The 57,671-nt window shown below is 53.3% G+C and carries 49 protein-coding genes, 5 tRNA genes and 1 pseudogene (1 of these 55 running past the window's edge); 40 read left to right on the top strand and 15 right to left on the bottom strand.

The window, feature by feature from the left end; all coding sequences use genetic code 11:
* Together KP814_RS12570 and KP814_RS12565 are read left to right on the top strand one after the other, a co-directional pair.
* Window positions 1-473 carry the end of a glycerol-3-phosphate dehydrogenase/oxidase gene (locus KP814_RS12570; protein ID WP_216737096.1) on the top strand. Its footprint begins 1,180 nt before the window's first position, so only the last 473 of its 1,653 coding nucleotides appear in the window; its start codon lies beyond the left edge, outside the window; it ends in the stop codon at window positions 471-473.
* The gene (locus KP814_RS12565; RefSeq protein WP_216737095.1) at window positions 470-2,041 is read left to right on the top strand and encodes an FGGY-family carbohydrate kinase; all 1,572 of its coding nucleotides are present in this window, start codon (window positions 470-472) and stop codon (window positions 2,039-2,041) included. The genes KP814_RS12570 and KP814_RS12565 overlap by 4 nt, the downstream gene beginning before the upstream one ends.
* Window positions 2,042-2,558: 517 nt before the next feature.
* On the opposite strand, the gene KP814_RS12560 is transcribed toward KP814_RS12565, so the two are convergent.
* Window positions 2,559-3,545: a response regulator gene (locus KP814_RS12560; protein ID WP_127969570.1), complete on the bottom strand. Its 987-nt coding sequence runs from the start codon at window positions 3,543-3,545 to the stop codon at window positions 2,559-2,561.
* A gap of 521 nt (window positions 3,546-4,066) precedes the next feature.
* On the opposite strand from KP814_RS12560, the gene KP814_RS12555 reads away from it, so the two are divergent.
* Together KP814_RS12555 and KP814_RS12550 are read left to right on the top strand one after the other, a co-directional pair.
* Window positions 4,067-4,552 carry a YajQ family cyclic di-GMP-binding protein gene (locus tag KP814_RS12555; RefSeq protein ID WP_216737094.1) on the top strand — a complete coding sequence of 162 codons (486 nt, stop codon included), beginning with the start codon at window positions 4,067-4,069 and terminating at the stop codon, window positions 4,550-4,552.
* A gap of 138 nt (window positions 4,553-4,690) precedes the next feature.
* On the top strand, window positions 4,691-6,271 hold the full coding sequence (locus tag KP814_RS12550) for an MFS transporter permease (RefSeq protein ID WP_216737093.1): 1,581 nt from the start codon (window positions 4,691-4,693) through the stop codon (window positions 6,269-6,271).
* 21 nt (window positions 6,272-6,292) lie between these two features.
* Here the strand turns inward: KP814_RS12550 and KP814_RS12545 are convergent, their stop codons facing one another.
* On the bottom strand, window positions 6,293-6,613 hold the full coding sequence (locus tag KP814_RS12545) for an MGMT family protein (protein ID WP_216737092.1): 321 nt from the start codon (window positions 6,611-6,613) through the stop codon (window positions 6,293-6,295).
* Window positions 6,614-6,712: 99 nt separating this feature from the next.
* Window positions 6,713-7,474: an SDR family oxidoreductase gene (locus KP814_RS12540; RefSeq protein WP_216737091.1), complete on the bottom strand. Its 762-nt coding sequence runs from the start codon at window positions 7,472-7,474 to the stop codon at window positions 6,713-6,715.
* Window positions 7,475-7,789: 315 nt separating this feature from the next.
* Between KP814_RS12540 and KP814_RS12535 the strand changes: the two genes are divergently transcribed.
* The 6 genes from KP814_RS12535 to gspD all read left to right on the top strand — a co-directional run bounded on the left by KP814_RS12535 (window position 7,790) and on the right by gspD (window position 14,440).
* Window positions 7,790-8,296: an FxsA family protein gene (locus tag KP814_RS12535; protein ID WP_216737090.1), complete on the top strand. Its 507-nt coding sequence runs from the start codon at window positions 7,790-7,792 to the stop codon at window positions 8,294-8,296.
* Between the two features lie 170 nt (window positions 8,297-8,466).
* Window positions 8,467-8,757, top strand: a complete 291-nt coding sequence (gene groES, locus KP814_RS12530) for a co-chaperone GroES (RefSeq protein ID WP_127969576.1) — start codon at window positions 8,467-8,469, stop codon at window positions 8,755-8,757.
* A 53-nt stretch (window positions 8,758-8,810) separates the two neighbouring features.
* A complete protein-coding gene (gene groL, locus KP814_RS12525) occupies window positions 8,811-10,460 on the top strand; it encodes a chaperonin GroEL (RefSeq protein WP_127969577.1) in 1,650 nt (549 codons plus the stop codon).
* 380 nt (window positions 10,461-10,840) lie between these two features.
* Window positions 10,841-11,590 carry a type II secretion system protein N gene (gene gspN / locus KP814_RS12520; RefSeq protein ID WP_216737089.1) on the top strand — a complete coding sequence of 250 codons (750 nt, stop codon included), beginning with the start codon at window positions 10,841-10,843 and terminating at the stop codon, window positions 11,588-11,590.
* A gap of 6 nt (window positions 11,591-11,596) precedes the next feature.
* On the top strand, window positions 11,597-12,433 hold the full coding sequence (locus KP814_RS12515; protein ID WP_216737088.1) for a type II secretion system protein N: 837 nt from the start codon (window positions 11,597-11,599) through the stop codon (window positions 12,431-12,433).
* Between the two features lie 63 nt (window positions 12,434-12,496).
* On the top strand, window positions 12,497-14,440 hold the full coding sequence (gspD, locus tag KP814_RS12510; RefSeq protein WP_216737087.1) for a type II secretion system secretin GspD: 1,944 nt from the start codon (window positions 12,497-12,499) through the stop codon (window positions 14,438-14,440).
* 69 nt (window positions 14,441-14,509) lie between these two features.
* On the opposite strand, the gene KP814_RS12505 is transcribed toward gspD, so the two are convergent.
* The 6 genes from KP814_RS12505 to purE all read right to left on the bottom strand — a co-directional run bounded on the left by KP814_RS12505 (window position 14,510) and on the right by purE (window position 22,004).
* Window positions 14,510-16,453 (bottom strand): M48 family metallopeptidase, encoded by a 1,944-nt coding sequence (locus KP814_RS12505; RefSeq protein WP_216737086.1) that lies wholly within the window; start codon window positions 16,451-16,453, stop codon window positions 14,510-14,512.
* A 13-nt stretch (window positions 16,454-16,466) separates the two neighbouring features.
* Window positions 16,467-17,060 (bottom strand): LemA family protein, encoded by a 594-nt coding sequence (locus KP814_RS12500; RefSeq protein ID WP_216737085.1) that lies wholly within the window; start codon window positions 17,058-17,060, stop codon window positions 16,467-16,469.
* A gap of 98 nt (window positions 17,061-17,158) precedes the next feature.
* Window positions 17,159-19,219: a bifunctional diguanylate cyclase/phosphodiesterase gene (locus KP814_RS12495; protein WP_216737084.1), complete on the bottom strand. Its 2,061-nt coding sequence runs from the start codon at window positions 19,217-19,219 to the stop codon at window positions 17,159-17,161.
* 226 nt (window positions 19,220-19,445) lie between these two features.
* Window positions 19,446-20,030, bottom strand: coding sequence for a superoxide dismutase [Fe] (sodB, locus tag KP814_RS12490; protein WP_011398372.1), 585 nt, complete (start codon window positions 20,028-20,030; stop codon window positions 19,446-19,448).
* 358 nt (window positions 20,031-20,388) lie between these two features.
* Window positions 20,389-21,516, bottom strand: coding sequence for a 5-(carboxyamino)imidazole ribonucleotide synthase (locus KP814_RS12485; RefSeq protein ID WP_216737083.1), 1,128 nt, complete (start codon window positions 21,514-21,516; stop codon window positions 20,389-20,391).
* The gene (gene purE / locus KP814_RS12480) at window positions 21,513-22,004 is read right to left on the bottom strand and encodes a 5-(carboxyamino)imidazole ribonucleotide mutase (RefSeq protein ID WP_216737082.1); all 492 of its coding nucleotides are present in this window, start codon (window positions 22,002-22,004) and stop codon (window positions 21,513-21,515) included. Before purE ends, KP814_RS12485 begins: the two co-directional genes overlap by 4 nt.
* 374 nt (window positions 22,005-22,378) lie before the next feature.
* Between purE and KP814_RS12475 the strand changes: the two genes are divergently transcribed.
* Complete coding sequence (locus KP814_RS12475; protein WP_216737081.1) at window positions 22,379-23,275, top strand: hypothetical protein; 897 nt, start codon at window positions 22,379-22,381, stop codon at window positions 23,273-23,275.
* 79 nt (window positions 23,276-23,354) lie between these two features.
* On the opposite strand, the gene KP814_RS12470 is transcribed toward KP814_RS12475, so the two are convergent.
* Complete coding sequence (locus tag KP814_RS12470) at window positions 23,355-23,909, bottom strand: hypothetical protein (RefSeq protein ID WP_216737080.1); 555 nt, start codon at window positions 23,907-23,909, stop codon at window positions 23,355-23,357.
* 379 nt (window positions 23,910-24,288) lie between these two features.
* Here KP814_RS12470 and KP814_RS12465 point away from each other — a divergent pair, with 379 nt between their 5' ends.
* The 7 genes from KP814_RS12465 to KP814_RS12435 all read left to right on the top strand — a co-directional run bounded on the left by KP814_RS12465 (window position 24,289) and on the right by KP814_RS12435 (window position 26,772).
* On the top strand, window positions 24,289-25,140 hold the full coding sequence (locus tag KP814_RS12465; protein WP_216737079.1) for a DUF2846 domain-containing protein: 852 nt from the start codon (window positions 24,289-24,291) through the stop codon (window positions 25,138-25,140).
* Between the two features lie 229 nt (window positions 25,141-25,369).
* Window positions 25,370-25,705, top strand: coding sequence for a hypothetical protein (locus tag KP814_RS12460; RefSeq protein WP_216737078.1), 336 nt, complete (start codon window positions 25,370-25,372; stop codon window positions 25,703-25,705).
* A gap of 79 nt (window positions 25,706-25,784) precedes the next feature.
* Complete coding sequence (gene gloA, locus KP814_RS12455) at window positions 25,785-26,165, top strand: lactoylglutathione lyase (protein WP_216737077.1); 381 nt, start codon at window positions 25,785-25,787, stop codon at window positions 26,163-26,165.
* Window positions 26,166-26,386: 221 nt separating this feature from the next.
* Window positions 26,387-26,462, top strand: a tRNA-Val gene (locus tag KP814_RS12450).
* Between the two features lie 20 nt (window positions 26,463-26,482).
* Window positions 26,483-26,559 (top strand) — tRNA-Asp (locus tag KP814_RS12445).
* A 36-nt stretch (window positions 26,560-26,595) separates the two neighbouring features.
* Window positions 26,596-26,671: transfer RNA gene (locus KP814_RS12440), tRNA-Val, on the top strand.
* Between the two features lie 24 nt (window positions 26,672-26,695).
* Window positions 26,696-26,772: transfer RNA gene (locus KP814_RS12435), tRNA-Asp, on the top strand.
* A gap of 255 nt (window positions 26,773-27,027) precedes the next feature.
* Here the strand turns inward: KP814_RS12435 and KP814_RS12430 are convergent.
* The gene (locus KP814_RS12430; RefSeq protein ID WP_216737076.1) at window positions 27,028-28,101 is read right to left on the bottom strand and encodes an AraC family transcriptional regulator; all 1,074 of its coding nucleotides are present in this window, start codon (window positions 28,099-28,101) and stop codon (window positions 27,028-27,030) included.
* A gap of 204 nt (window positions 28,102-28,305) precedes the next feature.
* Between KP814_RS12430 and KP814_RS12425 the strand changes: the two genes are divergently transcribed.
* The 3 genes from KP814_RS12425 to KP814_RS12415 all read left to right on the top strand — a co-directional run bounded on the left by KP814_RS12425 (window position 28,306) and on the right by KP814_RS12415 (window position 32,983).
* A complete protein-coding gene (locus KP814_RS12425) occupies window positions 28,306-30,354 on the top strand; it encodes an NADPH-dependent 2,4-dienoyl-CoA reductase (protein WP_216737075.1) in 2,049 nt (682 codons plus the stop codon).
* A 367-nt stretch (window positions 30,355-30,721) separates the two neighbouring features.
* Window positions 30,722-32,038 carry a DNA repair ATPase gene (locus KP814_RS12420; protein WP_216737074.1) on the top strand — a complete coding sequence of 439 codons (1,317 nt, stop codon included), beginning with the start codon at window positions 30,722-30,724 and terminating at the stop codon, window positions 32,036-32,038.
* 3 nt (window positions 32,039-32,041) lie between these two features.
* On the top strand, window positions 32,042-32,983 hold the full coding sequence (locus KP814_RS12415; protein WP_216737073.1) for a pyridoxal-phosphate dependent enzyme: 942 nt from the start codon (window positions 32,042-32,044) through the stop codon (window positions 32,981-32,983).
* Between the two features lie 9 nt (window positions 32,984-32,992).
* Here KP814_RS12415 and KP814_RS12410 read toward each other — a convergent pair whose 3' ends face one another.
* The gene (locus KP814_RS12410) at window positions 32,993-33,913 is read right to left on the bottom strand and encodes a DUF1853 family protein (protein ID WP_216737072.1); all 921 of its coding nucleotides are present in this window, start codon (window positions 33,911-33,913) and stop codon (window positions 32,993-32,995) included.
* A 170-nt stretch (window positions 33,914-34,083) separates the two neighbouring features.
* On the opposite strand from KP814_RS12410, the gene KP814_RS12405 reads away from it, so the two are divergent.
* From KP814_RS12405 to KP814_RS12360, 10 genes are all read left to right on the top strand, one after another.
* Entirely contained in the window at window positions 34,084-34,974 is an 891-nt protein-coding gene (locus KP814_RS12405; RefSeq protein WP_127969596.1) for an NAD(+) kinase, read from the top strand.
* Between the two features lie 4 nt (window positions 34,975-34,978).
* Window positions 34,979-35,968 (top strand): metallophosphoesterase, encoded by a 990-nt coding sequence (locus KP814_RS12400; RefSeq protein ID WP_216737071.1) that lies wholly within the window; start codon window positions 34,979-34,981, stop codon window positions 35,966-35,968.
* A gap of 4 nt (window positions 35,969-35,972) precedes the next feature.
* Window positions 35,973-36,869 (top strand): rhomboid family intramembrane serine protease, encoded by an 897-nt coding sequence (locus KP814_RS12395; RefSeq protein WP_216737070.1) that lies wholly within the window; start codon window positions 35,973-35,975, stop codon window positions 36,867-36,869.
* A gap of 209 nt (window positions 36,870-37,078) precedes the next feature.
* On the top strand, window positions 37,079-37,363 hold the full coding sequence (locus KP814_RS12390; RefSeq protein ID WP_216737069.1) for a YeaC family protein: 285 nt from the start codon (window positions 37,079-37,081) through the stop codon (window positions 37,361-37,363).
* Window positions 37,364-37,449: 86 nt separating this feature from the next.
* Entirely contained in the window at window positions 37,450-38,277 is an 828-nt protein-coding gene (locus tag KP814_RS12385) for a DUF2797 domain-containing protein (RefSeq protein WP_216737068.1), read from the top strand.
* Between the two features lie 44 nt (window positions 38,278-38,321).
* Entirely contained in the window at window positions 38,322-40,982 is a 2,661-nt protein-coding gene (pepN, locus tag KP814_RS12380) for an aminopeptidase N (RefSeq protein WP_216737067.1), read from the top strand.
* A gap of 235 nt (window positions 40,983-41,217) precedes the next feature.
* Window positions 41,218-42,603 carry a DUF1329 domain-containing protein gene (locus KP814_RS12375; protein WP_216737066.1) on the top strand — a complete coding sequence of 462 codons (1,386 nt, stop codon included), beginning with the start codon at window positions 41,218-41,220 and terminating at the stop codon, window positions 42,601-42,603.
* Window positions 42,604-42,717: 114 nt separating this feature from the next.
* A complete protein-coding gene (locus KP814_RS12370; protein ID WP_216737065.1) occupies window positions 42,718-43,857 on the top strand; it encodes a YCF48-related protein in 1,140 nt (379 codons plus the stop codon).
* A gap of 51 nt (window positions 43,858-43,908) precedes the next feature.
* The gene (locus tag KP814_RS12365) at window positions 43,909-46,302 is read left to right on the top strand and encodes an RND family transporter (RefSeq protein ID WP_216737064.1); all 2,394 of its coding nucleotides are present in this window, start codon (window positions 43,909-43,911) and stop codon (window positions 46,300-46,302) included.
* Between the two features lie 187 nt (window positions 46,303-46,489).
* Window positions 46,490-47,473: a TAXI family TRAP transporter solute-binding subunit gene (locus KP814_RS12360; protein WP_216737063.1), complete on the top strand. Its 984-nt coding sequence runs from the start codon at window positions 46,490-46,492 to the stop codon at window positions 47,471-47,473.
* Between the two features lie 33 nt (window positions 47,474-47,506).
* Here KP814_RS12360 and KP814_RS12355 read toward each other — a convergent pair whose 3' ends face one another.
* On the bottom strand, window positions 47,507-48,253 hold the full coding sequence (locus KP814_RS12355) for a ParA family protein (RefSeq protein WP_216737062.1): 747 nt from the start codon (window positions 48,251-48,253) through the stop codon (window positions 47,507-47,509).
* Between the two features lie 296 nt (window positions 48,254-48,549).
* Here KP814_RS12355 and thrS point away from each other — a divergent pair, with 296 nt between their 5' ends.
* The 9 genes from thrS to KP814_RS12310 all read left to right on the top strand — a co-directional run bounded on the left by thrS (window position 48,550) and on the right by KP814_RS12310 (window position 55,996).
* Complete coding sequence (thrS, locus tag KP814_RS12350) at window positions 48,550-50,463, top strand: threonine--tRNA ligase (RefSeq protein ID WP_216737061.1); 1,914 nt, start codon at window positions 48,550-48,552, stop codon at window positions 50,461-50,463.
* Window positions 50,464-50,492: 29 nt separating this feature from the next.
* Window positions 50,493-51,029, top strand: coding sequence for a translation initiation factor IF-3 (gene infC / locus KP814_RS12345; RefSeq protein ID WP_083769803.1), 537 nt, complete (start codon window positions 50,493-50,495; stop codon window positions 51,027-51,029).
* Window positions 51,030-51,086: 57 nt separating this feature from the next.
* Entirely contained in the window at window positions 51,087-51,278 is a 192-nt protein-coding gene (gene rpmI, locus KP814_RS12340) for a 50S ribosomal protein L35 (RefSeq protein ID WP_011398345.1), read from the top strand.
* A gap of 21 nt (window positions 51,279-51,299) precedes the next feature.
* Entirely contained in the window at window positions 51,300-51,656 is a 357-nt protein-coding gene (rplT, locus tag KP814_RS12335) for a 50S ribosomal protein L20 (RefSeq protein ID WP_011398344.1), read from the top strand.
* Window positions 51,657-51,749: 93 nt separating this feature from the next.
* Complete coding sequence (gene pheS / locus KP814_RS12330; protein WP_216737060.1) at window positions 51,750-52,745, top strand: phenylalanine--tRNA ligase subunit alpha; 996 nt, start codon at window positions 51,750-51,752, stop codon at window positions 52,743-52,745.
* A gap of 56 nt (window positions 52,746-52,801) precedes the next feature.
* A complete protein-coding gene (gene pheT / locus KP814_RS12325) occupies window positions 52,802-55,174 on the top strand; it encodes a phenylalanine--tRNA ligase subunit beta (protein WP_216737059.1) in 2,373 nt (790 codons plus the stop codon).
* Window positions 55,175-55,176: 2 nt separating this feature from the next.
* The gene (ihfA, locus tag KP814_RS12320) at window positions 55,177-55,479 is read left to right on the top strand and encodes an integration host factor subunit alpha (RefSeq protein WP_011398341.1); all 303 of its coding nucleotides are present in this window, start codon (window positions 55,177-55,179) and stop codon (window positions 55,477-55,479) included.
* Window positions 55,460-55,816 carry a MerR family transcriptional regulator gene (locus KP814_RS12315; protein ID WP_011398340.1) on the top strand — a complete coding sequence of 119 codons (357 nt, stop codon included), beginning with the start codon at window positions 55,460-55,462 and terminating at the stop codon, window positions 55,814-55,816. Before ihfA ends, KP814_RS12315 begins: the two co-directional genes overlap by 20 nt.
* Before the next feature lie 103 nt (window positions 55,817-55,919).
* Window positions 55,920-55,996: transfer RNA gene (locus KP814_RS12310), tRNA-Pro, on the top strand.
* 372 nt (window positions 55,997-56,368) lie between these two features.
* Here KP814_RS12310 and KP814_RS12305 read toward each other — a convergent pair.
* Together KP814_RS12305 and KP814_RS12300 are read right to left on the bottom strand one after the other, a co-directional pair.
* On the bottom strand, window positions 56,369-56,581 hold the full coding sequence (locus tag KP814_RS12305; RefSeq protein ID WP_216737058.1) for a hypothetical protein: 213 nt from the start codon (window positions 56,579-56,581) through the stop codon (window positions 56,369-56,371).
* 462 nt (window positions 56,582-57,043) lie between these two features.
* Window positions 57,044-57,671, bottom strand: a pseudogene (locus tag KP814_RS12300) (IS3 family transposase); the annotation flags it as partial.

Below are 57,671 nucleotides of genomic sequence, written 5' to 3'. Positions count from 1 at the left end.
TCGACGGTGTGGCCTTCAATGCTTCGGACGCCCGGGTATTCGCCAATGGCGCGCCGCCCTACAGCCCGGATTGCGGCGTCTCGGCGTCGGTGTATCGGCGGTTATGCGGACGCTACGGCTCTGCGGGGGCCGCAATGTTGGAAAAGGACAAAGAGCGCCTGAGGCCTATCGCCGGAACCAATCTGCTCTGGGGAGAGATTGATCATGCGTTGCAAAACGAATCCGTGGTTCATCTGGATGACCTGATGTTGCGACGCACCCGTCTGGGCCTGCTGGCGCCGAACGGCGCCGAGGCCATGCTGGAGGAAATCGGCCGGCGTTGTCAGCGTTATCTCGGTTGGTCGGAGGCGGTTTGGCGTGACGAGGCGAATCGTTACCGGAATCTGTTTCAGCGCCACTTTGGCGTACCAGGGATGACGGCGAACAATGAGGCGGCGCGGACACAGCGCAAGACTGAGGAGAGCGGGGCATGACCATGGCCGCATCCGCCCGCACCTACGTAATGGCCATTGATAACGGCACTCAGAGTGTGCGCGCCCTGTTGATAGACGACCTTGGTAATGTAGTTGCAAAAGGCAAGCAGCCTATAGAGCCTTATTTCTCAGAGCAGCCAGGTTGGGCGGAGCAGCGTCCGGAGTATTATTGGGAGGCGTTGGGAGAGGCTTGTCGTCTGATGTGGCGCGACAGTCCGGTGTCGCCTGAAACGGTAGCGGCGGTCACGGTGACGACGCAGCGCGGCACGGTCATTTGTGTTGATCGGGATGGGACGCCGTTACGCCCCGCTATCATCTGGCTGGATCAGCGCCATGCGCAGGCGGAGGATAAATTGGGCGGCGTCTGGGATGTATTGTTCAAAGTCGCCAGGGTGGAGGAAACCGTCAAGCGCTTTCGGGAAAAGACCCAGGCCAACTGGCTGGCGCAGCAGCAACCGGATCTCTGGCGGCGCACGCACAAGTTTCTGTTGCTTTCGGGTTACCTGAATTTTCGTCTGACCGGAAATTATGTGGACTCCATCGGCAGTCAGGTCGGATACATCCCCTTTGACTATAAAAAGCTACGCTGGGCGCCGGCGCGAGATTGGAAGTGGCGCGCGATGCCAGTATGCCCGGAGCAATTGCCTGAATTGGTGGAGCCGGGGCAGCCGGCGGGAACCTTGACTACTGACGCTGCGGCCTGGTTAGGATTGCCCGCTGGTCTGCCGGTTATCGCCGCAGCGTCCGACAAAGCCTGCGAGATTATTGGCTCGGGAGGCTCCGCCCCTCACATAGGCTGCATGAGTTACGGCACCACCGCCACCATCAACGCCACTAACGCCAAGTATGTGGAAGCCATTCCTTATATGCCGCCGTATCCTTCCGCCATTCCCGGACGATACTGTACGGAAGTCATGATTTATCGTGGTTTTTGGATGGTGAGCTGGTTCAAGAAAGAGTTTGGTCTGCGCGAGGAAGGCGTGGCGAAAGAACGGGGCATTGAGCCGGAACAATTGTTCGACGAACTGGTTGACGCTGTACCGCCAGGTTCTATGGGGCTGACTTTACAGCCCTATTGGTCCCCCGGCGTGCGCAGCCCGGGACCGGAGGCGAAAGGAGCGATTATCGGTTTTGGCGACGTGCACACCCGCGCTCATATGTATCGTGCGATCTTGGAAGGGCTGGCGTATGCGCTGAGGGAAGGGCGGGAAAAAATCGAGAAGAAGTCCGGCGTCAAAATGCGCGTGTTACGCGTATCCGGCGGCGGTTCGCAGAGCGACGCCGCTTTGCAGTTGACGGCGGATATCTTCAACCTTCCGGTGGAGCGCCCCCATACCTATGAGACATCAGCGCTGGGCGCCGCCATTGATGCGATGGTGGGACTGGGCGTGCATCGGGATTTTGACGCCGCCATCGCAGCCATGACACGGGTAGGGAAAACCTTTCAGCCGCGACCAGAGGTGGTAAGCGTATATGAACGTTTATATTCCGAGGTGTACTTGAAAATGTACCGGCAGTTGCAGCCTCTTTATCAATCCATCAGGGAGATAACGGGCTATCCGGGGTAGTGTGCGTCAAGATGAAGATGGAAATTAGCGGGGGGATATAAACAAAACGGGGCGACAAACTGCGTCACCCCAAAGAAACCTGCTAAGGATAAAAATGAAACAAAAAGGCAAGGAAACCTGGAGATCTGAATCCCAAAAGAAGCAGGGGGTACTACTTAACCCCCCTGCTCTAAGTGGGGGATACTACTCAAATCCACGATTTAATCTTAGTGTCTGCCGGCCCGAATCTCAGTTGTGTTTGAGTAATGGGTTGTTTTGCTTTTGTAACAAAAGAATATAACGGAGCGGCTGCTGAAACATTTCTGTTATTGACGTAAGTATTTGTTATGCCCGGCCAGAAAGGGCTTTAAGTTTATAACCCGATTGGAATAAGGGGGTTACGTAAAGAGTGGTTTTCTGGCAGTTTCGAAGCAAGCTGATGAAGATTGTCGAGCAGACATAAAAAAACCGGGAAAACTGTCCCGGTTTTTTTAATGGTGACACCTCGGATCATGCGAGGATTGATAGCGAGACGAGGTTATTCTGCGTCTTTGGCTTCGTCGCTGACTTCCGGCCACAGCGCTAGCGCGATGGTGGCGGTCTCGTAGGCGTATTGCAGGCGGCGCAAGGCGACTTTTTCCACTTGCTGGGCTTTTGGCGTCGTGGTGCTGCCGTCGATGGCGCACACGCTGGTGCCCGCCTGAACGGAAACGAAGCCCGCGGTGGTTTTGAACGCTTTCAGGTTGATGCCGTCGTGAATGCGGCGATAGCAGCTGGTCGTGCACTGCTCCAGACTGGAAAACTGGCCAATGACCGCGAACTGATTCTCGGAGATGCGACAGACCGTATCCAGAGGTCGGGTCAGATGGCGCAGACGGCGAGACACGCCGTTGGCGATCTCTTCAAGAATGGCCGGGTTGAAGTGCTTCTTGATGGTCTGCCAGTTCTTGATGCCCAGCAACAGATAACTTGCCGCGCCGCCGCGGGACTCCATTTGACGCAGCGTATCAGTGAGGCGTTCGCGAGCCAGCACCTGATTGCCCAGACCGGTCGCCAGATCCAGCACATTGCGTTCCTGCAGTTCTTTGATGTTATCCATCAACAACTGATTAGCCACCAGCAGGGTGTTCTGCATATCGGAAATCCGGTCTGCGGCGAACACGCGGGGCAGCAATTGTTTGTTCATCTCTGATTTATAAACAAAGTCGTCGACGCCGCGATCAAAGGCTTCAGCCAGTGCTTCCACGCCTTCTTTGGCGGTCAGCAGAATAATGTAGGTAAAGTGATTACTGGCTTCGTCAAGTTGCCGAACCTTGGCCGTCAATTCCAACCCATCCATTTCGGGCATCAGCCAGTCGGCGATTAATACGCTGACGGCGCGTTCTTCAAGCATTTGCAGAGCGGAGGGGGCGTTGTGGGCGATACGCACATCATGATAGCCGGAGTTTCTCAATGTCTTGGCGATCATGGCGCTGCTGAATTTGGCGTCGTCGACCACAAGGATGGATAAATCTAGATTCGGCATGGAATAAGTCCAGTTCAACCTTATTGGTTATACATTTAAAAATTCTCGATAGTTCAATAAACGCTCCGACGGATGGGATCGCCGGGGTGGGTTGTATGAAGAGAGAACTTTCGTAACCGGCCGCGATAATCGGCCCGGGCTTGCCCCGCCGTCAGGCCTGGGCGGTTGGTCCGGACGTGCGTTCTTGCAAGACTTTATTTGAAATAACTTAGTTGTCAGAAGTATAGCTGCATTTTTCGTGCGAGTTATAATAAACGGCTTGTAGTTTATTGCTATCGGACACATGGCGGATCTTGCCGACACGCCCAGGTGTAACGTTGTGTTTACAGTTTTGCATGCAGCCGCGTCAGGATCGCCTCCGCGGGGGTTGCCGGGAAAGCTATTTGTTAGTGTGTCGGCCAGGAATACTGCTGTGAGTCCGTATTCGTCGCGGAGATGACGAAACACGCTCGCCAGGCGCGACCTTTACTGCGCGGGCGGGTATGATGGGCGCAAACGTTAATGACTATTTGGAGAATTGAATGCCTTCGTTTGATATTGTTTCAGAAATAGACCGTCACGAACTCACCAATGCGGTGGACCAGGCCAATCGGGAACTGGAAATGCGGTATGACTTCCGGGGCGTCGAGGCTTCATTCACTCTGGCTGAAAAAGCGGTGGAAATGGCGGCGGAGCAGGAGTTCCAACTGGAGCAGATGCTGCTGATCCTCAACACCACATTGTCCAAACGCAAAGTCGATCTGCGCGTATTGGGCGACTCAACAGATCAAAAATCCGGCAAGCAAGTGAAGCGCTCCTACGCGCTGAAAGAAGGCCTGGAACAGAAAGTGGCGAAAGACATCGTCAAGAAGATCAAAGAAAGCAAAATGAAAGTACAGGCTTCTATTCAGGGCGATCAAGTACGTATTACCGGCAAGAAAAGAGATGATTTGCAAGAAGCCATCCAGTTGCTGCGCGGCGACGAGTCTCTGGACGTTCCAATGCAGTTCAACAATTTCCGCGATTGATTTTTTCGGGCCGGTCCCAGGCCGGCCTTTTCTCACCGCATATTCTTACTACATAGTAAGCTTCAGGATGCTGGAGCTTTGCCTCGCCTGATTATATCCTGAGCCAGAATTTCTTCCGCAAACAAAAGGTTGTGAAACTTGGAAACGCCGTCCTCCTGGCGCGACGGGGTGCGCTATTACCTCGACAAACGCCTGTTGACCATTTTTGTATTTGGCATCTCCAGCGGCTTTCCCGCTGTCATGATCGGCTCGGCGGTCACGGCCTGGTTGAAGGACGTGGGCTATTCGCGCACGGATATCGGTTTTTTTGGTCTGGTGTTTCTGGCCTATTCGACCAACTTTTTGTGGTCGCCAGTGGCGGACCGCGTGCGCCTGCCCTGGTTGACTCGCGCGCTGGGACAGCGTCGCAGTTGGGTGCTGATGATGCAGGCTTTAGTGGCGGTATGTTGCTGGGCGATGTCAAGGGKGGACCTGGCGGATGACTTGCTGCTCGCCAAGTCCATTGCCCTGGCGCTGGCGTTCTTCGCGGCGACCCAGGACATCGCCATTGACGCCTATCGCATCGATGTGGTCCCGGAAGGCGACGGCAAGATGATGTCGGCGGCGTCCGCCATGGCCACCGCCGGTTGGTGGACAGGCTATGCCGGTCTGGGCGCCGCGCCTTTTATTCTGGTGGGGCGCTGGGACTGGGGGTGGGCCGACATGTATGTGTTGATGGCGGCCGTAGTCGTTCTGCTGATGGCGTTTACCTGGCTGGCGGCCAGCGAGCCAACCAACAATCGCGAGGGCGGCCAGCAGGCGGCGGAATCCCGTTATGCGCGGGTACTGGGCTCAAAAGGCGAGGCGAAGCCGCTCGCCATGTTTGTCGCCCTGATGGTGATGATCGCGCTGGCGGTGTGGTCCATTATCGGCAAGCCAGGGCTGGCGGAAGAGTGGCGCGCATCCACGCCGTTGACATTGTTTATCGCCATGGCGGATCTGGCGGCGTTGGCCTGGATGATCCGCACCTTGTGGCGTTGGGAGTCTCAAGCGGTGGAGGATACTCCTGAGAGTTCCACAATTCGCTGGGATCAACGCGCGCTTATTTGGCTGCTCACTACGTTTATCGAACCCTTGGCGGAGTTCTTCCGCCGCAATGGCGTGCAATTGGCGGCGTCGATTCTGTTGTTTATCTTCCTGTTCAAGATCGGCGAGGCCTTTCTCGGCAAGATGTCGGTGGTTTTCTATAAAGAAGTGGGCTTCACGGACGAAGAAATTGGCATCTATTCCAAAGCGGTTACCTGGTGGGTGACCATTGTGTTCTCAATATTGGGCAGTCTGGTCAATATCCGCTATGGGTTATATCGAGGCCTGATGATCGGCGGTATCGCCATGGCCGCCTCCAACCTGATGTTCGCAGCGCTGGCGATGGTGGGGCCGAGCGTGCCCATGCTGGTGTCGGCGGTAGTAGTGGATGGCTTCACCTCCGCCTGGTCCACTGTCGCCTTTGTGGCGTTTCTGTCCGTCATGTGCAACCGCGCCTTCACGGCGGCGCAGTATGCGTTGATGGCTTCCCTCGGAACCTTGGGGCGAACCTTGCTGGCCTCCTATAGCGGCGCGTTGGTGGACAGTCTCAATGGCGATTGGGTGATGTTCTTTATCATCACTACGTTGATGATTACGCCGAGCCTGATCTTTTTAACTTTCCTGAGGGTGCGTCTGGAAGCCGTTCTGAAGTGAAGGCGAGGGCGGCTGGCTCAGTCAGGGCGCCCATTGAAAGCGTTTCAGGGGGATGCGTCCGTTGTGAACCTCGACGCCCTCCTGCGTTAACGCGCTTTGCTGGCGGAAAAAAGACTTGGTTGTTGGCGGGAAAGAGATTTTTCCCTGGCTGTTGATAACCCTGTGCCAGGGAATACTGGAGCCGTCTGGAAGCTGTTTCATGGCGTATCCCACATACCGGGACAACCCCGGCAGCCCCGCCAAGCTGGCGACTTGCCCATAGGTCGCCACTTTTCCAGGAGGAATCTGGCTGACAACGAACCAGATAGCTTGCAGTTTTTCCTGTTGGCTAAGTTCAGACATATTGGCGACGCTGGTTGGGTAAGTGAATCTACTAGAAAAAAAGAAGCCGAGGTTTGTTTTACGGCGAGATAAAAAGCAAGGGGCCGAAGCCCCTTTTTGCTAGATACGCAGCGCTCCATCCACTTCGATGACGCGGCCGGAAAGATAGTCGTTTTCCAGAATGAAGCTCACCGTTTGCGCAATTTCATTCGGCTGACCCATGCGACGCAAAGGAATCTGCTTGGTCATCATCTCCAGCGCTTCGGGTTTCATCGAGCCGGTCATTTCCGTTTCGATAAAGCCGGGCGCGATCGCCATACAACGAATGCCGAAGCGCGCCAATTCCTTCGCCCAGCTCACGCTCATGCCCACGACGCCGGCTTTGGCGGCGGAATAGTTGGTCTGGCCGATGTTGCCAGCGCGGGAAATACTGGAAATATTAATGATGCAACCCTTGCGGCCGCTTTCCAGCATTTTGGCGGCGGCTTCGCGTCCACACAAAAATACGCCGGTCAAGTTCACGTCGATGACGGACTGCCATTGCTCCAGGCTCATGCGGTGAGTGACCTGGCCGTCTTTATACTTGATCAGCATACCGTCTCGCAGGATGCCTGCGTTGTTGATCAATGCATCGACGCCGCCGAAGTCCTCGGCAATTTTGGCGAACACGCTTTCAACGTCGGCCTCTTTGGCGACGTTGCACAGATAGTACTTGGCTTCAGCGCCCAGTTCCTCGCATTTGGCGACGCTTTCCTGCAGTTTCTCTTCTGACAGGTCGATCAGCGCCAGACGGGCGCCTTTTTCGGCGAGATACAGCGCCATGGCGCGGCCCAGGCCCTGGCCGCCACCGGTAATCACAACCACAGAATCTTTCAATTGCATAACTTGTCCCACTCTCTCGATAGTGAAAAAACAATAATCTTTGTCCGTCGCGTTGAAATAGAAATAAACAACTCCATCTATAGTAACGACAGGTGAAGATACATACGCTTCATAGAGGGGAGCGGACCGCCAGGGGCGGGACTCCTCCACGCTGAATTACCGCTTACTATATTGAATTATATGGTGTTCTAGGGTTTGCGGCTGCGCCGGGAGGCGCTCGTAAAGCCAGTATTATGGCAGTAATTTCGCCGACCACCAAATGGTCCAGGAACCGATTTCCACCTGCATAACACTGGCTGATGTAACGACGGAATCATGCTAAGAAGAATACCTTTTCTTATCCCTATCATTGCGCTCATTGAGATTTATCTGATCATTGAAGTCGGCGGCGCCATTGGCTTCTGGCCGACTGTATCGATTTTTATCGTCACCGGATTTGTCGGCGTGACCATGCTGCGACGGCAGGGATTTTCTCTGCTGAGCAGTCTGCAGGCGAAAATGCAGGCGGGCGAGACTCCAGCGGGAGAAATGCTGGAGGGTGTAGCGCTGCTGATTGGCGGAGCCATGCTGGTGACGCCGGGCTTTTTAACCGATTTCATGGGATTCCTTCTGTTGACGCCGTTGACGCGCAAGTTGCTCATCGGCCGTATTGGCGGCGCGTTGTTGCGTAATGGGCGAGTAGTAAGCCGCAGTTATAGTCAAACGACCTATTCTTCGACCTCTGAACGGGATGGCGCTTTCCGCGGAGATCCCTCTGGCGGCCCACGGCAAGGCGCTGGCGGGGATAAAGTGATTGAAGGCGAGTACACCCGAGAGGACTAGGAAAAAAATTTAAAAAAATTATAGCCGGGGTGTTGAAATCCTCGCCCCGGGCCCCATTTAAACCTCCACAATTTAAGCACTCGGCGTTCCTGGTCCAACCCGGATGTCCGGCTGCTGTTTAAAACCAAAAAGTCAGCTAGTTAAATGTTCTAACTGGGAGAAAAAGCGAAATGAAAATTCGTCCGTTACACGAACGTGTTGTCGTGCGCCGTAAGGAAGAAGAGACCAAAACTGCCGGTGGTATCGTATTGCCCGGCAATGCGGCAGAAAAGCCTTCACAGGGTGAAGTTCTGGCTGTGGGCGAAGGCCGTATTTTGGATAATGGCGATGTCCGTCCGTTGGCGGTCAAAGTCGGTGACAAGGTGGTTTTCGGCCAGTATGCCGGCAGCACCGTTAAGATTGATGGCGAAGAGCTGTTGATCATGAGCGAAAGCGACATCTTCGGCGTAGTCGAAGGCTAACACTCCGAAACTAAAGACTTTTGTCATCAACTAACAAGTAATGGGATTTTGTTATGGCAGCTAAAGACGTTAAATTTGGCGATTCCGCGCGTAAGCGCATGGTGGCGGGCGTTAATACCCTGGCCGACGCAGTTAAAGTCACTTTGGGTCCAAAAGGCCGCAACGTGGTTCTGGACAAGTCCTTCGGCGCGCCTACCGTCACTAAAGACGGTGTGTCCGTAGCTAAAGAAATTGAACTGAAAGACAAGTTCGAAAACATGGGCGCGCAAATGGTTAAGGAAGTTGCTTCCAAAACCAACGATGAAGCGGGCGACGGCACCACCACTGCAACTGTACTGGCTCAGGCGATCCTGAACGAAGGCCTGAAGTCTGTTGCAGCGGGCATGAACCCAATGGACCTGAAGCGCGGCATCGACAAAGCCGTTATCGCTGCGGTCAAAGAAATCAAGAACATCTCCCGTCCTTGCGAAGACTCCAAGTCCATCGCCCAGGTTGGCACCATCTCCGCCAACAGCGACGAGCGCATCGGCAACATCATTGCTGAAGCGATGGAAAAAGTTGGTAAGGAAGGCGTTATCACTGTTGAAGAAGGCAGTGGTCTGGAAGACGAGCTGGACGTGGTTGAAGGTATGCAATTCGACCGTGGCTACCTGTCCGCCTACTTCGTAAACAACCAGGACAGCATGAGCGCTGAACTGGAAGATCCTTTCATCCTGCTGGTTGACAAGAAGATCTCCAACATCCGCGAAATGCTGCCTGTACTGGAAGCAGTAGCTAAGTCCTCCAAGCCTCTGCTGGTGATCTCTGAAGATCTGGAAGGCGAAGCGCTGGCGACTCTGGTTGTTAACAACATGCGCGGCATCGTGAAAGTTGCAGCGGTTAAAGCGCCTGGCTTTGGCGATCGTCGTAAAGAAATGCTGCAGGATATCGCTATCCTGACTGGCGGCACTGTTATCTCCGAAGAAGTTGGCCTGAACCTGGAAGGCGCTACTCTGGATGACTTGGGCACCGCTAAGCGTGTTGTTGTTACTAAAGAAAACACCACTATCATCGACGGCGCTGGCGCTAAGAGCGACATCGAAGCGCGCGTTGCGCAAATCCGTCGTCAAATCGAAGAAACTTCTTCCGATTACGACCGTGAGAAGCTGCAAGAGCGTGTTGCCAAACTGGCTGGCGGCGTAGCCGTTATCAAAGTTGGCGCAGCGACTGAAGTGGAAATGAAAGAGAAGAAAGCCCGCGTTGAAGACGCGCTGCACTCCACCCGCGCTGCGGTTGAAGAAGGCGTGGTGCCTGGCGGCGGCGTAGCCCTGGTGCGCGCACTGCAGGCCGTTTCTGACCTGACTGGCGACAACGCTGATCAGAACGTAGGCATCAACCTGCTGCGTCGCGCGATGGAAGCTCCTCTGCGTCAGATCGTCGCTAACGCTGGCGGCGAGCCTTCCGTAGTTGTGGACAAAGTCCGTCAGGGCGAAGGTGCATTCGGCTACAATGCCGGCACTGAAGTTTACGGCGACATGCTGGAAATGGGTATTCTGGATCCTGCGAAAGTTACCCGTACCGCACTGCAGTCCGCTGCGTCTATTGCTGGTCTGATGATCACTACCGAGTGTATGGTTTCTGACCTGCCTGAAGACGACAAGAAAGGCGGCATGCCAGACATGGGCGGCATGGGCGGAATGGGTGGCATGGGCGGCATGATGTAATCATCCCCCATAACGCTCCCGCGGAAAAAACCCGGCTTCGGCCGGGTTTTTTTATGGCGCGAAGAACTTGGCGCGGATAGTGGGGTCTATTAAGAATGTTTAACCTCAAACTCGTTGCCAATGTTGCAAATATTCTTTAGAAAACACTGCTATGCTTTTGTTACCATGTAAAAATTTTATAGCCTGTGTTTTGAGGCGAAGATAAAAGTATTCTGCTGTTCGCGACAGTCGTCTTAAACCTCCCGGAGGCGGAGCCCGGTCAGTGATAATGGCCGCCGAGGCTTGGCGTAGTAGGGTTTGTCGATTCAACAATTAGAATGTAGTCCATTGCGCGTATGCATATGCTCAGTGGTTGATTGGGAAGGTTGTAGGCCAAAGAAGTGATAAAAAAAATTGTGGGATTGGTTATTATTGGCGGCCTGACCTATCTGGCGGGGTTGGTATTACTCGTGCCCGTGGAGTTTGTGTGGCGTCAGGCCAGCGTTCCCGCCAACCAACTTCCTGTGCGGGTGCAGAAGCTGCAAGGCACGCTTTGGGAAGGCAAAGCGCTGATTTCTCATTCTTGGGCCACCGGCGTGCTGGATTGGGATGTTTATCCATCTGGCCTGCTAATGATGGGCGACGCTCTGGCGCTGAACTTTCGCGCCAACAAAATCGATATAGACGCCAAAGCCGCACTGGATGGATTTGATCAAGTCCGAGTGCTTGCTGACGGTTCTCTGGATCTGGCGGCGCTGGCGCCGGCATTGCGCCGCCATCGTCTGAATCTGAGCGGAGAGCTGAAGATAAGCGGCTTGGACGTGACGCTGGACACCAATACGGGTCTTCCTGTGCGAGCTTCAGGGCGAGCGCAGTGGGCGGGCGGACCGGTTACCTATCCGATGGGCCGGGAAAATAAAACCGCCACAATGCCTCCGTTGCAGGGGCTGATTAAACAGGAGGGTGAGGAAATTCACCTGGAAGTACTGGATAGCACGGAAAACAAACCCGTTATGAGCGCTCAGGTAACGCGGGACGGCACGGCGAAGATACAAATTCGCAAACGGTTGCTGGACTTGGCGGGCGCGCCCTGGAGTAAACAGGCGAATCCTGACGACATTGTTTTCCGGGTACAGCAACGGATACTTTAACGACCCATGTTGACAGGCCATATTACTAAGATAACCTGGGTGCTCTTGCTCGCCATAGTCGTAACGCTGGCGTGGCAAGCCGCAAGGGTGACCTGGGGTGTTTGGGTGGGAACCCCGGATATTATCGTCATGCCGGTCGGCGGTGTGGCGAATGCAAACAAGAATCAGGCGATGCAGGCTAACTATCCTGCATGGAATTTATTCGGCAAGGCGGAAGATGCCTCCGCTAAAAAGGCGTTGAGCCAAGTGGACGCGCCAATCACTGCCTTAAGACTGGACCTGTATGGGGTCGTAGTCGGCGGTGAAGAGGGCGGATCCGGCGCTATCATTGCGGAAAAGGGAAAATCGGCCGAATATTATCGTATTAATGAAATGCTGCCCGGCGGAGCCAAATTGTCAGCAGTGTTTCCTGATCATGTGTTGATCAGTCGGAATGGCGCCTTGGAGAAGCTGGCGTTTGACGATTCCGTCGCTGTGGCGGGCAGCGCTATCGAACAGGTGGCGAGACCTAAAAACACTGGCGGAATTGACTCTCCCGAAGAGTTTGTCAGCGTCGCGCAGAAGAGATTGGAGGAAGATCCGCGCGGAGCCTTGGCTTCGGTGGGTCTGGCGCCAGTGAGTAGCGGCGAAGGAGCGTCCGGCTACCAGTATGATGGCAATAACCCAATGTTGGGCGCCATGAACCTGCAGAAAGGGGATGTGATTCGTTCGGTGAACGGTCATACCCTTGGCAACATCGAGCAGGATAGACAGATGATTCAGCAGCTGTATGAAAGCGGCATGCTGGAGGTGGAAATAGAACGGGATGGGGCGACTTTCACTATCAGTTACCCATTACGCTGAGCCAGTTACCCGCTGCGCTAAGCGACTTCCTCAAAGTAATGAAAATCAAAAAAAGATTGTTGAATGGACATGAAACATTTTAGAGCCTTTACATTTGCCTGGTTGTTGATTGCGGGTTTTTTCTCCGGCGTGGCGGGGGCCGAAGATCAGACATGGAAGGTCAACCTTAAAGACGCTGATATCCGCGCCTTCATTACTCAAATCGCCGACATCACCGGTTACAGCTTTGTTGTCGACCCCAGGGTGAAAGGCAAAGTCACCGTGGTGTCGAACGCCGCCATGGGGCGTGATGAAGTCTACGAAATGTTTCTTTCCGTGTTGAACGTACATGGCTTCGCGGCGATTCCTTCCGAGGGAATCATCAAAATTGTGCAGCAGAACGAGGCCAAGCAAACCGCGGAGAACACCTCGATTTTTAAGACGGTGCCGCAGGAGCAGTTGGTGACCCGGGTCATACAGGTCAAAAACGCTAACGCCCTTGAGCTGGTGCCGATTCTGCGTCCGATGGTGGCCAAATATGGACACCTTGCCGGCGTCGCCGCCGCCAACGCTCTGATTATCAGTGACCACGTTAATAACATCGCCCGTATTGAGCGCATCGTCAGTGAGCTCGACAGCCCCTCTAACTATCAGCTGGAAGTCATTCAGCTGAAAGACGCCTGGGTTGGCGATATGGTTAAGTTGTTAGAAGAGCTGGCTCCTTCCGAGCTGGGCAAAGGCGCGCCCAAAGGGCCCGCCAACAAGTTCAGCGTTGTAGCCGACGAGCGTAGCAATCGTCTGATCTTGAAAGGCGACGAAAACTTCCGTGACAAAATGCGCCTTCTTATCGCCAAGCTGGATCAGCCTGCGGCAGTAAGCGGCACCACCAAGGTTATCAATTTACGTCATGCTGACGCAGAAGCGTTGGCTGAGTTGCTGAAAGGCCTGATGGGCGATATTTCCCCTGCAAAAGGCGAGGGCGCGGCAGCGGCTCCTGGCGGCGGCAAAGTCAGCATCTATCCTGATGAAGGTTTGAATGCGCTGGTTGTGCGCGCAGAGCCTTCCATGATGAAAGAAATCGAGGCGATCGTTCAGCAGCTGGATGTGCGTCGTGCGCAAGTATTGATCGAAGCCGCGATTGTGGAAATCAGCGATGGCCTGAGTCGCCAGTTGGGTGTGCAAATGGCCGCTGGGGATTTGACTGGCAAGTCTGGCCCGGCCACTGTCACTAACTTCACCAACGTGGGCATTTCCGCCTCGGCGATACTGGCGGCAATCGCCAGCAACTCGACGCCTTCCATTGGCGGCGATATCGCTGCCGTGGCGATTGGCGAGGCCGACGGCAAGAAAGGTTGGGGCGCCTTAATTCAGGCTTTGGGCACCAGTGGTCAGGCTAACCTGCTGTCCACGCCAAGCATCATTACTATGGATAACCTGCAGTCTGAAATTATCGTTGGTCAGAACGTGCCTTTCCGTACCGGACAGACCGGCACGGGCACTGACGGCACCAGCAACCCGTTCACTACTATTGAGCGTCAGGACGTCGGTTTGACCTTGCGTGTGACGCCAAGCATCAGTGATGGCGATCTGGTCAGATTGGAAATCGAACAGGAAACCTCTTCCATTGCGCCTTCCAACGAAAGCGCGTCGGATATCATCACCAATAAGCGTCAGATCAAGACCTCCGTCTTGGCGGACAATGCCGAAACTATCGTGCTGGGTGGTCTGATGAGCGAGAACTACAAGCTGTCAGAAGCCAAGGTGCCGCTGCTGGGGGATATCCCGCTGTTAGGCGCGCTGTTCCGCAGCACCAAGCGCGAAAAAGACAAGCAAAACCTTCTCGTGTTCCTGCGCCCGACTATTCTGCGCAACAAGGAAGAAGCCAAGAAGGCGAGCCAGGATAAGTATGATCAACTGTGGGAGCTTAACCTGAGCATCAAACGCGATCATAAAGGCGATAAGCATGCAGAGACCATGATCAAGCCTTCTATGGATAGCGTATACAGAGAGAACGCGTTCGAGCAGTAGTACTTCTCAGTTCAGGCGGCGGACAGGCTCCGCCGCCTTGCGCCTGACTTCTTCCTTTTTCTCTTTTTTCTAATTATCAATCTCGTCGCTGGGCTCCAGGGGCGGCATCGGACACCCCATCACCGCCGTTGCGGCGCGCAGCAACTCATATTCCTTTAAGCTGACATAGCCATCGTAACTGACGCATTGTGCGAAAGCCTCGACGACAGCGGGTTTAAGCAATGCTGACAGCTGTGACAATCTGTTGAGCGCATCCGCAAGCTGATCTGAAGCAAGTCTGGAGTGAAAGGTTGCACCCAGGTGAGGGAAGTTCTGCGACATCACTTGTTTGAAAAACTGGCTGGGATTGGTCTCTGGGCTTGCGCCTGAAGCTGCGACGCCCAGACGGGCAAAAGCGGAAAGTATCAGTGCAATCTCATCGCTGGCCTGTTCGTAGCGAGTCAGAGTGTCTCGTTGAGGCGCGAAGTTCTCATCCAGCTGCGTGCGTAATAGGGCGAGGATGGCGAATTCCGAAAGTGTCGTGCGCTCGTCCAGGGCGACAATTTGCTGCGCCGTAGCGACGACGTGAGAGCGAGCGGCGATGTCGCCTCCTTTCAGCGCGCCAAGACAGACTTCTAAAAGCGGTAAACGGTGATTGGCCGGTAATGTCGTGATCTTGCGTTCAAGACTGTCGAAATCTGGCGTGCTCTTTATCGGGATTCCCGATGAGTGCAGGATAGTATCGCCCACGGGCAATCTGACTGGCGACTCCAGCAGCAGTAGAGCATAGATTATTCTTTCCGCCTGGCTTGGCGTATGCAGGGCGTCGCCAAAGGTGGTCTGCAACCGTTGCAGTGTTCGCTGGCTCCAGTCTTGCGTCGCCTGCGTATGACGTCCAACTTGTCTGGCGATTCCTGCGCTTTTGATTTGCTCCGTGGAGGGCGACGCGCTTTGTGGAGCGAATCCTGATGTGGCGGGGGGAGCGCTTGAGGTTGTTGCTGCAGTTTGTTGCGCCTGGCCTTGGTTGCGGCGTGCGCGCTGCTTGGTCAGAAAAAGCGGGTCCACGGCGCGAATGCGCTCGTCCAGCGGCGGATGGGAAGCGAACCAGGCGCTCAGCTTCAGACTTTCGCCAAAACACATATGGTTGATCTCCTGGGCGCTGGACGTATGTCCCAGGTAGGAGTGTGTCTGACTTTCCCTGATCTTGAAGAGGGCGCCAGCGATACCTTCTGGGTTGCGGGTAAACTGCACCGACGACGCGTCCGCCAGATATTCCCGTTGGCGGGAAAGCGCAGCTTGAATTAAGCGGCCAAAAAACAGACCAATATAGCCCAATACGAACAGAGTGAATCCCGCCGCTACGACAATGATCACCCCGCGTGCGTCGCGTGAGCGCCTACCGCCGCTTCTGCTGGACATTCGCAACAGAAAGGCTCCGGTGGAGCCTATCAGAAGGATGCCCGCGAGAACGGCGATAATCTGCACGTTCAAGCGGGTGTCAGCGTTCAGAATGTGGCTGAATTCATGGCCAATGACGCCTTGTAGTTCATCCCGGCTTAGTGAGTTAAGCGTACCGGCGGTGACGACCAGAGACATGTCCTCAAGCGTGTAGCCCGCCACAAAGGCGTTGATGGCCTCTTCCTTGTCCATAATGTAAATGCTGGGGATGGGCACGCCGGAAGCGATGCTCATTTCCTCCACAACATTGACCAGCCGGCGTTCATTCTGGTTTTGAGTTGTCGCGTTGATCTGGCGTGCGCCGACCATTTGCGCAACGGAGCGTCCGCCGCGCCTTAACTGTAAAAAACGTTTGCCTGCGCCCACCGCGACAATAGCGATGACCGCCAGCGCCACCCACCAGGCGGGGCCAGCCAGCCAGGCGCTTGGGGTCATGCGCGCGTCCACGAACTGGTGGTAAGCGATGAACCCGGCGATATTAATGGCGAGCGCTATGCCGATCAAAGCGGCGGCGAAATGGAGCAGGAGTAGAACCGAGAGCTTGCGCGCGCGCTCTTGCTTGGCGAAAAAATCCATGACTTGTCAGGAGCTAGTTAAAGCTGACTTTGACAGCCTGACGAGCCTCAGCGGACTCAACCTCAAACATCTCGGTTTCTTTGAAGCCGAAAAAGCCGGCGATAAGATTGCTGGGAAACTGTTCACGATAGGTGTGATAGGTCATTACAGCGTCATTGTAAGCCTGACGGGCGAAGCCAACTTTATTTTCCGTGCTGGTGAGCTCTTCCATTAACTGTTGCATGGTTTGATTCGCCTTAATGTCCGGATAGTTTTCAGACACGGCGTAGAAGTTCGCCAAAGCGCGGTTCAGCATGCCCTCGGCCTGAGACAGCTGTTTGATGCGGTCTCCTTCTTCAGGTCGTTGCGCCGCCGCCTGTTGCGCATTGATCGCCTGGTTGCGCGCCTGCATGACTTTCTCCAGCGTGTCCTGCTCATGCTTCATAAACGCCTTGGCGGTCTCCACCAAGTTGGGAATCAGGTCATGTCGGCGCTGCAACTGTACGTCTATTTGAGCGAAAGCGTTTTTAAAGCGATTCTTCAGAGACACGAGTTTGTTGTAGATGGATATCAGATAGAAGGCGACGGCGATGATGACGACAATGCCGATAATCGCGGAAATGCTCATTGATAGACTCCCGAAAAAGAATGTTTTCCCGCATGTTAAATGAGGGCGTTACGTAAGTTCCACCCGTACGCGCGGCGTCAGGTGGGATGAGTTGGTGATCAGGTCTGCGGCGCGTGACTGACTTTCATGAACTCAATGAACTCTTCCGGCGGCACCGGCTTACTGTAATAGTAGCCCTGCGCCAGCGTGCAGCCGTCATGCTTCAGGAAGCGCTCCTGCCGTGGCGTTTCCACGCCTTCGGCGATGACGTCCAGGCGCAGGCTTTTGCCCAGCTGGATGATGGCGTGCACGATTTGGGTGTCGTCTTCGTCTTTCATCAGGTCGCGAACAAACTGTTTGTCGATTTTGATCTTGCGGATAGGTAACTGCTTCAGGTAACTGAGCGATGAATAGCCGGTGCCGAAATCATCCACGGCGCACTGAATGCCAAATTCGCTCAGGTGGCGCAGGGAAGTGATGGCCTGATTCAGGTTTTCCATGAAGCTGGTTTCCGTGACCTCCAGCTCGATGAGCGAGGTGGGGATCTGGCGGCTTTCGATGATCTTCAGGACATGTGGCGCGAACTCTTTCTGTCTGAGCTGGTTGGCGGACAGGTTTATCGCCACTTTGATATTAAAGCCTTGGTTACGCCATTGGTTAACCTGGGCGCAGGCCTCGTGCAGCACCCAGTCGCCAATTTCAAGAATGGTCTCATTGGCCTCTGCAATGGGGATGAATACGTCGGGGGGGACCAAGCCGCGTTCAGGATGACGCCAGCGCAGCAGCGCCTCACAGCCCACAACCTGCTTCGAATTCAGGTCCATTTGCGGCTGGTAGACCAAAAACAGCTCGTTGTTTTGTATGGCCTTGGAGAGATCTTTCTCCAGTTTTTTACGTTCGCGGATTTCGCTGTCGAGACTGGCGACGTAGAACTGGAAGTGATTATTGGAGACCGACTTGGCCAGCATCATGGTCTGCTCAGCCTTTTGCAAAATCTTCTCTGCATCGCGGGCGTCATCCGGGTAAATGGCGATGCCGATGGTGCAGGATACAGGAGTCAGTTGATCCTCAATCTCAAACGGGCGACTGATTTCCCGCAGCAGTGATTCAGCGAAAGCCGCCACCCGGTAACTGCTGCTGACATTAAACAGGATCAGGGCGAATTGGTCGCCGCCAAGTCGGCAGACTGTGTGTACGCCGTCCCGCTGTGAAAGCAGCCTCTCAGCGAAGGCCTGTAGCAGCTTGTCTCCCTGACTATAGCCGAGTTGCTCATTGATCGACTTGAAGTCGTCAATGCCGACGCAAAAAACCGCAAACTTCTGGTTCAGCGCTTCTGAATCGTCCACCGCCGCGGCGATGTAATTACTGAACAGGGAGCGGGTTGGCAGGCCGGTGAGGGAGTCGTACTGGGATAGTTTGATGATCCGCGCTTCCGCCGCCTGACGCTTCTGTTGGTGCTCCTCGATGGACTGCAAAAGGCTGTTTGCGGCGCGCACCCAGCTGCCCAGTTCGTCTCTTTCGTGTTGACGGGGCACCGGAAGCGACTGTAACCCGGGCTCAGCGGGGTTAATGCGCAGTAGGGAGTTGATAATGGCCTTGAGTGGCGCCGTTAACAGAAAGTGATAGACCAGATGCAGGACGAACGCCAAGAGCAGGGCGCGCAGCAGGCCAGTCATGAAAATCAGTATGGAGCGCTCCAAAAACAGCGCCGACTTGGGTGCGGTATCGACGACGATCTTCAGCTCGCCGTAGTAGGTGGGTTGCGGCGTTGGGCGGAATAAGGAAATGGCGTACTCGCGCTCTTTGCCGAAGATAGCGTCGGTCATCCAGCGACTCTGGGTTTCCTGCAGGGGCTTGGAGAGTTCAGCCAGAATCGTTTGATTGGGGTGAGCGATAGCCGCGTAGCGAATAGACGGTTTTTCGAACAGGCCTTCCAGAACCTGCTGCGCCAAGTCGGGGTCGATGCTGTAAACCGCCTGGGTGGCGGGGTCGCGCACAATGGCCAGGGTTTGTCTGGCCTCGTTGTCCATTTCCTCCACGGCGCGCATGGATTCAAAAATAATCTGACCAATGCTGAGTAAAACGCCTACCGCCAAAGCGGTAAACAACACCCAGTTCATTAATTTGGCGGACAGGCTATGTCGCCATTTTACTGGAGCGTTTTGCTTTTCTTGAACCATGCTGATTGATTGCTTCGACGCCGGCGGTGGTGTTTGTGTCAATCTTATTATCCCCTGCTATGGAAAGTGTAGTTATATACGGGACAAAGTAACAGCTTAGGTGCGCGGGTGCAGAGGGAATGGCGGAGAGAAACTGGGTGTGCGGAGGGAGAAATGAGGCGAGGGAGAACAGGATCTGTCAGGGCATGAATCACGTCGGGGCGCTGGGCCCCGACGTTGGAACGGATTAAGCGGCCAGGTTTTTGGCGACGAAATCCCAGTTCACCAGATTCCAGAACGCATTCATGTAGTTAGGACGAACGTTTCTGTAATCGATGTAGTAAGCGTGTTCCCATACGTCAACGGTCAGCAGTGCGGTTTTGCCGTCAGTCATTGGCGTGCCTGCGTTGCTGGTGTTGAAGATTTCCAGTGAGCCGTCAGCGTTTTTGACCAACCAGGTCCAAGCGGAACCGAAGTTGTTAACGGCTTTGTCAGTGAATTGGGTTTTGAAGCTTTCGAAGGAACCGAAAGTTTTGTTGATGGCGTCCGCCAGCTCGCCAGTAGGCTCGCCGCCGCCGTTAGGGCTCAGGCAGTGCCAGTAGAAAGTGTGGTTCCAGATCTGGGCGGCGTTGTTGAAAACAGGGCCGCTCTTGGAAGCCACGATAATCTCTTCCAGAGACTTCCCTTCGTATTCAGTTCCGGGAACCAGACCGTTCAACTTATCAACATAAGTTTTGTGGTGTTTACCGTAGTGGTATTCGATAGTTTCTTCGGAAATGTGCGGCGCTAGCGCATTCTTTTCGTAAGGGAGAGCAGGAAGTTCAAATGCCATGAGATTTTCTCCGTCTTTTAAGTGTGTAATCCCGTGTAAGTCTCTGATTCTAGAGTATACAGACTGAGTAAGAAGAGATAGCTCCGAATCTCCGGAAATTCAGCCTGCAGGCTCAGGGTCATCACAGTATCACCCTGGGTATTGATGCCGGCCAGATGGCGACCGACAGAATTCTTTTGTTAGATCGCGCAGAATGATATCACCCGCATATATGGAGTGCTATCAAGGGTTTTTCAAGATTATTTATCAGACTTATTAATAAAATTAATAAGCTAGGGACGCGCCAGGGGATGTTGGTTATAAGAAATACAGGTGGTTTATTGGGGACGCCGGCCCATAAAAATGGGCCGGAAAAACACTAGTCAAAGTGAGCCAGCGAGGAAGTGAAAGGTGTATGCTCCGGCACGAATGGGAGGCACTTTTCCACTTTGGCTATCAGCGCTTTGTAGTCTTCCGCGACAATGTTGATATGCCCGAGTTTGCGACCGGCGCGCTCTTCTTTTCCATACAGGTGCAGATGCGTGTCGCTGAGCGTCAATACGCTTTCGCGGTCAGCATGACGACCAATCAGGTTTATCATGCAACTGACGCCGACAGGCTGGGTGTCGCCCAAAGGTAAACCGGCGACGGCGCGCAAATGGTTCTCAAACTGTCCTGTGTGCGCTCCATTCATGGACCAGTGACCGGAGTTGTGCACGCGCGGCGCCATCTCATTGGCCAGGAGGCCTTCAGGCGTTTCAAACAGCTCCAGAGCCAAGACGCCCACATAGGACAGATGCGCCATCAGCGTCTCAATATACTCAGCCGCTTTCTGCGCCAGATCGTCGCTAATGCGCGGAGCTGGGGCGATGGTGTAACGCAGAATGCCGCCATGATGAATATTTTCCGCCAGAGGGTAGGTGACGGTTTCACCTGTACTGCTGCGAGCGGCGATGATGGATATTTCCCGGGAGAAATTGACGAAAGACTCGACAATCAGTCGGGGGTGTCCAATGCTGTTCCAGGCCTCTTCCGCCTCATCAACGGACTTCAGGATCGCTTGGCCTTTACCGTCGTAACCTTCCGTGATGGATTTCGCCACGACCGGAGTTCCCAGTTCGCGAGCGGCCTCAGCCAATTCCTCTGGGCTGTTGACCAGGCGATATTTGGGAGTAGGGATGCCCAATTGAGTAAACAGCGCTTTTTCGTGCTCTCTGTTCTGACACACGCGCAGCGCTTCCACTCCCGGGTAGAGCGGCTTACGATCGGCGATATTCTGCGCCAGATCCAGGGGTAAGTGCTCAAACTCGTAGGTCACTACATCGACGAAATCAAGGAAGCGGTCCAGCTCCGACTGGGTGTTGTCGGGGTCGCTGAAAATTGTTCCAAGGCCCGCGGTAGGGGCCCCGGAAGTGTCGTAAAGCGCAAATTCAAAGCCCAGCGGCATACCCGCCAGCGCCATCATGCGGCCAAGTTGGCCGGCTCCGAGAATGCCGATTCTTTTCATGATTGCCTTGGGTCAGCGTTGTTAAGAACAGTGTCTGTCTGCTGTTTGCGGAACGCTTTTACGGCGTCCATGATTTTGCTGTCCTGCAAGCCCACAATCTGAGCCGCCATCAGTCCTGCGTTAGTAGCGCCGGCTTTGCCGATCGCCAGCGTGCCCACGGGGACGCCTCCAGGCATTTGTACGATGGACAATAATGAGTCTAGACCATTCAGCGTCTTGGACTGCACGGGGACGCCCAGCACCGGCAACGAGGTTTGTGACGCGGCCATACCGGGCAGGTGGGCGGCGCCGCCAGCTCCGGCGATGATTATCTTGATGCCTCTGCCTTCGGCGGACTTGGCGTAGTCAAACAGCAGGTCCGGCGTACGGTGAGCGGAAACAACTTGCACTTCATAGGGAACGCCCAGCTTGTCGAGCATCTCAGCGGCGTGCTCCATGGTAGGCCAGTCGGATTTGGAGCCCATAATAATGCCAACTAAAGGCTGCATGATTTCTCCTTAGTAACCCTGTCATTATTGGATAAATTCGCCTATGGGGCGCGAATTTGCGGGTGGTCGAGGCATACTGTTTAAAAAAGAGGCGCATAGTTTAGTGAGTCGGTACAAGGGATGCAAACGAAAGCGGGCCCTTGCCGGCTCTCGCCGCAGGCGGCGGAGATCCCGCGTGCGCGGAGCCTTTATCTGGCTCAGGAAAAACGGAATAATAGCGGGTTGCTTCATGCCTGTTCTGTCGCAAATATGATAAAGCTGGATAAGGGCGCGTGTACGGAAACTTCGGCATTGTCTAAAATGCCATGGCGCAACCGCGCAGAATCGGGCGTTTGCCGATACACTATATAAATACAGTCCACTAGCGAGGATACATGGAGACAATTAAGCCCGAGAAAGACGAGGTTGATCGATTTCAATCACAGCGCCATAAAGCGCCTGCGGCGAAACCTGCTGAGCCCAAAAAGGCTGCGCCGGTTGCGGAGGCCCCGGTGGAGGCTTATGTCAGACTGTCCCGTCCCGCACAATGGGCGATCGTCTTTGTATTCATTCTGGTGCTGACTTTTGCGCTGATTGGATATTGGCAGGTCAAAACCCAGCAGCAAACCATTCTGTCTCTGCAAACCCAGCTGCAGCAGGCGACTCAGTATATATCTCAAAGTAAGCTGGTGACTGCGCGTCTTGAAGGTCAAATCAATCAGACTGACGCCACCATGGCGCAAAGCGGTAATGAAATGGCCAGGGAACTGAAAACCTTGGACTCTGAGATCCGCAAGCTGTGGGATGTATCCAATAAGCGCAATAAACAGTTGATTGAGGAAAACCAAAAAGCACTGACAGCCCTGCAGGGCGACTTTAAACAGTCGCAGGAGCGGATCAAAGCGCTAAGCGGTGAGATAAATGGCCTGACGGTTATCGGTGAAAATCTTGGCAAGTCTCAGGAAGCTCAGGCGCTGCAGATTTCCGCGCTTGCGGATGATATGGGGCGCACTGACGAAGCCCTGGAGAGGAAGCAGGCTGAGTTGGCGCAACTTCTGAAACAGAGTTCCGACAAGCTGGAGAAATCTATCTCTGAGCAAACCGTGGCTATCGCCAAGCTTGAGCGCATGATCGGTAAAATGAATGAGCAGAATCTGGACGGCAACCTCAAAGAGCTTGAGAAGAAAGTAAGCGCTATCGACGCCACCCGTAATCAACTGGTGCAACGCTATGTTGAGCTGGATCGTCGCATGAATGAAATTGGCCTGCAATTGAAGGCCATACAGAAATAGCCCTCGCTACTGCGCCTAAGTGAAGCTTAGGCGCGCACCTGTAGCGCATGTGTCAATCTTTACTCTTACTCTTATTCTTTTACGGCCGCGGCGTGTTGACGATTGTGGTCGCGTCAAAGTCCACCGCTTGAAACTGCGGTTCGATTCTTACTTCCACGTATTGGCGAAAAAGTAGCGCCGCCGCGACGGACGTTTCCAGCGTCGCCAATTTGTTGGGGTCGTATAGTGCGGCCTCTCTTTCATCATTTCGCGCTCGTTGCGCTTCTTCATAAACCGGGCCGCCCGCTGCTGGCGGAGAGAACAGGCCAGGCACAAAAATGCTCGATAGCTGTGGATTCTGAAGTAGAGCGAGTGAAATTGAATCCAGGGTGGAGCGCTCTACGGTATCGGCAATGGGTATGTAGTTAATTTGCGCTTCGGAGAAAGTGATATCGAGGGCTTGTCCGTCATCAAGTTCAATATGCACGCTGGCTTCAGTGGAGGGCTCATCCAGGGCTTTCCATTCCATCTCGTAGGGAAGCTCTTCTGCTGAAATGCTCAACGCTGCGCCGAGCAGCAGCGCCATCAAAGTGGGTGTGAACAAGCGATCCACATGCGGATCAGGCGCGGCGGTGAGGACATCCGAGTCGTTCATGAGTAGTGACCCTTGCGCATTTTTTATAATTGGTTGTGACTGATTGTAGCAATTAAGCCGAACGGGAATGTGGAGCTGTTTCAAAATACGGCTTAATTATTGTCATTCGTCGTTCCCTGTTGAAAATTCAGCCTGCCCGTCGAATGACGCCTGCTTGCAGGCAAAATAACTGTAAAGAAATGTAGTGCAAAGTAACGCGTTGTAGCGAATTCTTGCTCCAATTCTCAGCTGGCGAAGCATACGGTTGTTAGAATCATCCCCAGTCTGGAGGGTTTGGCCCCAAGGGAGTCGTCCCGCAACACCTTCCGCTTCAATAAACAAGAGCCATGATTTGTGAAATGGTCATGAAAGCGACGCCCTTATAGACGGGGGAGTGAGTATGCAGCGATATCCTAACCTCAGAACGCTTGTCCTACTGCTGGTGACGGCGGTGGCAATGAGTGGGTGTAAGATCTATCAATCCATGGGGAAGAGCGTAGGGGCCTTTGTGCATCCGGTCAGCGGCCCTAAATTCGTGCATATTCCTGACTCGGAGTGGGATAGTGCGTCTTCTGCGCTTATCTATTTTTACCGACCTCACAGTGACTGGGCGTCAGAAGAAATCGAGTCTCCCAGCGTGTATGTCGATGACAGTCAATATTTCAACTTTCGCGACAACAGCTATACCTGGCTACAGGTGGCTCCGGGCGAGCGACGCATCACTATGCGCAGGCCTCTGTTGGGCTTCGAAGGTATAGGCGGCTTTACCCTGAGCGATATGACGGATCAGATACTCAGTGTCGATGCGGGCAAAATTTACTATCTGCGTTATTCCGAAATCAGCAAACCAGATCCAAATCCGGAAATCGAAACCGACTCACCCTGGGCGGAAGGGGATTTACAGTTGGTGGCCGCTGACTTCGCTTATAACGAAATCGTGGAGACCCGCTTTCTGAATAGCGATCTACTGGCGCCTAATCATGCCGCCACCTCTATTGTGAAAGAAAATATAGAGTATTCATTTGAGCGGGAGCAGGAAGAAATTGAGGTCGCCCGCGAGGAAGAAATTGAAAGGTTGAAGGAGCAGGGCTATTACCGTCCCGATAAATGGTGGTGTATGTATATGTGCGGCGGCGGGCCGACCAAGCGGCTGAAGACGGATCGTATGCAGCGTGAGCTGGACAAGCGTAAAAACGCTTACGAGGCGCAGCTGGCGGAAAGTGAGGGCCCATCCTGGTGGTGGCCCTTCTAAAGGCGGGGCGATCACCACATTAAATTTTCAATTCTGTACTGTCACCCGGTTCTATAGGGTGACATCTGGGTTTAACATCTATCATTTACTGTAAGGGCTTCGATTGAAGCAGAGGCTGCGGCGACGCCGCGCTTCTGAAATATGGGTAAGGATTTCAGCCGGTTAATATTGGATGTAAGCGGCGGCGAATCAACGGCGGACAGGAAACAGAAAAAGGACTTACTGAACTATGAGCGTGACGACCATGTTTCAAGACCATGTACAAAAGACCAAAAGCTTTGTTGACCGTGTGAAGGATGTATATAGCAGAGCCTATGATAAGGCGTTGCAGACGGGAAAAGGCGGCTTGGCCGGCGCCACGCGCATCAGTGCGGCGCTTGAGCCCAAGGTGCGACAAAGTATCGACTCGGCCCATCATTTCTTTGATGGCATCAATCAATCGCTGGCGGATAAAGCCATTCCCGAATGCCGACGTTCTAATGTCGAGTCCGCTCGTCTGGAGGAAAAGTCGTGCGCAGCGCGACATGGAATCAGCGACACTGGCGCTTCGCGTCAGGATATTTGAGATTGCGCCCGCGAGGTCATCACCCTTCCGGGTATGGTAAGGTAGCCCCATTTTTCACATTGTTGTTAGGAGAAAAATCATGAGGCTATTGCATACGATGATCCGGGTCGGCGACCTGGATCGCTCCATCGGTTTTTACACTGAAGTGCTGGGTATGCGTCTGTTGCGGCGTAAAGATTACCCGGAAGGCCGTTTCACCTTGGCGTTTGTCGGCTACGGCGATGAGTCGGAAAACTCCGTCATTGAGCTGACTCACAACTGGGATACCGCTGCATATGAACTGGGCTCCGGGTTTGGGCACCTCGCCATAGAAGTGGAAGACGCCTATCAAGCCTGCGACGCTATTCGTGAAAAAGGCGGGCAGGTAGTTCGGGAGGCGGGACCCATGAAGCACGGAACCACAGTGATTGCGTTCGTTAAAGATCCTGACGGTTATATGATTGAGCTGATCCAGCGCTAACTTTTGTTCTGCCTGCACAGACTTTTATTTCTCAATAGAATAAGCGCCTTAATTTGGCGCTTTTGATCGACTTTTCAGCGAAATAGCAACTGCGAAAACTTTTTTAAACATTGCGCTTGACACACCATGGGGCGATCAGTACTATGCGCATCGTCTTCACGGGGCAGCCAAGCGGTTCGCAGGGTTGGTTCGGAAGCGCCTCTTGATTCAGAGTGACGTGGGGGTGGTTAGCTCAGCTGGGAGAGCATCGCCCTTACAAGGCGAGGGTCGCAGGTTCGATCCCTGCACCACCCACCAAATTCTGAAATAGAGATCGTGGAGCGGTAGTTCAGTTGGTTAGAATACCGGCCTGTCACGCCGGGGGTCGCGGGTTCGAGTCCCGTCCGCTCCGCCACTTTCTATTTAGTCAAGAGCCAGTTCATCTGGAACTGGGTGGTTAGCTCAGCTGGGAGAGCATCGCCCTTACAAGGCGAGGGTCGCAGGTTCGATCCCTGCACCACCCACCATCTTCCCCAAAGATGGATTTTCGCGGAGCGGTAGTTCAGTCGGTTAGAATACCGGCCTGTCACGCCGGGGGTCGCGGGTTCGAGTCCCGTCCGCTCCGCCAACTCTTTTCCTCTTATATCCCTCTTGCTTTAACTTCACATCTTAATTTTCTGATTTCAATCACTAATTTATTTTCCTTCCTGATTTATTCTGTCGTTTTTCTTTGTCATTTTCCTGACATAGCTGTTTGATAGCCTGGACGTTAACCATTAGCAAGGAGCCGTAACCGTGCAAGAATATATTGATGATCTCATTGATGTTGATTACGAAGAGTTTGAAGACGACGAATTCGTCGATGACGCCGTAGAGCTTTAATTCAGTCTCTTCTTTCTCGCTCAGGCATTTCGCCTGTCGCTGTATCTTCGTCCGTTCGGCCAGAAGTGTGCTGGTCCTTGAACGGCTTCGGGTTGACGCCAAACCACCTCTTAAATGCCCGATGAAATGCAGCTGGTGAAGAAAAGCCCAGTAGATATGCTATCTCGCCAATCGTTAAGTCTGTGGCTTTGAGGTAGGTCTCCGCGACCTGCTTGCGAGTCTCGTCCAAAACTTGTTGAAACTGAACGCCTTCCTTTTTTAATCGTCTTTGTAGCGTCCACTCCGACAGGCCGAGTTGCCTGGCGGTTTCGGTAAGGCCCACTTCGCGCCCTTGCAGCATTGGGGTGATAATCTGCTTGACCCGTTCGGTCAGACTGGTAGCCCCAACCAGGGTGGTGAGTTCCCGGTTGCAGATACTGACAATTTCGCTATGTGTCGCCGGATTAGCGTAAACAGAAGGTAGTGACAGCGCTTCTTTCCGAAAAATTAAGGCGTTACGAGAGCGACCGAACTTAACGGGACAATTGAAAGCCTGTTGATAATGTTGGGCGTAAGGCGGCGCTTCAAATTCAATTTCCACCTCTTTCAGTAAGCGCTCCTGTCCGGTAATCCAGTGCGCCAGCGCGCTCCATCCACTGAGCAGACAATCCACCACGAAATAGTTGAACTCATTATAGGGACTGATGGAATAAAACTGGGCGACGCCGCTTCCTGTCGTCAGGTAAAACCGGCTGCTCCCGCGTTTGTTTACGCTGCTCAGGCTTTCATAGTGAATCCATAGCCGGATCGCCCGTTCAAGGTTAGGGCTGGTCATGGCGGCATAACCGGAAAGTCCCATATGGGAAATGCGTAGCGCCTGCCCCATGAATAATCCCAGTGCGGGCTGGTTGGTGGTGCTGATCAGGGCCTGCCCAATGCGCATGAAGCGGGATATGCTGATGCGCGCTTTGGGGGAGGCGAGCGTCTCTGTCGTAACGCCGTATTCGTTGAGGACCGGCATTGGATCAACGTTAAGTCGTTGACAGGCTTCGCGCATTAACTCTACGAAATTGACGGATATGTCGCCGAGTTGCATGGGGCTTTCCCTTGGCGTGTTAAAAGTGACGGATAGGTGTATTTTATAGATAAGAAAATGTTATCCAAGGGTATTGGATGTCTTGCGTGACAGAGCTAATTTATATGGCAAATCCCGTAGCCTTGATTGCTGCGTATAACTCGAGGCGGAAGCTGCTTAGTTACCGGCATTTCGCTCATTAAAGTGAATATTCAGGAGTGTTTCATGCAACAGAACTCATCTGGCGCGAGTAAGTATCCGCATCTGTTGGCCCCTTTGGATCTGGGCTTCACCACCCTCGCCAACCGGACTCTAATGGGCTCCATGCACACAGGGTTGGAAGAGTCGCCGAATGGCTTTCAGCGTATGGCGGCGTTTTACGCTGAGCGCGCGAGAGGTGGGGTAGGGCTCATCGTAACCGGCGGTATCGCTCCGAACCCTGAAGGGGCGGTCGCTCAGGGCGCTTCCAAGATGGATTCTGACGCGGATGCGGAAAAGCACAAGATTATCACGCAAGCCGTGCATGAAGCTGGCGGCAAGATCTGTATGCAGATTCTGCATGCGGGACGCTACGCCTATCATCCCAAGCTGGTGGCGCCTTCCGCCATTCAAGCGCCGATCAATATGTTCAAGCCGCGCGAACTGTCCACTGACGAGGTGGATGAGCAGATAGACGCCTACGCAAGCTGTGCGGCTCTGGCGCAACAGGCGGGCTACGATGGCGTTGAGATCATGGGGTCGGAAGGTTATTTCATCAACCAGTTCATCGTGAGTCACACCAACAAGCGGACTGACAAGTGGGGCGGCGACTACGAGAGCCGGATTCGCATGCCGATAGAGGTCGTGCGTCGTGTGCGTGAACGAGTCGGCCCGAACTTCATTATCATTTATCGCCTTTCCATGCTTGACCTGATTGACGACGGCAGCAACTGGGAAGAGGTGGTGTTACTGGCCAAGAAAATCGAAGAGGCGGGCGCCACCATCATCAACACGGGTATCGGCTGGCATGAAGCGCGCGTCCCCACGATCGCGACAATGGTGCCACGCGCGGCGTTCACCAAAGTAACCGCGAAACTGAAGAAAGACGTCAATATTCCGCTGGTGACCACTAACCGTATCAACATGCCGGATGTAGCGGAAAAAGTGCTGGCGGATGGCGATGCGGACATGATCTCCATGGCCCGTCCTTTCCTGGCGGATGCAGATTTTGTCGTGAAGGCGTCGGAAGATCGGGCGGACGAAATCAATACTTGTATCGCCTGTAACCAAGCCTGCCTTGATCACACCTTCCAGATGAAGCTGACTTCCTGTCTGGTGAATCCCCGCGCCTGTCATGAGACCGAGTTGGTCTACGTGAAAACCAATGCGAAGAAAAAATTGGCGGTTGTCGGCGCTGGACCTGCGGGTCTGGCTTTCGCTACGGTGGCGGCGGAAAGAGGCCATGATGTAACGCTGTTTGACGGCGCGGACAAGATCGGTGGCCAGTTCAATGTCGCCAAACTGATTCCGGGTAAAGAAGAGTTTTATGAAACCTTGCGTTATTTCGACCGTATGCTGAAAAAGCATAATGTCGATGTGCGACTGAATACCCGTGTGAGCGCTGAAGACTTGAAGGCTGGCGGTTACGATGAAGTGATTCTCGCAACCGGTGTCGCCCCTCGCATACCTGAGATAGAAGGGGTCGATCATCCAAAAGTGATGGGATATCTGGATGCGCTGTTAGGACGTAAGCCGATAGGGAAAAGGGTTGCCGTTGTCGGCGCTGGCGGTATCGGGTTTGACGTCAGTGAGTTTATTACCCATGAAGGCAAGTCGCCCAGCCTGGACGTTTCCGCGTTCATGAAGGAGTGGGGGGTGGACCTGGGTGTAGAGCATCGTGGTGGCGTTCAGGGCGTTGCGGCGCATATCGAGCCATCTCCCAGAGAGGTCTATCTGTTGCAACGGAAAACCTCCAAGCCGGGTAAAAATCTTGGCAAGACGACGGGCTGGATCCATCGCGCTTCGCTGAAGAACAAGCAGGTGCGGATGGTCGCCGGTTGCGAGTACGTCAAAATTGATGATGACGGCTTCCATGTGAATGTTAACGGCGAGGCCAAGTTGTTGCCGGTGGACAATGTGATTATTTGCGCAGGTCAGGACCCTTTGCGTGAGCTGCAGCAGCCGCTTGAAGCGGCGGGCGTGTCGGTGCATCTGATTGGCGGCGCCGATGTGGCGGCGGAGTTGGATGCTAAGCGCGCGATAAATCAGGGCAGCCGACTGGCCGCTGAAATCTGATCTCTCCTCTCTGGACTCAGCGAGAGCTGAGTCCATTTCAACCTTTCATTTTTTGCGCAAACCAGGTCGATTGGCCTGATTTGTGCGCCCTTTCCCCAACTGAGCGCGACCTGCCCAACTGACATTTCCGAGGTTGCGTGCTAAGTTTTCAACAGCTTCATTAATAATCAATGCAGGCGCCGGAGCCGTTTTAAATGGCCCGGGGGCGAAAAAATATCGGTGTTTAAACGCTTGGTAAGCGCTAACGAAACAATTTTCTGTTATTTTGGTGCGCTTACAAAAAATAACAACATCGACAATGGGCTTCTGGACAACGCAGCTTAAACAACAAGCAAAGAAAGAAGGGCTTATTATCTAGGACATTGGCATGCCCAAACCTCAAAAAGATGATATTTACGAAGCGGTTCTCTTCTTGGAGGATCAGTATGTAGCGCGGCAAATGCGCTATTCGGAATTTGAGGCCATATTGGACGGCGTGGTTGCTCTGAATGATCTGGCTGATACGGAAATAACGGCGGTCTATGCAGAGCTGAACAAACAGTTGATTCCTCGAGCGCTGGTATTTTTTACGGTCTATTTCGACGAGGAAGGCATCGCGGATTCGGAGTGGAACGTCCCGCTGAAGCGGTTGGCGAAAATTTCCGGCTCCGGCCCTGATCTCGGTGCAGGTCCTATAAGGCTCGCGTGTCGCAGTCAATGCGCTATCTCCTGGCATCAGCGGGATTTGTGGGACCCAGACATGAAGCCGGGCGGCAATGACTTTCAGGTGATTAAAAAATCCCTGCAGGAAAACCGCTTGGGCTTTGAAGTGGTTGGTGATGTGGTTGAGGAGGAAGAGGATATTCCTGTCCTGACTCCCACTCAGGCCGCGCCGCAACCGGCGGCGTCCGCGTCTGCGCTGGAAGAGCAGGAGCGTATTCATCGTACGAAACTGGCGCGCTTGCTGAAAGCGCAGCGCCTGCGCATCAAGACGTTGAATAGCCAGCACGAAGCGGAAATTGAAGAGCTCAACCGGCAGCACCGGTTGGAGATGCAGGCGCTGAAGACCAAAGTGCAGGATATGGAGCAAAGCCTCCAGCACACTAAGGTGCTTTACGACCAGACCAAAATCAAACTGCAGAAGCGCAGCGATCAATACCTGTCTCTGCAAGAGGAAATGGTGCAGTTCAAAAAGCGTCAATCCATGCTGGAGAAAGAACTCAGTAAAGGAGACGGAGGCGAGGAGGCGGAACGTCTGCGGCAGCGCCTGGAAAGCGAACTGACGATTGTCAAAGAGCAATTACAGCGTCGCGAGGCGGAGCTGGTTTACCGCGACGAGCGTGAGGAGCAGCTGCGCCAGGAGATTCAAACCCTGAAGGATGAGTCTGAGGATGGCGGCGGAGATATTCTCAATAAGCTGTCCGAGCTGGATGTGGTTTTTGTGGTGTATCACCCTGGCGCAGGGCATATCACCATCCCGGCGAAAGATGTGTTGCGCTATATTCAGAATCCTGTCTCCTATGCGGCGGAGCGTTGTTTTGTAACGGAGCGGCACTACAAAGAGTGGCTGGACCATTACGAAAACGCGGTATGCGAACACGAAATTCCTGGCAAAGGATTGTGTGGCGAGAGCGTCCCTCGCGTGACCGTGCCCGCTGAGTTTGTTGCAGGCGAAAGCAACCGTTGCGAGAAGCATCAAGAATAGTTCGTGTCCCCTCTGCTGTATCAACCTGATTGCGTCATTCAACCGCTCAGTCACCCTGTGGCTGAGCGCGCTGGCGTTCGTCTGTGGATGGCGCGGGGCGATTTGGTTCATGAGTCTGTATCCGGCAACAAGTGGTTCAAGCTTAAATACAGCCTGCTGGAAGCGGAGCGAAGCCAAGCGTCGGGATTGCTGAGCTTCGGCGGCGCTTATTCCAATCACCTGCATGCGCTCGCTGCGGCGGGCCGTATGCTTAATATTCCCACCTTTGGCGTTGTGCGCGGCGCCTGGCGGCGTGAGCTGACGCCAACTCTGCAGGATGCTCAAAAGTGGGGGATGCGTTTGCTGTTCGTCAGCAATGAGGCGTATCGCTGCAAAGATGATCCTGCCTGGGTAGAGGAAAGCATTGAGGGCTGGAGGCTGTCAGAGCTAATCGCTACGCAAAAGCTGATGGTTATCCCCGAGGGCGGTAGCAATGCGCTGGCGTTGAAGGGAGTATCTGAGTGGGCGCAGCAAATCTATTCCCATTTTTCCTCGACTCCGGTGTCTATATTCTTGCCTTGCGGCACCGGCGGTACGATGGCGGGGTTTGTCGCCGCTGACTCGCATCATGAGTTGGTCGGCGTGCCCGTGTTGCGCGCCGGGGACTCTATTGCAGTTAAGGTCAATGAGTTGCTGGCTTTGAATAACCAGCAGCCAGGAACTCCCTTTCGCTTTATGCAAGGTTATGAGTTTGGCGGTTACGCCAAGACCAGTCCCGAGTTGATGACCTTCATTCAGGCATTTTTCGATCACACAGGCGTTGGGTTGGAGCCTGTCTACACGGGGAAAATGGCGTATGCGGCGCTGGATTGGTTGCGCCGGGGCGAGGCTCCCAGAGGCTCAGACGTTGTGCTTGTGCACACTGGCGGTATGCAGGGCGCGCGGGGTTTTGTCGAGCAGCCTTGAGTTCTTGGACTAGTTGTTCAATGTCGCCCTTGCTGATTCCGCCCAGTCGTCGCTAACGACGAAATATCGAGCTGTTTCCAGCCATCCGCCCGCCGGCGACTCCGCCAATGCGATCAACATCTGTGGTCGGCCGCTCCTTTCCGTAGAGTTCAATTCCCCGTACAACTCTTCCCAGCTCATGACTGTGGCTTGGTTGCCGGGATGTATTGAAAGGGGCGATAGCCAGTGTGATTTAGGGGTGAGTATCCAGTTTGTGGCGGTTCCCTCCAGTTGGGGCAGGGCGCTGACAGGCAGCCAGCCGCCGCGTAAGTGGTCGGGCGCGGCAAGGGAGGAGGGTGCAACACTTTCTGGGTCAATCAGTGGATAAAACAGATAGCCTTTCATAACGATCTGACGGCCGACTTCGTTAATGCCCAGGCTCGCCAGCGCTTGTCGGGCTTCGGGCGTTTCCGAGAGTAAAATCTGGCTGTTGAGCAGCTTGTTTAACTTAAGATCCAGCCGGTCCAGGTAGTTGGGGCCGAACCAGTGGGCGTCCCCGCCTTTCGCTGATGGCGTTGATAAGCCGAGATAGTATTTGATGGCGACTTCCTGATGGACATAATTGCCCTCGGGGTCCTGCAGGATAAAATCAAACTCGCCGTAAGTCTTTTTACGGTCTTTCACTTGCAAGCCATGGGCAATCACGCGCCAGGCGCTAAGCCGGTCGACGCCGAAGCGCCAAAGTGATTCAAAGTAAGGGCCCAGAAAACGGCTTTTTAAGTCTTTCTCCATATTTAGCAGGTCCATGGCCAGCGTCCGGTCTGTGTCGCTCAGCGCTATGGGCGCCTGACGATCGAACTGTGTTGGCGCCATGTCGGCACTGGCGGCCAGCTCCGGGCTGTTACAGGTCCACCGTAAATCTCTGATCAGTTGTTGTGGCGTTCGCTTCACAAATTAAACTTCCGTTAGTGCCCCGACCGGCGCTTTGGTCGTCGAGCGCAGTCACTGACTGGGCTGCAGCGGGGTGCGAGGGCGAGGAAAAAGACAAAAACCGCCCGTTGGGCGCATACAAGCCGGGGCAGTTTGGGTAACATAACAAAAACGCTTGATTAAGGGCATGTATGGAACAGTTTCGTAATATCGGTTTGCTGGGCCGGATGGGCAGCGTGCAGGTGGTGGAGACGCTGAAGCGGCTCAAAAACTATCTGGTCGGCGAAGGTTACGCGGTGATCCTGGAAGAAGCTACCGCAGCGGTGTTGCCAGGGCATAACGTGCAGGTGTCCAGCAAGAAAATGCTGGGAGAAATCTGCGACCTGGTGATTGTGGTCGGCGGCGATGGCAGTTTGCTGGGCGCAGCGCGTGCGCTGGCCGGGTGCAATGTGCCGGTGCTTGGCGTCAATCGCGGCAGATTAGGCTTCCTTACTGATATTACGCCGACGGAAATGGAGCCTCAGCTGGCGGAAGTGTTGTCCGGCAAATATGTCGAAGAGTCCCGCTTCCTGTTGGACGCCTACGTCAAGCGCAATGGCGAGCCCGTGGGCTATGGATGCGGCCTGAATGACATTGTCCTGCACCCTGGCAAATCCACCCGTATGATTGGGTTTGATCTTTATATTGAAGGACAGTTCGTCAACAGCCAGCGTTCCGACGGATTGATCGTTTCCACTCCCACCGGCTCCACCGCCTATGCGTTGTCCGCAGGCGGCCCGATTATGCATCCGCGTCTCGACGCTATCGTGCTGGTGCCCATGTTTCCCCATACCCTGAGCAGTCGTCCGATTGTGGTGGACGGCAACAGCGAAATTAAGATCATTATCGGCGATTACAACGAAACCTATCCTCATGTCAGTTGCGATGGGCAGACGCACGTCACCTGTGCGCCGGGCGATACGGTCACGATCTGCAAGAAGCCGCAGAAGCTGCGCCTGATTCATCCCATGAACCATAATTTCTATCAGATCTGCCGGGATAAACTGGGCTGGTCAAGCAGTAGAGATCAGGGAGGGCAGTAGTCTAATGTCCGAGAGCCAGAAGTACCGAGGCTTTGACTTCATCGGCGATGTCCACGGATGCGCCAGAACCCTGGAAGCATTGCTGGAGAAGCTCGACTACCGGAAAATCAACGGCGTATACAGTCATAAGCATCGTCAAGCTATTTATGTTGGCGATATCGTCGATCGCGGTCCCCGTATCCGCGAAGCGCTGCATGTCGTGCGGGATATGGTGGAGCACGGCAGCGCGCGTATTGTCATGGGCAATCATGAGTATAACGCCCTGGGCTATTGCACCCGGGCGCGTCCAGGCAGCGCCCATACCTATTTGCGCGAACATACGCCCCGTCATGAGCGATTGATTCGGGAAACGCTGGATCAGTTCGCTAATTACGGGCATGAATGGAATGAATTTCTTGAATGGTTCATGACGTTGCCGCTGGTGATTGACGATCAGAGTTTCCGGGTTGTTCACGCATGCTGGGATCATGATCTGATTTCACAGTTTCTGGAGCATCACCCCGATGGTCTTATCACGGAAGACTTTCTGCATGCCTCCACCGTGCGTGACAGTTTTGCCGGTCATGTGATGGACCGGCTGTTACGCGGCACGGATATGAAACTCCCTGATGGCATGTCTATTCGCAGCAGCGATGGCTTTGTGCGCACCGCATTTCGCACCAAGTTCTGGAAGGCGGAGCCTGAAACCTACGGCGACGTCGTGTTTCAGCCGGATGCTCTGCCTGACGAAGTGGCGGAAAGACGCTTGTCGGAGCGAGAGCGACGCATGCTTTTGTTTTATGGTCTGGATGAGCCGCCTTTGTTCGTTGGACATTACTGGCTGCAAGGCGCGCCGCGTCCTATTCGTCCGAATATCGCCTGCCTGGATTACAGCGCAGTGAAGTACGGCAAGCTGGTGGCCTACCGGCTCGAAGCGGGAGCCCGCAAACTGACGGCGGACAACTTTGTCTGGGTCGATGTCATGCGTGAAGCGGGGGGCGCCGCCGGGCGCTGAACACATGGAAAAAGTTTGCGATATCCCTATCGAAGAAGACATTGAGTCGCTGTATCGCTATCTGCGCAGCAGAGGCGTTGCGATATGGGTCACCGAGAATGAAGGACGGCAGGAAATATGGGTGAAAGATCCCGCCGCCAAATCTGTCGTGCTGGACTGCTATCAGCGCTTCAAAGAAGATCCTGGCGTTCGCGAGCGACTGGATGAGGCTGTAAGCGAGCAACCGCAGTCCAACGGCAACAGTCTGACAATGCAGTTCAAGCCTTTCCCCTGTATCGCATGGTTACTGCTGACGTTGCTGGCGGCGGCTTTGTACACCGGCTTCGGCGACTTTCAGAGCAGTCGTTACTTCTTCATTATCGATCGTTTTCAGTTGCCTTACGGGGATTTGCCCTCCCGTGTACAGTCCTTGTTGTTTACGCTACAGCAAGGGGAGTGGTGGCGTCTGCTGTCTCCCGCATGGTTGCACCTGGGGCTGGCGCACTGGCTGTTTAACTCTCTTGCGTTGTGGATCTTTGGGCGCTCTCTGGAAGTCTTGTTCAGCCGGGGTGGATTCGTTTCGTTCATTCTGGGGGCGGCGATCTTCAGTAATCTCGCCCAATATCTGGTGGCGGGGCCTGCGTTCGGTGGTTTCTCAGGCGTCGCTTACGCTTTGGTTGGCGCCCATGCGGCGGGTTGGGCGTTAGCGCCGAGTATGCGAATGTGGGCGCCTTCCGCGATGGTGATTTTCAGTATTGTGTGGATGTTGGCGGGGATGTTGGGCGTCTCTGATCAATTTGGCGTGTCGTTCGCCAATACCGCGCACTTCGTCGGCTTTTGGTTTGGCTTGACGTCAATGGCGTTGTGGCTAAAAACAAGTGGGAAAAAGATGGGGAAGGCATCAACGGAGCATAACGGTTAAACCAAGTTGCAGAGCTGATTTATCCAGCCTCCGTTGATGCGCATCCCCCAAGTAGCTGTGAATACTCTGATGAGAGCTGTGTGGGATCAAACACACAATGCAAATGATAATGATTATCATTTGTAAGTCAACACTTTTTCACCAGAATTTTATTGAAATGTCGGATCGCCCTTATGTTATAGTCCGCAACATTGTGCTGGAGACCCCTTATGTCCTTTGAAAATGCAGTAAAAAACCTGACTCCGGAGATCTATGAGGCCATGAAGACAGCCTTGGAGTTGGGGAAGTGGCCGGACGGCAAAAAATTATCAATGGAACAGAAAGAGCTCTGCATGGAGGCGCTTATCACCTACGAAATTTCCCACAATGTGCCTGAAGAGCAGCGGGTGGGGTATATAGAAAGAGATCGGCCGACGCCTTGTGCTTTGAAGGCGGCCGCGGCTGAATCTTCTTCCGGCGTATGGACGCCCGACAGCGGCGTTTCCAAGCATTGATCGAAGCTTCGCTTTCGTTGCGACGGGAGCGCGCGTTTCGACAATAACAATAATTGAGAGATGAATTTAGAACCAAGGGGACTCACTTGAGGGAAGTAGCTCAAGGCTGTCTGGAGAAAATGTTCAGCCAGCTCGATAACCCCGTCAACTACAGCCTGGTGGTTGGCGATGAACGGGTGGAGTTGAATCCTCTGCTCGGCAAATCACTTCAGATTAAATTCAGCGGTAAGATTGTCTGCAATCATTGCGGCCGCTCGACTAAAAAGAGCTTCAGTCAGGGGTTCTGCTTCCCCTGCTTCAAAAAACTGGCGCGTTGCGACAGCTGCATTATGAGCCCGGAAAAATGCCACTTTTTCGCCGGCACCTGCCGGGAGCCTGAGTGGGGGGAAACCCACTGCATGGTTCCGCATGTGGTGTATCTGGCCAACTCATCGGGAGTTAAAGTCGGCATTACCCGTAAAACCCAGACGCCTACCCGCTGGATTGATCAGGGCGCAACTCAGGCTCTGCCCATCATGGAAGTCACTACGCGCCGGATGTCCGGGTTAGTGGAAGCGATCTTCCGGCAATCGGTGACGGATAGAACCAATTGGCGCGCAATGCTCAAGGGCGATCCTGAGCCGCTGGACCTGGTCGCGGAAAGAGACCGTTTGCTGGCCGAGCTGGAAGGGTCGCTGGAAGGTCTACGCTGCGCCGAGGGCGCGGATAACATGGAAATTTTGACGTCTGCGGAGGTGGTCGACATCGCCTTTCCAGTGATGCAGTATCCGCAGAAGGTGGTTAGCCTGAATCCGGAAAAAGAGCCGGAAATTAGTGGTACATTACTCGGTATCAAAGGGCAGTATCTGATCCTGGATACCGGCTGCATCAACATTCGCAAATTTACGTCATACGAAGTTTCAGTCGCCGCTTGAGCGTATATGGAAGCTCGCCTACGGAAAACTTGAGCATAATTACTATGAAAGAAAGTCAACCTCGCACTATTTATCTGAAAGATTATCGTAAACCGGACTTTTTGATCGACGCCACGGACCTGAACTTCCAGCTTTATGAAGATGGGGCCCGAGTCACTTCTCAGCTCCACATCAGGCGCAATCCTGACGCTGATGCGTTTCGTGACGTTCTGGAGCTTGATGGCGTTGAGCTGCAATTGGAGCGTTTGCTGCTGGACGGGCGCACGCTGAACCCGGATGAGTATCAGCTGGACGACGAGACGCTGAGACTGGAGCGTTTGCCCAAGCAGTTCGTGCTGACCGTGGTCACCTGGATCAAGCCGCAGGAGAATACCTGTCTGGAAGGGCTGTATCGCTCCAGTTCGATGTTCTGTACTCAGTGCGAGGCGGAAGGTTTCCGTCGCATTACCTATTATCTGGATCGCCCGGACGTCATGTCCTCCTTCACCACTACGATTGAAGCGGAGAAGGGGCGCTATCCTGTACTGCTGTCCAACGGCAATCCTGTTGCTTCTGGTGAGAGCGGCGATCGTCATTGGGTTAAGTGGGAAGATCCTTTCAAGAAGCCCTGTTATCTGTTTGCTCTGGTCGCCGGCGATCTGCGCTGGGTGGAGGACAGCTTCACGACCATGAGTGGGCGCGAAGTGCAACTGCGTATCTATGTCGAACCGCAGGACCTGAATAAGTGCAGCCACGCCATGGACTCTCTCAAGCGCTCCATGACCTGGGACGAAGAAGTATATGGCCGTGAATATGACCTGGATATCTTCAATATCGTCGCCGTCAGCGATTTCAACATGGGCGCGATGGAAAACAAAGGGCTGAATATCTTCAACTCTTCCTGTGTGCTGGCGAACCCGGAAACGTCTACAGACAGCGCGTTTCAGCGTATAGAGGCGATTGTCGCTCATGAATACTTCCACAACTGGTCCGGCAACCGGGTGACCTGTCGCGACTGGTTTCAGTTGAGCCTGAAAGAAGGTTTTACTGTTTTCCGCGACGCGGAATTTTCTGCGGACATGCATTCGCGCGCTGTGAAGCGCATCGAAGACGTCGCCTTGCTGCGTACTATGCAGTTCGCCGAGGATGCGGGTCCTATGTCGCATCCGGTGCGCCCGGATTCCTATATGGAAATCTCTAACTTCTACACGCTGACCGTATATGAGAAGGGCAGCGAGGTAGTGCGCATGCTGCACACGCTGCTGGGAGCGGAGAAGTTCCGCGAGGGATCTGATCTCTATTTCTCCCGTTTTGATGGCCAGGCAGTGACTACCGATGATTTTGTCGCCTGTATGGAAGAAGTCAGTGGGCAAGACTTTGCTCAGTTCAAGCGGTGGTACAGTCAGTCTGGAACGCCAGTGGTGTCAGTGACGGATCATTATGATGCGGAGACGAAAGAGTACCGTCTCGATGTCAAACAAAGCTGTCCTCCCACACCAGGACAACTGGAAAAGCAGCCGTTCCAGATTCCCCTGGCGGTTGGCTTGCTGGATGGTTCAGGCAAAGATATGCCCTTGACGCTAAAGGCCGGTCAGGGCGAAGCCTCCGGCGCGGATGGCGATCTCACCCGAGTCCTGCAGGTTAGAGAGTCCGAACAAAGCTTTGTTTTCACCGGAGTAACGGAAAAACCGACGCCTTCGCTGTTGCGTGGTTTCTCTGCGCCAGTGCGACTGAATTATCCCTATGACAGAAATCAGCTTACTTTCCTCATGTCTTTTGACAGCGATGGCTTCAACCGTTGGGACGCGGGACAGAAACTGGCTGTTTCCGTCTTCAATGAGTTGATAAATGCTGAGCTGCAAGGCGAACAGGCGGAAATCGACGAACGCTACATCGACGCCATGCGCCAGGTATTGCTGGATGACAAAGGCGACCACGCCATGCTGGCGAAAATGGTGCAGACGCCCGGCGTGTCGCTGCTGGCGGAACAGGCCGAAGTGGTCCATGTCGACGCCATCCTCAACGCCCGTCAGCGGGTGCATGAGCGAATCGGCGCGTCTTTGTCGGAGCTGTTGTTGAGCAAATATCGTCAGCTTCACGCTCAGTCGGGCAATGCATTGGACAGCGTTTCCATGGGCCTGCGTGCTTATAAGAACGCTTGCTTGATGCTGCTCGCTCAGGGCGGCGCGCAAGAATCCGTCTCCTTGGCGAGGCTGCAGATGCAGCAGGCGCAGACTATGACAGACGAGTTCGGCGCTCTGGCCGCTCTGGTTAACGGGCCGGATATTGAGGCGGGGCAATCGGCGTTGGCTGACTTCCTGTGTAAGTGGAAGAAAGATCAGTTGGTCATGGAGCAGTGGTTCAGCGTGCAGGCGGCCAGCGAGCATCATGGCGCACTGGAAAGCATTCAGGCTTTGACGGCCCATGAGCTGTTCTCTGAGCGCAATCCAAACAAAGTCCGCTCCGTGATTGGAACCTTTGGCGGGCAGAACTGGCGTCACTTCCATGCTGCAGACGGCTCCGGTTATCGCTTCCTGCGCGAGTGGATCATAAAAATGGACGGTCTGAATCCGCAGATCGCTTCCCGTCTGCTGACGCCTCTGACTCGCTGGCGTAAATTGGAGCCACAGCGCTCTGCGCTTATGCAGAAAGAGCTGCAGGAAATCATGGCGCATCCCGGCCTGTCCAGAGATGCGTACGAAGTGGTGTCAAAGAGCCTGAAATAGGCGTAACTTGTAGAGAAAATGTCGATAAAAGTCCGTTAAGTCCCGGAGGAATAGACAAAATTACTGGCTGAACTAAGCTTTTACATACAATAAAGCCCTGTTGAAGCAGAGCAAAAATAAGAATAAAGCAGGAGATGACCTCTAAGTCCGGCGCTCAATCACTCAGCTGAGCGCCGCGTCCGCCGAAAGAGTCGTTCAATAATCCAGCTGTCTTCGATTAGGAATAAGAGTATCTATGATGCAGAATAAAAAAGTACTGCTTGGAAGCTTATTGCTGTTTTCCTTATACGCCGCCTGCGCAGGGGCGGCCGTCAGTCCCGCTGAAGCCAAAAAACTAACGGGAGAACTCACTCCTTTCGGCGCAATTCGTGAAGGTAATGGCGCTGACATTCCCCGTTGGGAAGGGGGGATTACTCAGCCTCCGAAAGAATATCAGCGGGAGGGGCAGCACCATCCGGACCCCTTTAAAGAAGATAAACCTAAAGAAGTAATTACAGCCCAGAACTTCACCAAATATGAAAAGTATCTGAGTGAAGGGTTAAAGGCGCTGTTTAAGACTTATCCCACCACATTCAAGATCCCGGTGTACGTTACCCGACGCTCGCACTCCGCGCCGGACTGGGTGAATCAGAACACCTATGAAAACGCGGTCAAAGCCGATCTGACCAAAGATGGAAATGGCGTTACCGGCGCCTATGGCGGCATTCCATTCCCCGTGTTGCATGGTTCGAACGAGCGCAAGGCGTTGCAGGCGATCTGGAACCATCTTACGCGCTGGCGCGGCGTATTCGTCACCCGTCGCGCATCGGAAACGGCGGTGCAGCGCAACGGTGAGTTCAGTCTGGTCAACTCTCAACAGGAAGTGTTCTGGAACTTTTATAACCCGGAAGGCAGCGAAAAGGATCTGAAGAATATCCTGTTCTACTATCTGTCGTTCACCATTTCTCCTGCGCGTCTCGCTGGCGGGGCGGTGTTGGTGCATGAAACCCTGGATCAGGTGAAGGAACCCCGCCAGGCATGGGGCTATAACGCCGGGCAACGACGTGTCAGAAGAGCGCCGAATCTGGCCTATGACTCGCCAATCGCCGCCTCGGACAATCTGCGTACGGCGGATGACACGGATATGTATAACGGCGCTCCGGATCGCTATGACTGGAATTATCTGGGGTTGAAGGAAATGTATATTCCTTACAACAGCTATCAAATATCTCAGGCCGGTCTGAAGTATGCGGGTGTGCTGGGCGTGTCCCATATCAATCCTGACTACACCCGTTTTGAAAAGCATCGGGTGCATGTCATTGAGGCCAAACTCAAAGCGGGCGAGCGGCATATCTATTCCCGGCGCGTGTTTTATATCGATGAGGACAGCTGGAATATCGCCTTGGTGGATCAATACGATGGCCGTGGCGAGCTGTGGCGCGTCAGTATGGCGTTCCTGAAAAACTTCTACGAGCTGCCCTCCACATGGACAGCGTTGGACGTGTTTTACGATTTGCAGGCGCGTCGGTATCACGTGCAGGGCTTGGACAGCGAAGAGCGTTCCACGCGGGTGTTCACCAATGAAGTGCCGGATCGCCGTTACTTCAGTCCGCAGTCGCTGCGGCGGCGTGGCATACGCTAGAGCGCTTGCAGTTGGCGCGATAGCGGCTAATTTTTAAGGGGCGCCGTGAGGCGCAATGTGCAAAAGGAAGAAGTGGGCGTAGACAGTGATGGGCTCAGAAAAAGGCAGGAATAAATGAAGTTAACGACGGTTCTGCGGAAAATGACGTTCGCGTGCGCGTTATGTGCGTCGCTGAACTCTCCTTGGTCGCTGGCGGGCGATGTGCTCAGCACTCCGGCAATGAAAACTGAATTGGCGTCCTCCACGTTGCTGGTGGATGTGGTGAAGGCCGGCGAGCGCCTGGTGGCGGTTGGGCAGCGGGGTCATATCATTTATTCCGATGATCAGGGCGGCAGCTGGACGCAGGCCAATTCACCTGTATCGACCTTGTTGACCTCCCTGTATTTTGTGGACGCCAAGCAAGGCTGGGCGGTGGGTCACGGCGCAGTGGTGCTGCATACCGAGGATGGCGGCGTCAATTGGAGCAAGCAGTTTGACGGTGTGGCCGCGAACGAGATGGTTATCGCACAGGCGCAGAAGCGCGTGGCGAATTTGAAGGAGCAACTGGAAACGGCTCCAGAAGAGGAGGCGTCAGATCTGGAGTATCAGTTGGAAGACGCCAGCTTCGCTCTTGAAGACGCCATGGCGGACGCGGAAGTCGGCCCAGGCAAGCCTCTGCTTGACGTTTGGTTTAAAAATGCGCAGGAAGGTTTTGTCGTCGGCGCCTATGGATTTTTCTTTCATACGGAAGATGGCGGCGCCAGTTGGACCAACTGGGCGCCCAGGCTGGAAAACACCGAACGCTTTCACTTGAATGCGATTGCGCAGATCACCGGCGGCGCCATGTTTATTGTCGGCGAGGCGGGCTACGTCTTCCGCTCGACGGATTTTGGCGAAACCTGGGAAACCCTTGAGTCGCCTTATGACGGCTCACTGTTCGGCGTGAGCGGTAATGGCAACGTTAATGAAGTGTTTGTATTTGGTCTGCGTGGGCATCTGTTCTATTCCCAGGATTCGGGCTCCACGTGGGATCGCGTGGGGGTCGATGTGGAGGAGTCGCTGATGAGCGCTGCGGTAGGCGAGGGTGGCCGCATAGCGGTCGTCGGTAACTCTGGCGTTATGCTGCTAAGCCAGAACTTCGGCGAAGACTTCAAGGTACATCCGCAGGCGAACCGCCTGGGCTTGTTGGCGGCGACATTCCTGTCTCCCGACCAATTGTTGCTAGTCGGCGAGGGCGGCGTGAACGTCCTCAAAAGCATAAGCAAGCTGAACTAGCCATAGTTCGATAGCAACCCACAGTAGAATAATCAGACAGGGGAAACTTGAATGTCGAACAAGTTACACGATCAAGGCGATCACTTCATTTTAACGCCGAAGGCGGAGCCGTGGCTGGAGCGGCTGGTGTTTAACAACCGCCTGATCATTCTTATCGCTTTCCTGGCGATCACCGTTTTCATGGCTTTCAGTGCGGCCAAAATCAAGCCGGACTCCAGCTTTGAGAGATTGATCCCGCTGGAGCATCCTTACATCCAGAATATGCTTGAGAACAGGGACGACCTGGAGAATCTCGGGAACTCCATTCGTATCGCGGTGGCGGTCGAGGAGGGGGATATCTTTACTGATTCCTACATGGAAACTCTGAAGCAGATTACGGATGAAGTGTTTTATCTGCGCGGCGTGGACCGCTCTGGCGTACGTTCTGTATGGACCCCCAATGTGCGCTGGGTGGAAGTTACAGAGGAAGGTTTTCAGGGCGGAACAGTTATTCCCGATGGGTACAACGGCAGTCAGGAAAGCCTGGACAAGCTGCGCCAGAATATTTTGCGCTCCGGCGAAGTGGGAAGGCTGGTGGCGGACAACTTCCGCTCAGTCATTATTTATGCGCCTCTGCTGGAGGTGGACCCGGATACCGGGCAATCGCTGAATTACGAACAATTCTCTCGTGATCTGGAGACGAATATCCGGGAGAAGTTTCAGGCGCAAAACCCCAATATTCATATCTACGCCATTGGTTTTGCGAAGAAGCTGGGGGATCTGATCGAAGGCATGCGCTCTGTCGTGTTGTTCTTCCTGGTCGCCATTGTGCTTACCATCGTGCTGTTGTACTGGTACTCGCGCTGTTGGTCCGGCACTTTGACGCCGGTTCTGGCTTCCATCGTGGCGGTGATCTGGCAGGTTGGGATCTTGCGTCTGCTGGGATATGGGATTGATCCTTACTCTATTCTGGTGCCGTTTCTGGTGTTCGCTATCGGCATCAGCCATGGCGTACAAATCGTCAACGCAATGTCCATTGAGTCGGCTCGTGGGTTTGACGCCACCACTTCCGCGCGTTTGGCGTTCAGGGCGCTGTATATCCCTGGGATGCTGGCGTTGGTGAGCGACGCGATGGGCTTCCTGACGCTGCTGTTTATTAAGATTGACGTCATCAAGGATCTCGCAGTCACCGCCAGCATTGGCGTAGCGGTGATCATCATCACTAACCTGGTGTTGCACCCGATTATTCTTTCCTATGTGGGCATCACCAAGTCTGGGATCAAGCATCAGAAGAACCGGGGCGAAGAGCGCGACCGAAAATGGCTGCGCATGTCTTATTTCGCACATCCTTCGGTGGCGCGAGTATCTTTGTTGATCGCATTGGTCGGCGCCGGCCTGGGGATTTACTACAAGCAAGGCCTGAAGATCGGCGATCTGGACAAGGGAGCCGCTGAACTGCGCCCTGACAGCAGATACAACCGAGACAATGACTTTATCATCAACAACTACAGCACCAGCTCGGACGTCATGGTGGTGATGGTGAAGACGGATAGGGAAAAATGCTCCAGTTATCCGGTCATGAAAGGAATGGATGATCTGCAGTGGGTGCTGGAAAACACGCCTGGCGTCGAGTCGACCGCCTCGTTGGCGACTGTATCCAAAATCGTCACCAAAGCGCTGAATGAAGGTAACTTTAAGTGGTACGAACTGTCCCGTAATCAGCAGATTATCAACTCTTCCATCCAGCGTGCGCCGTCCGGGCTGGTGAACTCTGACTGCAGTATGACGCCCTTGTTGGCTTTCCTGGAGGATCACAAGGCGGAAACCTTGCAGCGGGTGGTGGACACCATAGAGGCCTTCTCACGCGAGAACGCCAATGACGACTACCAATTGCTGCTGGCGGCGGGCAACGCCGGCGTGGATGCGGCCACGAACCAGGTTATTTCCAAAGCCAAGGACCTGATGCTGATCTTCGTTTACTCGGTGGTCAGCGTACTCTGCTTTGTCACGTTCCGTTCTATCCGCGCGGTGTTGTGTATCGTTGTACCCCTTGGCTTGACCTCAATCCTGTGCGAAGCGCTGATGACGCAGATGGGGATTGGCATCAAAGTTGAAACTTTGCCGGTGATTGCACTGGGAGTGGGCATTGGCGTGGATTACGGCATCTATATCTACACCAAGTTTGAGTACTATATCCTGGAAGGCAAAAGCTTGCAGGATGCGTATTTCGAAACGTTGCGCTCCACGGGTAAAGCGGTGATGTTTACGGGGATTACGCTGGCGATTGGCGTATGCACCTGGATATTCTCGCCCATCAAACTGCAGGCGAATATGGGGCTGCTGCTGTTCTTTATGTTCCTCTGGAACATGGTTGGCGCATTGTGGCTGCTGCCGGCATTGGCCCGTTTTCTGCTTAATCCAGAGAAGATGGTCGCCAAGGCGAAAGCTGCTGAAGGGGGCGTTTGACACGCCGGACGACATAGCCGTCGTATATCTCTGTAACGAACGGGGCCCGGTCAAGGGCCCTTCTTTGACTATAATTAATTAGTAAGCGTCTGGAATTGAATAGTAAATTGGGTTGTAAAGCGGCTTGCGGGCCTATACATCACCCGGTTTACGTAAAGCAGTCTTGAAAGCAGGTACTCATCTCCCAATGCCATTGATTAACGCTATGCTGCGCTTCTTGGTTCTGAGCATTGCAGCGCTATGCGCCACATTGACGTATTCCGCAGACACGCCTTCTCACATCAGTATCGCTACCGGCAATGAAACCGGAGTGTATTTTCCTACCGGCGGCGCTATTTGTCGGCTGGTGAACAAGTCCAGTAAGGAGTATGGCTTTCGCTGCTTCGTTGAAAGCACGGATGGGTCGCCCTACAACCTACGCGCATTACGCGCTGGTGAAGTGGACTTCGCGGTTGTGCAGTCCGACTGGCAATTTCATGCGTACCATGGCAGCAGTATTTTCAAAGAAGCGGGACCTCACAAAGAGCTGCGTTCGGTGTTCGCTATCCACCCGGAGGCGTTTACCATCGTGGCGCGTAAAGACGCCAATGTGAAAAGTTTTAAGGACTTGAAGGGTAAGCGGGTCAATGTGGGTAATGAAGGATCTGGCCAGCGTGGCACCATGGAAGTGCTGATGAATGCGTATGGCTGGTCCCTCAATGATTTCAAGTCCGCCTCGGAAATCAAGGCTATCGAACAACCGAGAGCGCTATGTTCCGGCCAGATTGACGTAATGCTATATATCGTGGGCCATCCAAGCGGCGCAGTGAAAGAGGCGACAACTCTGTGCGACAGCGTGTTAGTGTCGGTGGAAGGTGACGAAATCGACAAGCTCATTCGCGCCAACACTTACTATCGCCGCGCTGTGGTGCCCGGTGGAATGTATCGGGGTAATGAGCGGGACGTGAACACCTTCGGCGTTGGCGCTACCTTTGTGACGACGACGGCGGTGTCCGATGAGGTGGTTTACAGTGTGGTTAAGGCGGTGTTCGAGAACTTCGACCTGTTTCGACGCCTGCATCCCGCGCTGGCTAATCTGAAGAAAGAACAGATGATCTTCGATAGTCTGACCGCGCCGCTGCACGCCGGCGCTGAAAAATACTATCGGGAAATGGGCATGATCGGTAACTGATCGTCGAGTCTGTTCCCTCCCCCTATGCCGACCTTAGCGTCGGCGCAGAGCTTTTTTGCGTATGTTGTCCCAGAGCAGCTGATAGGCGAGGGTGGCCGGCGACTTGGGCGCAAATACCGGCAAGGGCTCGCGAAACTCCCCCATCTTTTCCACATCGCTACAGTAGGGGATAAAGCCGATAGGCGTCTTACCAAGCGTTTTTTTACAGCTGGCGGTGAACTCCTGGTGAATGCTCTTGCGGCGATCAATCATGGTCAACACGGGATGCAGTTTGGCCAAATCGATTTTCTTCTGCTCCATCATCTCCGACACATGACGATAAGTTTCAAACGACAGATGGGTCGGAATCATTGTGACCAGCACGGCGTCGGCGGCTTTGAGTATGCGTAACGCCAGTTCCGATAAAGTAGGGGGGCAGTCTAGTATCAGCACGCCGTAAGTCTCGCTCAGCATGGATAACCAGGAGTCGAGCTTGCCTCCGCTGACGCCGGTGAGATTGACGTCGATATTGCGGTTGCTCATATCGGAGGGGATGATATCCAGTCGGTCATAACCTGTTCCCTGAATCAACTCCCCCAGCGCAAGCTTGTCCTTGATCAGCTTGCTCGCCTTCTTGCGCTTGCTGTTCTCAACCTGAAAATACCAACTCGCCGCCGCTTGGGCGTCAAAGTCCCACAAAAGTGTTGGCTGGCCGCTTCCTGCGCTGAGATAGGCAATGTTGACGGCGGTGGCGGTTTTGCCCACCCCGCCTTTGAGATTGTATACCGCTATGGTTTTCATGGAGTCTGATGGCGCCTTGTTGTTATGGTCGGCTGAAGCCTTTATTAACCGGCGATGACGTTATACTTCCTTGGAGCGCCGGTGAGTGTGGAGAGTCAGGCTTTGCCGACAGGGTTTTATAATTCGGTTACTCTGTCAGAGTTATATAGGCTTTAACTGTAAAATCAAGAAACAATCGCATGCCTGAGCGCTTTTGGCGTGGCAACGCAGACGCATAGTTGCTAGAATCTCTGCCCCTGAAATTTGTGTGCAAGTGGTCTTTGGTATGGACCACCACTGGTGAAGGATAGTTTTTTATGCCCGTAATTACATTGCCTGACGGCAGTAAGAGAGAATTTTCCAACCCTGTAACCGTACTGGATGTCGCTGCCGACATCGGTCCCGGACTGGCCAAAGCCGCCGTGGCGGGTAAAGTGGATGGAACACTGGTCGACTGCTCTCATGTTATTGATAAAGACGCCGAACTGGCGATTGTAACGGAGCGGGACCCAGAAGGCGTGGAAGTGATTAGACACTCCAGTGCCCACTTGCTGGCGATGGCGGTGCAAAGCATTTTTCCCAGTGCGCAGGTAACTATTGGTCCAGTTATCGAAGACGGCTTTTATTACGACTTTGCGTTTGAGCGTCCTTTCACGCCAGATGATCTGGTTAAGATCGAAGAAAAGATGCAGGAGTTATCCGACGCCGATTTGCCGGTCACCCGCTCGTTGATGTCTCGTTCCGAGGCGGTAGAGCTGTTCAAGAAAATGGGTGAAGAATATAAGGTCGAAATCATCGCCAGTATTCCAACCGAAGAAAACCTGTCTTTCTACTCTCAGGGCGACTTCATTGATTTATGTCGCGGCCCGCACGTTCCCAGCACAGGCAAAATCAAAGCCTTCAAACTGACCAAAGTGGCGGGCGCATACTGGCGTGGCGATTCCAACAATGCCATGCTGCAGCGTATTTATGGCACCGCCTGGGGTAATAAAAAGGACCTCAAGGCTTATTTGCACAGAATCGAAGAAGCGGAAAAGCGCGATCACCGTAAAATTGGTAAAAAGCTGGGCTTGTTCCACATGCAGGAAGAAGCTCCAGGCATGGTGTTCTGGCACTCTGACGGCTGGACTCTGTACCAGGTAATCGAGCAATACATGCGTAAGCAACTGCGCAAGCACGACTACAAAGAAATCAAAACGCCTCAAGTGGTTGAGCGCACATTGTGGGAAAAGTCCGGACACTGGGAAAAGTTCCGCGACGATATGTTCACCACTCAGTCGGAAGATCGCGACTTCGCCATCAAGCCGATGAACTGCCCCTGCCACGTTCAGGTGTTTAATCAAGGGCTTCGCAGCTATCGTGATCTGCCGCTGCGACTGGCTGAGTTCGGTTCCTGTCACCGTAATGAAGCTTCTGGCGCGCTTCACGGCCTGATGCGAGTGCGTGGTTTCACGCAGGATGACGCACATATTTTCTGTACTGAAGAGCAAATTCAGGAAGAAGTCGGCAAGTTTATCGACTTCCTGCACGAGGTTTATGCGGACTTCGGCTTCTCTGAGATCATCTACAAGTTGTCCACGCGTCCAGAAAAGCGCGTGGGTTCAGACGAAATCTGGGATAAGTCAGAAAAAGCGCTGGCTGATGCGCTGAACGCCAAAGGCTTGCCTTGGGATGAGCTGCCAGGTGAGGGCGCGTTTTACGGTCCAAAGGTTGAGTTTTCATTGAAAGACTGTCTGGGGCGTCTGTGGCAATGCGGCACTGTGCAGGTAGATTTCTCGATGCCGGGCCGCTTAGGTGCGCAATACGTATCTGATGAACAGGTCAGAAAAACGCCTGTCATGTTGCACCGGGCGATTTTGGGCTCCTTTGAGAGATTTATCGGCATTCTCATCGAGCATTACGAAGGCGCATTCCCTTCCTGGCTGGCGCCAACTCAAGTGGCAATCCTCAATATTACCGACAAACAAGCGGATTATTGTAAAAAAATAGGCGAAATCCTGAATGATAAAGGGTTTAGGGTGCGTCTGGACTTGAGAAACGAAAAAATCAACTATAAAATTCGCGAGCATACTTTGAACAGAGTCCCCTTTTTGGCAGTGGTCGGGGACAAAGAAGTCGAAACTCAATGTTTAGCTATCCGGACTCGTCAAGGCGAAGACCTCGGCGTAATGTCCATTTCTGCGTTTGAAGAATTGCTTCAAAATGAAGAAGCCAAACGCAGCCGTAGCTAAAAATGATTAATTAACACGGAGAAAACACGATTAAGCGCAATACGCCACAAGGCAAATCCGATCGTCCAAAAATAAATGAGAACATAACTGCTCCCGAAGTCCGGCTGATAGCATCCGACGGGAAGCAGGTCGGTATAGTTCCTATAAAAGAAGCCTTGGAAAAAGCAGAGCAGGAAGGCTTGGATTTAGTGCAGATCGCGGATTCTGACCCGGTAGTCTGCCGCATAATGGACTACGGGAAAAAGATTTTTGAAGAGAAGAAGCAGAAAGCTGCTGCTAAGAAGAAGCAGAAGCAGACGCAAGTAAAAGAAATGAAATTTCGACCAGGGACGGAAGAAGGGGATTATCAGGTAAAGCTGCGCAACCTGATACGTTTCCTAGAGCACGGGGACAAGGCCAAAGTATCCATTCGCTTCCGCGGACGGGAAATGGCTCACCAAGAGCTCGGACTGCAGTTACTGCAAAGGGTCGAAAAAGACCTGGAGGAGTTCGGCGTCGTGGAGCAAAGGCCCAAGATGGAAGGGCGTCAGGCTATGATGGTGGTAGCCCCGAAAAAGAAAAAGTAGCCTTCTCAGCAATATAGAGGCTGCTCATTTATATCTAAATGAATGCGGAGTATTCATATGCCTAAGATGAAAAGCAAAAGCTCGGCGGCGAAGCGGTTCAAAAAAACCGCTAACGGCTTTAAACACCGCCAATCCTTCACCAGTCATATTTTGACCAAGAAGAGCACCAAGCGTAAGCGTCACCTGCGTCCTAAGAAGCAAGTGAACCCTTCGGATGTTCCATTGATCAAGCGTATGCTCTGCCAGTAATTAATACGGAAGGATTGAAATATGCCTCGAGTTAAACGTGGTGTAACGGCTCGCCGTCGCCATAAGAAAGTTCTGAATCAAGCCAAGGGTTACTACGGAGCGCGTAGTCGTGTATTCCGTGTAGCCAAGCAAGCGGTTATCAAAGCCGGACAATATGCTTACCGTGACCGTCGTCAGCGTAAGCGTCAATTCCGCGCACTGTGGATTGCCCGTATTAACGCCGGTGCGCGTGACAACGGTCTGTCCTATAGCCGTTTGATCGCTGGTCTGAAGCGCGCCAACGTCGAAATCGACCGTAAGGTCTTGGCGGATCTGGCTATGAACGAAAAAGCAGCTTTTGCTGCTGTAGTTCAGAAAGCTAAAGAGGCCCTGGCGTAATCTAACTTTTCAGCAAATCCTTGATTTTGTTGATTAATATTTGATAGGGGAAGGGGCTGCTCTTCCCCTATTTTTGTTTCTCGGAGCGGAAAAATGGAGAATCTTGAAGGCATTGTTGATCGCGCCAAAGACGCCGTCGCCAAGGCGGAGAGCGAGCAGAGCCTTGAACAACTAAGAGTTGACTACCTTGGCAAGAAAGGGCAAATCACCCAACTTCTGAAAGAACTGGGACGTCTTGACGCTGCGGAGAGACCTGCGGCGGGAGCAAAGATCAATGAAGCCAAGCTGTTGGTGCAAGACCTTATCAACGAAGCCAAAAGCGAGCTCTCCAGCAAAAACGAAGCAGTCAAACTGGCTGCGGAATCAATCGACGTAACCTTGCCCGGGCGTAAAGAGTCATTGGGAACTCTTCATCCTGTCACCCGGACGATGCTACGTATCGAGGACTTCTTCGCGAGATCTGGATACACAGTGGAAGAGGGACCTGAAATCGAAGATGACTATCATAACTTCGAGGCCCTTAATATCCCGTCTCATCATCCCGCGCGCGCCATGCACGATACCTTTTACTTTGATCCGACGACATTACTGCGCACGCATACATCCCCAGTGCAGATTCGGGTAATGGAATCAAGCAAGCCTCCATTCCGCATGATTTGCCCCGGAAGAGTTTATCGTTGTGACTCGGATATGACTCATACGCCCATGTTCCACCAGGTCGAAGGTTTGATGGTGGATAAGCATGTCAGCTTCGCTGACTTGAAAAGCACAATCGTTGAGTTTCTGCGCGAGTTCTTTGAGAAAGACCTTGAAGTACGTTTCCGTCCGTCTTACTTCCCGTTCACAGAGCCTTCCGCTGAAGTGGACATTGAGTGGGGAAGAAACGAAGACGGTTCAATCAAGTGGTTGGAAGTGATGGGCTGCGGCATGGTTCATCCTAAAGTGTTTGAAGCGGCGGGCGTGGACTCTGAAACCTATTCAGGGTTTGCCTTTGGTATGGGCGTTGAGCGATTGGCGATGCTCCGGTACGGCGTGAACGATCTGCGGATGTTTTTCGAAAACGACATGCGTTTTCTTGATCAGTTCTAACCTCAGGCGTGATTACCCCTTAAAACACGGTAAGGATTAATAATAGGCTTTGTGATATGAAATTCAGTGAATATTGGTTACGAGAGTGGGTCGATCCGCAGCTGAGCTCTGAGGCATTGGTTCAGCAAATCACTATGGCGGGCCTGGAAGTAGATGCTGCCGAGCGCGTAGCCAAGCCTTTTAGTGGAATCGTGGTAGGTGAGGTGCTTTCAGTCGAGCCCCACCCCGATGCAGATAAGCTTCGCGTCTGTAAGGTCTCGGATGGTCAGGAGCAGTTCCAGGTAGTATGTGGCGCTCCCAATGTCGTGGCGGGAATGAAAGTTCCGTTCGCTAAAATTGGCGCTGTGTTGTCCGGCGACTTCAAAATTAAAAAAGCTAAGCTGCGAGGCGTAGAATCCCAGGGCATGTTGTGCTCGGAAGAGGAGCTAACGCTGGCGGAGAAGTCCGATGGCTTAATGCCGTTGGCCGCAGATGCGCCTGTTGGCGCTGACGTTCGCAGCTATTTGAAGCTGGATGACAATATTATTGATGTCGATTTGACTCCCAACCGTAGCGATTGCCTCAGTATTCTGGGCATGGCGCGGGAAGTGGCCGCTCTCAATAAGATTCCTTTTGATGCGCCTGAAGTGAAGAAAACGGCGGCAGTCACTGAAGACGTATTCCCTGTTCGTATCGACGCTCCAGAGGCCTGCCCGCGATATGTGGGGCGCGTTATTAAAGGGGTGGATTTGTCTGCGCCTACACCTCAGTGGATGGTCGAAAAACTGCGCCGAAGCGGAATTCGCAGTATTGACGCAGTGGTGGACGTCACTAACTTTGTTATGATCGAGCTAGGTCAACCCATGCACGCGTTTGACCTCAACGAGCTTGCGGACGGTATCGTTGTTCGGATGCCTGCGCCGGGCGAAAAGTTAGTTCTGCTGGACGGTCAGGAAATAACTATTAACCCTGATACGTTAGTCATTGCTGACAAAGAAAAGCCTCTAGCCCTGGCTGGCATTATGGGGGGCGAGCATAGCAGCGTTTCTGAAAAAACCAAGGACATATTCCTGGAAAGCGCGTTCTTTGCTCCTTTGCATCTGGCTGGGAAAGCGCGTTCATATGGTTTGCATACGGACTCATCTCATCGCTTTGAGCGTGGTGTCGACTACGCTCATCAGGCGCGCGCCATAGAGCGGGCCACCGAGTTGTTGCTTGAGATCGTGGGCGGTCAACCTGGTCCGGTTACTGAAGTCTGTAGCAAAGAGCACTTGCCTGCCAAAGCATTAGTAAACCTGCGCCATGCTCGTGTTGATGAGCTGCTTGGCGTTCACCTTGATCGCACCAGAGTAGAGGAAATGCTCGCAAGGTTGGGTCTTAGCGTGCACAAGGTGGCTAAAGACGGCTGGACTTTCAGCGCCCCGACCCATCGCTTTGATATCAGTATTGAAGTGGATCTGATCGAAGAAGTGGCAAGATTGTATGGCTACAACAAGCTGCCCGTTACCGAGCCGATGGCTCCGTTGGGAATTAAGCCGTTGCCGGAGAGTAAGGTATCTCTGCGTCGCTTGAAACTACACTTGGTGTCGAGAGGCTATCAGGAAGCGATTACATACTCTTTCGTAGATCAGAAAGTGTTGAGTCTGCTGACTCCTGAGGAAGATACCATTAATTTGGCGAATCCTATCGCCAGCGATATGGCTGCAATGCGTACGACCCTCTGGGCAGGCTTGTTGCAAACCGCTTTATATAACCAAAATCGCCAACAAAATCGCATTCGGCTTTTTGAATCTGGTCTACGCTTCCTTAAGAAGGACGGCCAAATTCAACAGGACCCGATGTTGGCGGGGTTAATTATGGGCGCCAGTATGCCGGAAGGCTGGGAAAGCAAAAAGCGCACGGTTGACTTCTATGATGTGAAGGGAGATCTAGAGTCGCTTTTGGAAATTCCTGGCTGTAACTTGAGTTTCAGAGGCGCTCAGCATCCAGCATTGCACCCTGGACAGACGGCTGAAGTGTTGAAAGATGAGCAACCTATCGGTGTGTTAGGCGCACTGCATCCCAGAATTGCTAAAACTTTGAATTTAAATGGCCCACTTTATTTATTTGAGCTATGCTTAAATTCAATAGCAGACGGGCAAGTGCCTTCTTTTAAAGGAGTTTCCCGCTTCCCGGAGATCCGAAGAGACCTTGCTATTGTAATAGATGAACAAACACCTTACGCGGATGTCGCCCTGGCGATTGCTCAGAGCGCAGGGGAGTGGCGTGTTCACCACGAACTGTTCGATGTATATCATGGGGATTCGGTCGATGCGGACAAGAAGAGCCTGGCCATCAGTATCGTGTGGCGCCATCCTGAAAGAACATTACGCGACGAAGAAATCACGGAGGCATTTGACAACGTGGTGAAAGAACTTGGTAATCGTTTCGGTGCGTCTTTGAGGAGTTAGTCATGGGAGCTTTAACGAAAGCAGATATGGCTGAGCGGCTTTATCAGGAAGTGGGTCTCAATAAGCGTGAAGCTAAGGAAATGGTCGAGGCCTTCTTTGACGAGGTCAGGGATGCATTAAGCCACAACGAGCAAGTAAAGCTGTCAGGATTCGGCAATTTTGACCTGAGGGACAAAAAACAGCGTCCTGGCCGTAACCCTAAGACTGGTGAGGAGATTCCTATCACCGCCAGGCGGGTTGTTACTTTCAGACCAGGTCAAAAATTAAAGGCTAAAGTAGAAGCTTATGCTGGAACCCAGTCATAACGACGAGCTCCCACCCATTCCAGGAAAACGCTACTTCACCATCGGTGAAGTCAGCGATTTATGTAGTGTTAAGGCTCACGTGCTACGATATTGGGAGCAAGAGTTTCCTCAACTCGCTCCCGTAAAGCGGCGCGGAAATCGCCGCTATTATCAACGCCAAGACGTGTTGATGATTCGTCAGATCCGAGACCTTCTATATAACCAGGGTTACACCATCGGCGGTGCCAAGCAGAAATTGGCGGGCTCCGAAACCAAGGAAGACGCTACACAGGCCAAGCAACTCATACGTCAGATGATTATTGAGTTAGAAGAAGTATTGTTGGTCCTTGAAGCCTAATAGGTTTCAAGGAGCGTCACCCCAAAGTAAAAAACTGAATTATTTGGGTTTTTAGGGGTTGAAGGGCGAGGTGTTTTTATCTATCATACGCACCTCTTCGAGTCGGGGCGTAGCGCAGCCTGGTAGCGCACTTGCATGGGGTGCAAGGGGTCGAGTGTTCAAATCACTCCGTCCCGACCAATTTTCCTTTATACTATCAGTAAGCTATGCGGCTTATTAGATTTTTATATCGAAAAACTTCCCGTTAAATCTCGGCTATATTTAGGTTTGCAACGGCGTTTGCCCATCTAATTTCGCTGTGTCCTGAATCATAGTTCTTCATCATTTTTTGAAGTCTACCCAGTCGCTTGGGACCTTTCCTCGGTCTTTGCGCAACTCTTTGCCGCAGGCTCGAATACTATCCCCTCGCGATAGTACCCGAGAGGGGGGCAGGAAAACTCCTAATAGAGTGAGCTCTATCTATTGCTCTGCTGCTAGTTAAAATTTTCACCAATTAGCAAAAAACCTTGGCTTTGATAAGGGGTATTTGGTATGAGTTGAGAGGCGATAATATTAGGTCTTTTCTTTGTAAAAGCGGATTAAACGCTCACTGAGAGAGGATATATCCTCAAGACGATCTGTGAGCAACCATAATAGGTTGGCTTTAATTCCGGGGCCCAATATCTCGCCTTCCTCGCAGTCTGCTGACAATGCGACAGCTATTGCAGACGCTTGTGAAGTAAATCGCCCCATTTCATCGAACATATCAATGAGTTCGTTATCCATATTGGTTGTTCTCCAGTTAATTTGGGAAATGTTTGTATTTAGTCGGCTGAGTTTGAGTGAAACCTCCTGGTAGTTTTCCCTTGGCTGATAGGAATACTTTTAATGAAGACCTGCTGGTTAACGTGCTGTTTCTAGTGTTGCGGATGTATAAAAGTTTGGTAGTTGTGAGCTTGTAAATGGTTGGCCTAAAAAGCTCATTTTTGAGTGTTTGTCAGGTTTTTTTTGGGATAAAAAGCATGCTGTATATCTATACGCATTATTTATGAATTCAGATTATCTCCAAGTGCTAATATGTGATGAAATATATTGTAGGGTGTTGTCTGTTCGCTGAAGTGGCGCTTTTTATAATGCTATTTTTGAGTGTATAAATACTTGATAGTAAAATTTTTAATTGGCATTAAATAAGTATAATTAATAGGTGCGATTCTATCTGAAGTGTCTAGTCCTGATATAGGTTGACACCTATTTCGTCTCAAACGCCCGATGCACTGCGTCGGGCGTTTTGTATTTCAGGGCCAGATGAGGCCGCTCTCGGTTATAAATATCCACGGATTCATCAACCATCGTTCGAGCCTGCCCTAGATTCCCTGGTCGCATTAGCAGGAACTCCGTTTTCAAGATCCCGTTCACCCGTTCCGCCAACGCATTCTGATAGCAGTCTTACCCGTCGGTCATCGAACATTGAATGCCGTGTTGACGGTGCAGCTTCTGGTAGCTGTCGCAACAGTATTGGACACCTCGGTCGGAGTGGTGGGTCAATGGCTGCCGCCCCGGCCGTTCACGCAGAGCCTTGCGCAAGGCCTGTTCCACATCCTCGCTGCGCAAGCTTTCATGTACATGATGACCCACGATCTTACGGGAGTAAGCGTCGGTCACCAGACTCACGTAGCTCATGCCGGAGCGTGTCGGCAGATAGGTGATATCCGCCACCCAGACCTAGTTAGGCCGGCAGGCCACGACTTGCTCTGGACCTGGCTTGAGCAGGTTTGGGTGACGTCGGAAGCGGTGATGACTGTGCGTGGTCTTGTGGTAAGCCCGGCGTCGGGGAACCAACAGGCGCCGGCTACGCAGCACCTGAAGCAGTTGATCC

Origin of the sequence: Hahella sp. HN01 (assembly GCF_018986435.1) — a bacterium.
Lineage (GTDB): Bacteria > Pseudomonadota > Gammaproteobacteria > Pseudomonadales > Oleiphilaceae > Hahella.
Note: the sequence above shows the minus strand (reverse complement) of the source record. Positions and strands in the feature narration are given on the sequence as shown.

Excerpts from the sequence above, each read along its gene's own strand:
- KP814_RS12565 (WP_216737095.1), top strand. The coding sequence starts at position 470 with ATGACCATGGCCGCATCCGCCCGCACCTACGTAATGGCCATTGATAAC.
- KP814_RS12560 (WP_127969570.1), bottom strand. The coding sequence starts at position 3,545 with ATGCCGAATCTAGATTTATCCATCCTTGTGGTCGACGACGCCAAATTC.
- KP814_RS12555 (WP_216737094.1), top strand. The coding sequence starts at position 4,067 with ATGCCTTCGTTTGATATTGTTTCAGAAATAGACCGTCACGAACTCACC.
- KP814_RS12545 (WP_216737092.1), bottom strand. The coding sequence starts at position 6,613 with ATGTCTGAACTTAGCCAACAGGAAAAACTGCAAGCTATCTGGTTCGTT.
- KP814_RS12540 (WP_216737091.1), bottom strand. The coding sequence starts at position 7,474 with ATGCAATTGAAAGATTCTGTGGTTGTGATTACCGGTGGCGGCCAGGGC.
- KP814_RS12535 (WP_216737090.1), top strand. The coding sequence starts at position 7,790 with ATGCTAAGAAGAATACCTTTTCTTATCCCTATCATTGCGCTCATTGAG.
- groES (WP_127969576.1), top strand. The coding sequence starts at position 8,467 with ATGAAAATTCGTCCGTTACACGAACGTGTTGTCGTGCGCCGTAAGGAA.
- groL (WP_127969577.1), top strand. The coding sequence starts at position 8,811 with ATGGCAGCTAAAGACGTTAAATTTGGCGATTCCGCGCGTAAGCGCATG.
- KP814_RS12515 (WP_216737088.1), top strand. The coding sequence starts at position 11,597 with ATGTTGACAGGCCATATTACTAAGATAACCTGGGTGCTCTTGCTCGCC.
- gspD (WP_216737087.1), top strand. The coding sequence starts at position 12,497 with ATGGACATGAAACATTTTAGAGCCTTTACATTTGCCTGGTTGTTGATT.
- KP814_RS12505 (WP_216737086.1), bottom strand. The coding sequence starts at position 16,453 with ATGGATTTTTTCGCCAAGCAAGAGCGCGCGCGCAAGCTCTCGGTTCTA.
- KP814_RS12500 (WP_216737085.1), bottom strand. The coding sequence starts at position 17,060 with ATGAGCATTTCCGCGATTATCGGCATTGTCGTCATCATCGCCGTCGCC.
- KP814_RS12495 (WP_216737084.1), bottom strand. The coding sequence starts at position 19,219 with ATGGTTCAAGAAAAGCAAAACGCTCCAGTAAAATGGCGACATAGCCTG.
- sodB (WP_011398372.1), bottom strand. The coding sequence starts at position 20,030 with ATGGCATTTGAACTTCCTGCTCTCCCTTACGAAAAGAATGCGCTAGCG.
- KP814_RS12485 (WP_216737083.1), bottom strand. The coding sequence starts at position 21,516 with ATGAAAAGAATCGGCATTCTCGGAGCCGGCCAACTTGGCCGCATGATG.
- purE (WP_216737082.1), bottom strand. The coding sequence starts at position 22,004 with ATGCAGCCTTTAGTTGGCATTATTATGGGCTCCAAATCCGACTGGCCT.
- KP814_RS12475 (WP_216737081.1), top strand. The coding sequence starts at position 22,379 with ATGGAGACAATTAAGCCCGAGAAAGACGAGGTTGATCGATTTCAATCA.
- KP814_RS12470 (WP_216737080.1), bottom strand. The coding sequence starts at position 23,909 with ATGAACGACTCGGATGTCCTCACCGCCGCGCCTGATCCGCATGTGGAT.
- KP814_RS12465 (WP_216737079.1), top strand. The coding sequence starts at position 24,289 with ATGCAGCGATATCCTAACCTCAGAACGCTTGTCCTACTGCTGGTGACG.
- KP814_RS12460 (WP_216737078.1), top strand. The coding sequence starts at position 25,370 with ATGAGCGTGACGACCATGTTTCAAGACCATGTACAAAAGACCAAAAGC.
- gloA (WP_216737077.1), top strand. The coding sequence starts at position 25,785 with ATGAGGCTATTGCATACGATGATCCGGGTCGGCGACCTGGATCGCTCC.
- KP814_RS12430 (WP_216737076.1), bottom strand. The coding sequence starts at position 28,101 with ATGCAACTCGGCGACATATCCGTCAATTTCGTAGAGTTAATGCGCGAA.
- KP814_RS12425 (WP_216737075.1), top strand. The coding sequence starts at position 28,306 with ATGCAACAGAACTCATCTGGCGCGAGTAAGTATCCGCATCTGTTGGCC.
- KP814_RS12420 (WP_216737074.1), top strand. The coding sequence starts at position 30,722 with ATGCCCAAACCTCAAAAAGATGATATTTACGAAGCGGTTCTCTTCTTG.
- KP814_RS12405 (WP_127969596.1), top strand. The coding sequence starts at position 34,084 with ATGGAACAGTTTCGTAATATCGGTTTGCTGGGCCGGATGGGCAGCGTG.
- KP814_RS12400 (WP_216737071.1), top strand. The coding sequence starts at position 34,979 with ATGTCCGAGAGCCAGAAGTACCGAGGCTTTGACTTCATCGGCGATGTC.
- KP814_RS12395 (WP_216737070.1), top strand. The coding sequence starts at position 35,973 with ATGGAAAAAGTTTGCGATATCCCTATCGAAGAAGACATTGAGTCGCTG.
- KP814_RS12390 (WP_216737069.1), top strand. The coding sequence starts at position 37,079 with ATGTCCTTTGAAAATGCAGTAAAAAACCTGACTCCGGAGATCTATGAG.
- pepN (WP_216737067.1), top strand. The coding sequence starts at position 38,322 with ATGAAAGAAAGTCAACCTCGCACTATTTATCTGAAAGATTATCGTAAA.
- KP814_RS12375 (WP_216737066.1), top strand. The coding sequence starts at position 41,218 with ATGATGCAGAATAAAAAAGTACTGCTTGGAAGCTTATTGCTGTTTTCC.
- KP814_RS12370 (WP_216737065.1), top strand. The coding sequence starts at position 42,718 with ATGAAGTTAACGACGGTTCTGCGGAAAATGACGTTCGCGTGCGCGTTA.
- KP814_RS12365 (WP_216737064.1), top strand. The coding sequence starts at position 43,909 with ATGTCGAACAAGTTACACGATCAAGGCGATCACTTCATTTTAACGCCG.
- KP814_RS12360 (WP_216737063.1), top strand. The coding sequence starts at position 46,490 with ATGCCATTGATTAACGCTATGCTGCGCTTCTTGGTTCTGAGCATTGCA.
- KP814_RS12355 (WP_216737062.1), bottom strand. The coding sequence starts at position 48,253 with ATGAAAACCATAGCGGTATACAATCTCAAAGGCGGGGTGGGCAAAACC.
- thrS (WP_216737061.1), top strand. The coding sequence starts at position 48,550 with ATGCCCGTAATTACATTGCCTGACGGCAGTAAGAGAGAATTTTCCAAC.
- rpmI (WP_011398345.1), top strand. The coding sequence starts at position 51,087 with ATGCCTAAGATGAAAAGCAAAAGCTCGGCGGCGAAGCGGTTCAAAAAA.
- rplT (WP_011398344.1), top strand. The coding sequence starts at position 51,300 with ATGCCTCGAGTTAAACGTGGTGTAACGGCTCGCCGTCGCCATAAGAAA.
- pheS (WP_216737060.1), top strand. The coding sequence starts at position 51,750 with ATGGAGAATCTTGAAGGCATTGTTGATCGCGCCAAAGACGCCGTCGCC.
- pheT (WP_216737059.1), top strand. The coding sequence starts at position 52,802 with ATGAAATTCAGTGAATATTGGTTACGAGAGTGGGTCGATCCGCAGCTG.
- ihfA (WP_011398341.1), top strand. The coding sequence starts at position 55,177 with ATGGGAGCTTTAACGAAAGCAGATATGGCTGAGCGGCTTTATCAGGAA.
- KP814_RS12315 (WP_011398340.1), top strand. The coding sequence starts at position 55,460 with ATGCTGGAACCCAGTCATAACGACGAGCTCCCACCCATTCCAGGAAAA.
- KP814_RS12305 (WP_216737058.1), bottom strand. The coding sequence starts at position 56,581 with ATGGATAACGAACTCATTGATATGTTCGATGAAATGGGGCGATTTACT.